The organism is Bacillota bacterium (genome assembly GCA_024653485.1).
Classification (GTDB): Bacteria; Bacillota; SHA-98; order UBA4971; family UBA4971; genus UBA6256.
This window is the reverse complement of the sequence record JANLFY010000003.1, coordinates 115,343-173,013: the sequence shown is the minus strand read 5'-3', so window position 1 is coordinate 173,013 and position 57,671 is coordinate 115,343. Positions and strand designations below refer to the sequence as shown.

Annotated in this window: 56 protein-coding genes, 1 tRNA gene and 3 pseudogenes (2 of these 60 running past the window's edge); 58 read left to right on the top strand and 2 right to left on the bottom strand. The window is 62.9% G+C overall.

Annotated features, from left to right (window positions below):
* The 24 genes and pseudogenes from NUW12_03630 to NUW12_03515 all read left to right on the top strand — a co-directional run.
* Nucleotides 1–242: the final stretch of a Mur ligase family protein gene (locus NUW12_03630; GenBank protein ID MCR4401859.1), read on the top strand. It extends 1,792 nt beyond the left edge of the window; only the last 242 of its 2,034 coding nucleotides appear in the window; the start codon falls outside the window, past its left edge; it ends in the stop codon at nucleotides 240–242.
* A gap of 33 nt (nucleotides 243–275) precedes the next feature.
* Nucleotides 276–818 carry an SPOR domain-containing protein gene (locus tag NUW12_03625; protein MCR4401858.1) on the top strand — a complete coding sequence of 181 codons (543 nt, stop codon included), beginning with the start codon at nucleotides 276–278 and terminating at the stop codon, nucleotides 816–818.
* An 88-nt stretch (nucleotides 819–906) separates the two neighbouring features.
* Nucleotides 907–1,242 (top strand): annotated as a pseudogene (locus NUW12_03620) (DRTGG domain-containing protein).
* A gap of 202 nt (nucleotides 1,243–1,444) precedes the next feature.
* Nucleotides 1,445–1,876: an anti-sigma regulatory factor gene (locus NUW12_03615; protein MCR4401857.1), complete on the top strand. Its 432-nt coding sequence runs from the start codon at nucleotides 1,445–1,447 to the stop codon at nucleotides 1,874–1,876.
* Nucleotides 1,873–3,222, top strand: coding sequence for a 4Fe-4S dicluster domain-containing protein (locus tag NUW12_03610; GenBank protein ID MCR4401856.1), 1,350 nt, complete (start codon nucleotides 1,873–1,875; stop codon nucleotides 3,220–3,222). Before NUW12_03615 ends, NUW12_03610 begins: the two co-directional genes overlap by 4 nt.
* Nucleotides 3,223–3,576, top strand: coding sequence for a DRTGG domain-containing protein (locus NUW12_03605; GenBank protein ID MCR4401855.1), 354 nt, complete (start codon nucleotides 3,223–3,225; stop codon nucleotides 3,574–3,576).
* A gap of 65 nt (nucleotides 3,577–3,641) precedes the next feature.
* Nucleotides 3,642–4,388, top strand: coding sequence for a PHP domain-containing protein (locus NUW12_03600; protein ID MCR4401854.1), 747 nt, complete (start codon nucleotides 3,642–3,644; stop codon nucleotides 4,386–4,388).
* Nucleotides 4,389–4,407: 19 nt separating this feature from the next.
* Entirely contained in the window at nucleotides 4,408–4,953 is a 546-nt protein-coding gene (locus NUW12_03595) for an ATP-binding protein (GenBank protein ID MCR4401853.1), read from the top strand.
* Between the two features lie 39 nt (nucleotides 4,954–4,992).
* Nucleotides 4,993–5,418 carry a SoxR reducing system RseC family protein gene (locus NUW12_03590; GenBank protein MCR4401852.1) on the top strand — a complete coding sequence of 142 codons (426 nt, stop codon included), beginning with the start codon at nucleotides 4,993–4,995 and terminating at the stop codon, nucleotides 5,416–5,418.
* Between the two features lie 255 nt (nucleotides 5,419–5,673).
* Nucleotides 5,674–6,036, top strand: coding sequence for a (2Fe-2S) ferredoxin domain-containing protein (locus NUW12_03585; protein MCR4401851.1), 363 nt, complete (start codon nucleotides 5,674–5,676; stop codon nucleotides 6,034–6,036).
* A 32-nt stretch (nucleotides 6,037–6,068) separates the two neighbouring features.
* Nucleotides 6,069–6,548: an NADH-quinone oxidoreductase subunit NuoE gene (gene nuoE / locus NUW12_03580; protein MCR4401850.1), complete on the top strand. Its 480-nt coding sequence runs from the start codon at nucleotides 6,069–6,071 to the stop codon at nucleotides 6,546–6,548.
* A 30-nt stretch (nucleotides 6,549–6,578) separates the two neighbouring features.
* Nucleotides 6,579–8,189 (top strand): NADH-quinone oxidoreductase subunit NuoF, encoded by a 1,611-nt coding sequence (gene nuoF, locus NUW12_03575; GenBank protein MCR4401849.1) that lies wholly within the window; start codon nucleotides 6,579–6,581, stop codon nucleotides 8,187–8,189.
* A gap of 44 nt (nucleotides 8,190–8,233) precedes the next feature.
* Nucleotides 8,234–9,991, top strand: a complete 1,758-nt coding sequence (locus tag NUW12_03570; protein MCR4401848.1) for an NADH-dependent [FeFe] hydrogenase, group A6 — start codon at nucleotides 8,234–8,236, stop codon at nucleotides 9,989–9,991.
* A gap of 474 nt (nucleotides 9,992–10,465) precedes the next feature.
* A complete protein-coding gene (locus tag NUW12_03565) occupies nucleotides 10,466–11,101 on the top strand; it encodes a redox-sensing transcriptional repressor Rex (protein MCR4401847.1) in 636 nt (211 codons plus the stop codon).
* A 352-nt stretch (nucleotides 11,102–11,453) separates the two neighbouring features.
* Nucleotides 11,454–12,305, top strand: coding sequence for a sulfide/dihydroorotate dehydrogenase-like FAD/NAD-binding protein (locus tag NUW12_03560; GenBank protein MCR4401846.1), 852 nt, complete (start codon nucleotides 11,454–11,456; stop codon nucleotides 12,303–12,305).
* Entirely contained in the window at nucleotides 12,290–13,705 is a 1,416-nt protein-coding gene (gltA, locus tag NUW12_03555) for an NADPH-dependent glutamate synthase (protein MCR4401845.1), read from the top strand. The genes NUW12_03560 and gltA overlap by 16 nt, the downstream gene beginning before the upstream one ends.
* 2 nt (nucleotides 13,706–13,707) lie before the next feature.
* Nucleotides 13,708–15,405, top strand: a complete 1,698-nt coding sequence (locus tag NUW12_03550; GenBank protein MCR4401844.1) for a formate--tetrahydrofolate ligase — start codon at nucleotides 13,708–13,710, stop codon at nucleotides 15,403–15,405.
* Nucleotides 15,406–15,448: 43 nt separating this feature from the next.
* Nucleotides 15,449–15,874, top strand: coding sequence for a nucleoside-diphosphate kinase (gene ndk / locus NUW12_03545; protein MCR4401843.1), 426 nt, complete (start codon nucleotides 15,449–15,451; stop codon nucleotides 15,872–15,874).
* A gap of 305 nt (nucleotides 15,875–16,179) precedes the next feature.
* The gene (gene rsxC, locus NUW12_03540) at nucleotides 16,180–17,511 is read left to right on the top strand and encodes an electron transport complex subunit RsxC (GenBank protein MCR4401842.1); all 1,332 of its coding nucleotides are present in this window, start codon (nucleotides 16,180–16,182) and stop codon (nucleotides 17,509–17,511) included.
* Between the two features lie 42 nt (nucleotides 17,512–17,553).
* Nucleotides 17,554–18,507, top strand: a complete 954-nt coding sequence (locus NUW12_03535) for an RnfABCDGE type electron transport complex subunit D (protein MCR4401841.1) — start codon at nucleotides 17,554–17,556, stop codon at nucleotides 18,505–18,507.
* The gene (locus NUW12_03530) at nucleotides 18,500–19,096 is read left to right on the top strand and encodes an RnfABCDGE type electron transport complex subunit G (protein ID MCR4401840.1); all 597 of its coding nucleotides are present in this window, start codon (nucleotides 18,500–18,502) and stop codon (nucleotides 19,094–19,096) included. Before NUW12_03535 ends, NUW12_03530 begins: the two co-directional genes overlap by 8 nt.
* Nucleotides 19,097–19,726, top strand: coding sequence for an electron transport complex subunit E (locus NUW12_03525; protein MCR4401839.1), 630 nt, complete (start codon nucleotides 19,097–19,099; stop codon nucleotides 19,724–19,726).
* Nucleotides 19,727–19,761: 35 nt separating this feature from the next.
* On the top strand, nucleotides 19,762–20,361 hold the full coding sequence (rsxA, locus tag NUW12_03520) for an electron transport complex subunit RsxA (protein MCR4401838.1): 600 nt from the start codon (nucleotides 19,762–19,764) through the stop codon (nucleotides 20,359–20,361).
* A gap of 24 nt (nucleotides 20,362–20,385) precedes the next feature.
* Nucleotides 20,386–21,213 (top strand): RnfABCDGE type electron transport complex subunit B, encoded by an 828-nt coding sequence (locus tag NUW12_03515; GenBank protein ID MCR4401837.1) that lies wholly within the window; start codon nucleotides 20,386–20,388, stop codon nucleotides 21,211–21,213.
* Between the two features lie 223 nt (nucleotides 21,214–21,436).
* Here the strand turns inward: NUW12_03515 and NUW12_03510 are convergent, their stop codons facing one another.
* Nucleotides 21,437–21,664 (bottom strand): alpha/beta-type small acid-soluble spore protein, encoded by a 228-nt coding sequence (locus tag NUW12_03510; protein MCR4401836.1) that lies wholly within the window; start codon nucleotides 21,662–21,664, stop codon nucleotides 21,437–21,439.
* Nucleotides 21,665–21,882: 218 nt separating this feature from the next.
* On the opposite strand from NUW12_03510, the gene NUW12_03505 reads away from it, so the two are divergent.
* The 30 genes and pseudogenes from NUW12_03505 (at nucleotide 21,883) to holA (ending at nucleotide 53,613) form a co-directional block, all read left to right on the top strand.
* Nucleotides 21,883–22,995 carry an FAD:protein FMN transferase gene (locus NUW12_03505; GenBank protein ID MCR4401835.1) on the top strand — a complete coding sequence of 371 codons (1,113 nt, stop codon included), beginning with the start codon at nucleotides 21,883–21,885 and terminating at the stop codon, nucleotides 22,993–22,995.
* A gap of 56 nt (nucleotides 22,996–23,051) precedes the next feature.
* Nucleotides 23,052–23,642, top strand: coding sequence for a Maf family protein (locus NUW12_03500; GenBank protein ID MCR4401834.1), 591 nt, complete (start codon nucleotides 23,052–23,054; stop codon nucleotides 23,640–23,642).
* A gap of 44 nt (nucleotides 23,643–23,686) precedes the next feature.
* A pseudogene (gene radC, locus NUW12_03495) lies at nucleotides 23,687–24,352 on the top strand (DNA repair protein RadC).
* A gap of 97 nt (nucleotides 24,353–24,449) precedes the next feature.
* Nucleotides 24,450–25,496: a rod shape-determining protein gene (locus NUW12_03490; protein ID MCR4401833.1), complete on the top strand. Its 1,047-nt coding sequence runs from the start codon at nucleotides 24,450–24,452 to the stop codon at nucleotides 25,494–25,496.
* A 15-nt stretch (nucleotides 25,497–25,511) separates the two neighbouring features.
* Entirely contained in the window at nucleotides 25,512–26,417 is a 906-nt protein-coding gene (gene mreC / locus NUW12_03485; protein ID MCR4401832.1) for a rod shape-determining protein MreC, read from the top strand.
* Nucleotides 26,414–26,923 (top strand): rod shape-determining protein MreD, encoded by a 510-nt coding sequence (gene mreD, locus NUW12_03480; protein MCR4401831.1) that lies wholly within the window; start codon nucleotides 26,414–26,416, stop codon nucleotides 26,921–26,923. The genes mreC and mreD overlap by 4 nt, the downstream gene beginning before the upstream one ends.
* Before the next feature lie 183 nt (nucleotides 26,924–27,106).
* The gene (gene mrdA / locus NUW12_03475; protein MCR4401830.1) at nucleotides 27,107–29,053 is read left to right on the top strand and encodes a penicillin-binding protein 2; all 1,947 of its coding nucleotides are present in this window, start codon (nucleotides 27,107–27,109) and stop codon (nucleotides 29,051–29,053) included.
* A 157-nt stretch (nucleotides 29,054–29,210) separates the two neighbouring features.
* Entirely contained in the window at nucleotides 29,211–29,987 is a 777-nt protein-coding gene (minC, locus tag NUW12_03470) for a septum site-determining protein MinC (protein ID MCR4401829.1), read from the top strand.
* Nucleotides 29,969–30,766: a septum site-determining protein MinD gene (gene minD, locus NUW12_03465; protein MCR4401828.1), complete on the top strand. Its 798-nt coding sequence runs from the start codon at nucleotides 29,969–29,971 to the stop codon at nucleotides 30,764–30,766. The genes minC and minD overlap by 19 nt, the downstream gene beginning before the upstream one ends.
* 21 nt (nucleotides 30,767–30,787) lie before the next feature.
* Nucleotides 30,788–31,096 carry a cell division topological specificity factor MinE gene (gene minE, locus NUW12_03460; GenBank protein ID MCR4401827.1) on the top strand — a complete coding sequence of 103 codons (309 nt, stop codon included), beginning with the start codon at nucleotides 30,788–30,790 and terminating at the stop codon, nucleotides 31,094–31,096.
* A gap of 4 nt (nucleotides 31,097–31,100) precedes the next feature.
* A complete protein-coding gene (rodA, locus tag NUW12_03455; protein MCR4401826.1) occupies nucleotides 31,101–32,225 on the top strand; it encodes a rod shape-determining protein RodA in 1,125 nt (374 codons plus the stop codon).
* 139 nt (nucleotides 32,226–32,364) lie between these two features.
* Nucleotides 32,365–33,411 (top strand): M23 family metallopeptidase, encoded by a 1,047-nt coding sequence (locus NUW12_03450; protein MCR4401825.1) that lies wholly within the window; start codon nucleotides 32,365–32,367, stop codon nucleotides 33,409–33,411.
* Nucleotides 33,408–34,280, top strand: a complete 873-nt coding sequence (locus NUW12_03445; protein MCR4401824.1) for a M50 family metallopeptidase — start codon at nucleotides 33,408–33,410, stop codon at nucleotides 34,278–34,280. The genes NUW12_03450 and NUW12_03445 overlap by 4 nt, the downstream gene beginning before the upstream one ends.
* Before the next feature lie 160 nt (nucleotides 34,281–34,440).
* Entirely contained in the window at nucleotides 34,441–36,321 is a 1,881-nt protein-coding gene (locus NUW12_03440) for a TIGR03960 family B12-binding radical SAM protein (protein ID MCR4401823.1), read from the top strand.
* The gene (locus tag NUW12_03435; protein ID MCR4401822.1) at nucleotides 36,321–37,049 is read left to right on the top strand and encodes a TIGR03936 family radical SAM-associated protein; all 729 of its coding nucleotides are present in this window, start codon (nucleotides 36,321–36,323) and stop codon (nucleotides 37,047–37,049) included. The genes NUW12_03440 and NUW12_03435 overlap by 1 nt, the downstream gene beginning before the upstream one ends.
* An 81-nt stretch (nucleotides 37,050–37,130) precedes the next feature.
* The gene (locus NUW12_03430) at nucleotides 37,131–38,897 is read left to right on the top strand and encodes an Rne/Rng family ribonuclease (GenBank protein ID MCR4401821.1); all 1,767 of its coding nucleotides are present in this window, start codon (nucleotides 37,131–37,133) and stop codon (nucleotides 38,895–38,897) included.
* Nucleotides 38,898–39,040: 143 nt separating this feature from the next.
* Nucleotides 39,041–39,412 carry a 50S ribosomal protein L21 gene (rplU, locus tag NUW12_03425; GenBank protein MCR4401820.1) on the top strand — a complete coding sequence of 124 codons (372 nt, stop codon included), beginning with the start codon at nucleotides 39,041–39,043 and terminating at the stop codon, nucleotides 39,410–39,412.
* A gap of 3 nt (nucleotides 39,413–39,415) precedes the next feature.
* A complete protein-coding gene (gene rpmA / locus NUW12_03420) occupies nucleotides 39,416–39,685 on the top strand; it encodes a 50S ribosomal protein L27 (protein MCR4401819.1) in 270 nt (89 codons plus the stop codon).
* A gap of 472 nt (nucleotides 39,686–40,157) precedes the next feature.
* Nucleotides 40,158–41,147: pseudogene (obgE, locus tag NUW12_03415) on the top strand (GTPase ObgE).
* A gap of 28 nt (nucleotides 41,148–41,175) precedes the next feature.
* Entirely contained in the window at nucleotides 41,176–41,850 is a 675-nt protein-coding gene (gene nadD, locus NUW12_03410) for a nicotinate-nucleotide adenylyltransferase (GenBank protein ID MCR4401818.1), read from the top strand.
* A 406-nt stretch (nucleotides 41,851–42,256) separates the two neighbouring features.
* Entirely contained in the window at nucleotides 42,257–42,514 is a 258-nt protein-coding gene (locus NUW12_03405) for an RNA-binding protein (protein ID MCR4401817.1), read from the top strand.
* Nucleotides 42,515–42,654: 140 nt separating this feature from the next.
* The gene (gene rsfS / locus NUW12_03400) at nucleotides 42,655–43,068 is read left to right on the top strand and encodes a ribosome silencing factor (protein MCR4401816.1); all 414 of its coding nucleotides are present in this window, start codon (nucleotides 42,655–42,657) and stop codon (nucleotides 43,066–43,068) included.
* A gap of 69 nt (nucleotides 43,069–43,137) precedes the next feature.
* Nucleotides 43,138–43,213 (top strand) — tRNA-Ala (locus tag NUW12_03395).
* Nucleotides 43,214–43,432: 219 nt separating this feature from the next.
* A complete protein-coding gene (locus NUW12_03390; protein MCR4401815.1) occupies nucleotides 43,433–44,113 on the top strand; it encodes a helix-hairpin-helix domain-containing protein in 681 nt (226 codons plus the stop codon).
* Nucleotides 44,114–44,352: 239 nt separating this feature from the next.
* Nucleotides 44,353–46,767 carry a ComEC/Rec2 family competence protein gene (locus NUW12_03385; protein ID MCR4401814.1) on the top strand — a complete coding sequence of 805 codons (2,415 nt, stop codon included), beginning with the start codon at nucleotides 44,353–44,355 and terminating at the stop codon, nucleotides 46,765–46,767.
* A gap of 299 nt (nucleotides 46,768–47,066) precedes the next feature.
* A complete protein-coding gene (locus NUW12_03380; protein MCR4401813.1) occupies nucleotides 47,067–48,332 on the top strand; it encodes an ABC transporter substrate-binding protein in 1,266 nt (421 codons plus the stop codon).
* A gap of 112 nt (nucleotides 48,333–48,444) precedes the next feature.
* A complete protein-coding gene (locus NUW12_03375) occupies nucleotides 48,445–50,577 on the top strand; it encodes a CehA/McbA family metallohydrolase (GenBank protein ID MCR4401812.1) in 2,133 nt (710 codons plus the stop codon).
* A gap of 47 nt (nucleotides 50,578–50,624) precedes the next feature.
* Nucleotides 50,625–51,545 (top strand): sugar ABC transporter permease, encoded by a 921-nt coding sequence (locus NUW12_03370; protein MCR4401811.1) that lies wholly within the window; start codon nucleotides 50,625–50,627, stop codon nucleotides 51,543–51,545.
* Nucleotides 51,546–51,684: 139 nt separating this feature from the next.
* On the top strand, nucleotides 51,685–52,446 hold the full coding sequence (locus tag NUW12_03365; protein MCR4401810.1) for a carbohydrate ABC transporter permease: 762 nt from the start codon (nucleotides 51,685–51,687) through the stop codon (nucleotides 52,444–52,446).
* A 90-nt stretch (nucleotides 52,447–52,536) separates the two neighbouring features.
* Nucleotides 52,537–53,613 (top strand): DNA polymerase III subunit delta, encoded by a 1,077-nt coding sequence (gene holA / locus NUW12_03360; GenBank protein ID MCR4401809.1) that lies wholly within the window; start codon nucleotides 52,537–52,539, stop codon nucleotides 53,611–53,613.
* A gap of 181 nt (nucleotides 53,614–53,794) precedes the next feature.
* Here the strand turns inward: holA and rpsT are convergent, their stop codons facing one another.
* Complete coding sequence (gene rpsT, locus NUW12_03355; protein ID MCR4401808.1) at nucleotides 53,795–54,073, bottom strand: 30S ribosomal protein S20; 279 nt, start codon at nucleotides 54,071–54,073, stop codon at nucleotides 53,795–53,797.
* A 219-nt stretch (nucleotides 54,074–54,292) separates the two neighbouring features.
* On the opposite strand from rpsT, the gene NUW12_03350 reads away from it, so the two are divergent.
* The 4 genes from NUW12_03350 to NUW12_03335 form a co-directional block, all read left to right on the top strand.
* A complete protein-coding gene (locus tag NUW12_03350; GenBank protein MCR4401807.1) occupies nucleotides 54,293–54,670 on the top strand; it encodes a phage holin family protein in 378 nt (125 codons plus the stop codon).
* A 48-nt stretch (nucleotides 54,671–54,718) separates the two neighbouring features.
* Nucleotides 54,719–55,789, top strand: coding sequence for a GPR endopeptidase (gene gpr / locus NUW12_03345; protein ID MCR4401806.1), 1,071 nt, complete (start codon nucleotides 54,719–54,721; stop codon nucleotides 55,787–55,789).
* A 147-nt stretch (nucleotides 55,790–55,936) separates the two neighbouring features.
* The gene (locus tag NUW12_03340) at nucleotides 55,937–57,262 is read left to right on the top strand and encodes a stage II sporulation protein P (protein MCR4401805.1); all 1,326 of its coding nucleotides are present in this window, start codon (nucleotides 55,937–55,939) and stop codon (nucleotides 57,260–57,262) included.
* A protein-coding gene (locus NUW12_03335; protein MCR4401804.1) for a hypothetical protein crosses the window boundary here: on the top strand, nucleotides 57,259–57,671 show its 5' portion. 109 nt of this gene lie beyond the right edge of the window; only the first 413 of its 522 coding nucleotides appear in the window; it begins with the start codon at nucleotides 57,259–57,261; its stop codon lies beyond the right edge, outside the window. Before NUW12_03340 ends, NUW12_03335 begins: the two co-directional genes overlap by 4 nt.

The following is a 57,671-nucleotide window of genomic DNA, read 5'->3' as shown; positions in this document are numbered from 1 at the left end:
ACATGGGGGACGAGACCACCCCGCGCGACGTGCTGCGGGGTACCCGACTCGCGCACGAGCTAGCCGCAAGGCGCAACCTCCCCGTGGTGTTCGCGTGCGCGACCCCCGACGTTCTCGCGAAGTTGGACGGTGGTATTCGCAACACGCGGGTGGTGCCGATCGAGCTGCACATGCGCCCGCCATGGGCGCGCGATTCAGAGTGTGGCCGCACACGGGAGGAATGTGCTCGCACCTGGGAGTAGTATAGTATCAGAAGACTGAGGGGGGTATCCATGATGCCTGAGAGAAGGGGAAGGGTAGGTCAGAGCCTGTCCATGGTGCTGATGCTCGCGGTGATGGCGGCGTTCGCCATCGGGCTCGGCGTTCTCATGGGCAAGTACGCTTTCGGCCTTCTCACGTCCGGTCCCGGGTCCGCTGGCAACGAGGTCGCTCAGGAGACAGACCAGATCTCTCCCGCAGGGTCTCTGGGCGACGCCGGATCGACACCATCCGGTCAGGCGGGAGCGGCCGCGCCCGAAGCGGCACCATCTCAGGCTGGCGGAACCGGTATGACCGGGACCGAAGGGTCGACGCCGGTGGCCCAGGTGCCGGCAGCGTCCGGTGGCCAGACGCTGTACCGGGTCCAGGTCGGCGAGTTTGACGACAGGACTGGAGCCGAAGCCCTAGCTCGAGAGCTCGGCAAAGCAGGGTACCCTGGGTTCGTGACCGGGGGCGCGCCTTACAGGGTCCAAGTGGGGGCTTTCGCGGACAGAGCCAACGCGGAGCGACTTGCCGACGAAATCGAGGAGAGAGGCTATTCCGTGGTAGTGATCCATTAGGCAGGCGTTCCAAGGACAGCGTCTGTAACGACTTGCGTCTGCGGCGGCTTGACAGTGCTGCGGTGATGACGGGAAGGAATGATGAAGATTGCGGCTGCGCGATGTCATGAGGGTTCTCGATGCTACGGTTCTTACAGGAGAGGACAAGCTCGACGAGGAGATCGAAGGTGCGTGCGGATGTGACCTCATCAGCGACCTGCTGGCCTTCACGAAGGCAAGGATGCTCGTTCTCACGGGGCTTGTCACGTCTCAGATAATACGTGCGGCCGAGATGATGGATCTCTCGGGCATCGTCTTTGTGCGCGGGAAGAGGCCCACGGCAGAGATCGTGGCCATGGCGGCGGAGGCCGGCATCCCCATTCTATGCACGTCGTACCCTCTGTACGAATCCGCCGGCCTTCTGTTCGAGGCTGGCCTGCGCGGGAAGTGCGCATGGCCGAGAGCTGAAGACCATGGAACGCCCGGCGTCGGGGCGGAAAGCAGTGGAGAGGGAGTCGCAGACTCTCACGACGGCCAGGACTCTCGAGCGAGTGCCCCCGCTGCCGGCGGGGGCGCGGGTGCGAGCGCCACCGCCAGAGCCGGGTGCGAGGACGCCAGGACGCGCGTTGCGGGTGGTGGCTAGCGCGATGCGCATGGAGTGCAAGGTCGCAGGCGGGGACTTTCAAGCGGCGGGGGAGGCTGCGGCGAAGCTCAAGCGAACATTGCGGCAAGTTGGCGTCGACGCGGAGACCGCTCGCAGGGCCGCGATCGTGGCGTACGAAGCCGAGATGAACATAGTCATCCACGCGTTCCGTGGAGTCCTCACCGTTGAGATCTCTCCCGAGCGGATCGAGATCGCGGCGGACGATGAGGGTCCTGGTATTCCAGACATACACCTTGCGATGCAGGAGGGATACTCCACAGCACCGGAGCACGTTCGGGAGATGGGGTTCGGAGCCGGACTGGGCTTGCCCAATATGAAGAGGTACTCCGACGAATTCCGGATCGAGTCCACTGTAGGGCGGGGCACTAGCGTCAGAATGATCATCAACCTTCCCTCGAAAGGAAGTCTGACATGACCGGCCTGTTCCACTCGGTCCTCCTGATCGAAGAGAAATGCCGAGGATGCACGCGATGCATAAAGAACTGCCCTACCGAAGCCATAAGGGTGAGGCAGGGCAAGGCCAGAATCAACGCGGAGCGGTGCATCGATTGCGGGGAGTGCATAAGGACCTGCGATAACCACGCGAAGACGGCCATCACGGATTCGCTGGAGCGGCTACGGGAATTCAGGTATACCATCGCGCTTCCCGCCCCCGCGCTCTATGCGCAGTTCGGGCCGGACGTGGACCCAGACCGCGTGCTCGCAGCCCTGGTCGACATGGGCTTCGACGACGTGTTCGAAGTCGCGCGCGGAGCGGACGTTGCTACCTTCGTGACCCGCGAGTACCTTCGGCGGCACCGAGAGACTCGACCGATGATCTCTGCCGCTTGTCCCGCCGTAGTGAGGCTCATACAGGTGAGGTTTCCGTCGCTCATAGACCACTTGATTCCCGTTGACTCCCCAATGGCGTGTGCGGGTAAGCTCGCCAAAGAGAGCAAGACGAGAGAACTCGGAATCGAACCGAAAGAAATCGGGACGTTCTTCATCACCCCGTGCCCGGCGAAGGTGACATGGGTGCGTGAGGCGTCGAACCGGGGCTTCAACGCAGTAGATGGTGTGGTCTCCATGACTGACGTGTACGGCGAGATAGCACGCCGGTTGGCGAGCCAGACCGCGCCGCCGCCCAGGCGCAGATCTTCGGGGGCGGGAATCGGCTGGGGAGGGACCGGTGGGGAGAACGCCGCTGTCGGGCTGGAAAACTACTTGGTGGTCGACGGCATCCACAGCGTTATCCGTGTGCTCGAGGAAATCGAGGTGGGCAGGCTGACCGACGTGGATTTCGTTGAGGCTCAGGCGTGCATCGGTGGCTGCGTAGGCGGGGCTCTCGCCGTGCGCAATCCTTTCATCGCCCACGTGCATCTGGCAAGGCTGGCGAAGAAGTTCGCGGGTGTGAAGGCTTTCACAGCCGAGGAAGAGGAAGACCTTGCGCGGCGCGCCTACGAAGGCTACTTCGACATGCGCCAGGACATCGCCGCAGTTCCTGCGTTCCGACTCGACCACGACGTGTCCAGGGCGATCTCCAAGGCAGAGATGATGGAGAGGGTCGTGAAGGACCTGCCAGGTCTCGACTGTGGGTCGTGTGGATCGCCGCACTGCAGGGCGCTCGCCGAGGACATCGTGCAGGGTCTAGCAGTTGACACCGACTGCGTCTTCAAGCTTCGAGACCAGGTGAAGGCACTTGCGGAGCAACTCTTCGACCTCGCGAAGAAGAACCCGTCTGCCATGAGCGCCCAACGCGAGGCGGACGTGGGCAAAGGGTGAGTGGAAGACGTGACAGTGCAGGACGTCCTTGACTTGCTGGAGTGCTCTGTCGAGGCTGGCGCGGGCGGGTTGGACACCGAGATACGGTGCGGGTACGTGTCGGACCTGCTAAGCGACGTGATCGCGCACGCCCGCGACGGTGACATCTGGGTGACCGTTCAAGCCCACGAGAACATAGTCGCAGTGGCGACGTTGGTGGGGCTTGCGGCCATCATCGTCGCGGGAGCGGTCGAGTGTCAGCCCCAAGCAGTAAGGAGAGCCGAAGAGGAGGGGATCCCACTCCTCAAGACTGCTCTGCCGGCCTTCGAGGTCGTGGGCCGCCTGTACGCGGCGGGGATACGAGGCCGACTCTAGAAGCCCTAGCCCGCTCTGACGAGCGAGCAGGGGTGTCCCACGGAGCGCGGGAGGGATGGGCGGCCGTGTCGTTGGAGTTGTACCTTGCGGACCTTCACGTGCATACCGCTTTGTCCCCTTGCGCAGAGGCCGAGATGTCCCCGCCTGCCATAGTGGAGGCCGCCGCCGAAAGAGGAGTGAGACTCATCGGCATCTGTGACCACAACTCCGCGGAGAACACTCTCGCGGTTGCCCAGAGTGGCGCAAAGGCGGGGGTGGTGGTGCTGTGCGGGATGGAGGTGCAGACGCGGGAGGACGTCCACGTCCTTGCGCTGTTCGATGACCCGCGGGCCCTTTTTCGCTGGCAGGAGGAAGTGTACGCGAGCCTTCCTGACGTGGAGAACGATGAAGCGAGGTTCGGGGAGCAGATCATACTCGACTCGCGAGGTTACCAGACGGGGAGATTGTCCAGGCTTCTCCTCGCTTCGACGGGTATGACCATCGACTATGTGGGAGAGCGCGTGCGGCAACTCGGGGGGCTGGTAGTCCCCGCGCACGTGGACAGACCGTCTTTCAGCCTCGTCCGGAACCTCGGCCTCGTGCCTCCCGGTCTCCGCCCCGATGCACTGGAAGTCTCTCCGAGGCTGGGAGCCCGGCGTGCGAGGGAGATGTTCCCCCAGCTTGCGGCGTTTCCGATCGTGGTATCCTCTGACGCCCACAGGCTGGAGGAGATCCGCGGGTATACCGCGTTTGTGCTGGACAGACCGACCTTGGATGAGATCAGGCTGGCGCTCGCGGGAGTCGAAGGGCGGGCCGCGCGGCCGGTGGAATGACCGACAGGGAGGCAGCGGTGTGCGGGAGCTTTCCTTGCACGTCCTGGACATAGTTCAAAACTCCATTGCTGCGGGGGCGAAGACGGTAGACGTGACGGTCTCGGAGGATGAGGAGTCAGGCCTTCTCTCGATAGAGGTCTCTGACGATGGTGTCGGCGTTCCGCCGGAGATACTAAGCGTCGTGCTGGACCCCTTTTACACGTCGCGGACCTCCCGCAAGGTAGGGCTCGGGCTTCCTCTTTTCCGCGAGGCCGCGAGAGCCGCCGGGGGCGACCTAGCCATCAAGTCGCAACCGGGGCGCGGAACGGAGGTGCGAGCCACGTTCAGGCTTGACAGCATCGACAGAGCCCCCCTGGGCGACATGGCGGGGACGCTCGCGCTCCTCGTCGTGTGCAATCCTGAAGTGAGGTTCAGGTATACTCACAGGAGAGGGGCTAGATGGTTCTCTTTCGACTCGGAGGAGTTTCGGAGGGCTCTGGGAGACATCCCTCCGACCACCCCGGCCCTTGCGGGCGTCGTGAAGGACCTTATCCGACAGGGCCTGGAACCGGTCCAGCGTGCGTGAGTCTGGTGAGCGAGGGGTCGTTGCGGAGGCTGGTTGTTCGTGGAAGAACGCGGTAGGGTGATCGAGGTGTCCGGAGGGCTGGCCAAAGTGGAAGTCACGCGCCATGAGGCGTGCCGCCACTGCGGGGCGTGCGGTCTGGGCCGCGCCGACAGAATGGTGGTGGAAGCGACGAATGCGATCGGCGCCCGCCCGGGTGATGAGGTGGCTCTCGAGCTCGAAAGCTCCAGAGTGTTGGGGGCGGCGTTCATCGCGTACATGATCCCGCTCTTCTTCATGATGGCGGGCATATACCTTGGCGCCGTCCTCGCTCGGTCGGCCGGGAGATCGGGCGCGGCCTCCCTGTTAGGCGTGATTTTCGGCCTGGCGCTGCTCGCCGCGTCGTACAGCCTCGTGTACACTTACGACAGGCGTGTGAACCCAGCACGGTTCCGGGCGGAGATCACACGGATCGTGGGCAGAGAATGACCACACGAGCCCAGGAGGAAACCGCCTCGGCGTTCTGGAACCGCTGTGGAGCATAGCATATGGAGCGCGGAACGCCTATTGCCCGCTGGCCTGGGCGATGGTATCATAAGTGCGGTGTGGGAAGTTTAGCGCGGGTTCTTGAAAGGGGGATTGTGAAGTAAGGCGCAAAGTCCCCAAGCATGTGCGGAGTCGGCGAAACAACTGTGAGCTCGATCTAGAAAGCGTCGAGAGGGGAAAGCTCAGGAGGTGTCTGCGATGAAGACCGTTGAGGAGCTGGAGCGAATCAGAAAACAGGCTCAGGCCATGACAAGGCTGAGGGAGGGCAGGGAGACGACGAGGATCGTCGTGGGAATGGGCACGTGCGGAATCGCCGCTGGGGCAAGGGAGACGCTTTCCGCGATCCTAGATGAGCTCGCGAAGAGGAACATCCAGGACGTCGTGGTCACCCAAACCGGCTGCGTGGGTCTGTGCGAGCAAGAGCCCATCGTGGACGTCATCAAGCCCGGTGCCGCAAAGGTGACCTATGGGAAGGTGAGCAAGGAGAGGGCGCGCCAGATTGTGGCGAGCCACATAGTCAACGGCCAGGTTGTAGGAGAGTGGGTCATAGCCAGCGCGTGAAGCGCGTCTTAGGGGAAAGGGGGGAAGAGAGCATGGAGCGAGCGGCGGGAGATCCGGGCATTTGCTCGACCAGAGTCAGCGAAATCCTGGCAAAGTATTCTCGCAGACCTGACGCCCTCGTGTCGATCCTTCACGATGTTCAGAAAGAAGCAGGTTACGTTTCAGAGAAAGCCATGACAGAGATCGCTTCCGAACTCGACATCCCCGTGTCCAAGGTGTACGGCGTCGCGACGTTCTACACGTTGTTCTCAACGAGACCCAAAGGCAGGTACATAGTGCGCGTTTGTGAGAACGCTCCGTGCCACGTGAGGGGGGCACGAGCCGTGGTTGAGGCGCTCGAGAGGGAGCTTGGCATCCCGATGGGAGGTACAACCAGCGACGGCAGGTTCACGCTCGAGTACACGAGTTGCCTCGGGGTTTGCGGTGTCGCGCCGGCCATCATGATCAACGAGGCAGTCTACGGCAACCTCACTCCCGAAAGGGTCCCGCTGATCCTGAAGGAGTACAAGTGACGCCTACGCCAAGAAGGGAGGTTTGCGCCCGTGGAGTTCTACCGTTCGCACGTCCTGGTCTGTGGAGGGACCCCGTGCGTGCTCGAGGGCTGCAAGGGAGTGCGCGACGCGCTCGTAGCCGAGGTGCAGCGGCGAGGGCTTGAGAGGGAAGTGAAGGTGGTCGAAACCGGCTGCCTGGGGCCTTGCGACTTAGGGCCCGTGATCGTCGTCTATCCTGAGGGCACGCTGTATCAGAAGGTCCGCGTCTCCGACGTCCCCGACATAGTCGAGGAACACCTCCTGAAAGGGAGAGTCGTGGCACGGCTTGTTGGCGAGGCGCCGCAGGCGGGGGTCGTGAAGTACGAGGAACCGAAATATCTCGGGGTGCAAGAACGGATAGTCCTGCGTAACTGCGGAGTGATAGATCCCGAATCCATCGAGGAGTACATCGCGCGTGACGGCTACAGGGCACTTGCGAGGTGCCTCACAGAGATGAAGCCCGCGGACGTCATCGAGGCTGTGAAGAAGTCTGGGCTCGTCGGCAGAGGGGGCGCGGCGTTTCCAACGGGCCTGAAGTGGAGTTTCACTGCGAAGGCCGGAGCCGACCAAAAGTACATTCTGTGTAATGCCGACGAGGGGGAACCAGGCACTTTCAAGGACCGCCTGATCCTTGAGGGAGATCCCCACAGCATACTAGAGGGAATGGCCATAGCGGGCTATGCGGTGGGAGCGGACAAGGGTTTCGTGTATGTGAGAGGAGAGTACGTGCTCTCCATCGAGAGGCTGGGGAAGGCCATAGAGCAGGCAAGGGCCCTTGGCCTCCTCGGACAGAACGTTTTCGGCACCGGCTTCTCATTTGATGTTGAGATAAGGAAGGGCGCGGGGGCGTATGTGTGCGGAGAGGAAACCGCCCTCATAGAGTCGATCGAAGGCAAGCGCGGTGAGCCCAGAGTGAAGCCGCCATATCCTGGGACGGAGGGCTTGTTCGGGAAGCCCACTGTGGTCAATAACGTCGAGACGCTCGCCAACATCCCGCCCATTCTCTTGAACGGGCCTGAATGGTTCCGGCGAGTCGGCACCGAGAGGTGCCCTGGAACCAAAGTCTTCACTCTCACCGGGGATATCAAGAACAAGGGGCTCATCGAGGTGCCCATGGGGATAACGCTGCGCCGCGTGGTGTTCGAGATAGGCGGGGGAATACCAGGGGGCAGGGGCTTCAAGATGGCCCAGACGGGCGGGACTTCAGGGGGATGCCTCCCCAAGGAGTTGCTGGACGTGCCGATGGACTACTTTACCCTGCCTGAGCACGGGTCGGCGCTCGGCTCTGGCGCCCTCCTCATCATGGACGACAGTCACTGCATAGTCGACATCGCCAGGTGTTTCATGGAGTTCTTCAAGCACGAGTCGTGCGGCAAGTGCACGCCGTGCCGGGAGGGTACCGCGCGTCTCTACGAGATCGTCGACAAGATCGCCCGGGGCGACGGGCAGCCGGGCGACCTCGAGTTACTCGAGGAACTTGGCGCGGCGATGCAGGCAACATCCTTGTGCGGCCTGGGTCAGTCGGCGCCCGTCCCTATCAAGACCATGCTCAAGTACTTCCGTGATGAGTTCCACGCGCACGTGCACGAGAGGCTCTGTCCCACCGGGACGTGCGGGATATGAACCCGCCAGGCTCGAGCAGGAGAGACGGAAGGAGTGATGCGCCTATGGCAGTGCTGACGATAGACGGCCGGAAGGTCGAAGTGGATGCCGGCACAAGCATCCTGGACGCCGCTAAGAAGCTCGGCGTGGACATCCCCACGCTGTGCCACCATCCAGATCTCGCAGTGCAGGCCGTCTGCCGAATATGTGTGGTTGATATCGAGGGCCAGAAGCTGCTCCAGCCTGCGTGCGCCTTTCCGGTGCAGGATGGGATGGTGGTGTACACCAACACGCCAAGGGTCCGGCAGGCTAGGAAGCTGAACCTCGAGCTTCTCCTCGCCCGTCACCCTCAAGATTGCCTCCAGTGCGTGAGAAACCGCAATTGCGAGCTCCAGGCGCTCGCTGAGCGGTTCGGGATGAGGGAGATACGGTTCGAACGCAAGCTGCGCGGACTTCCCGAAGACCACTCAACTCCGGCGATAGTCCGGGAGCCCGACAAGTGCATTCTCTGCCGCCGTTGCGTATCCATGTGCCACGACGTGCAGGCGGCCGGGGTGCTCTTTCCGTCGCGCCGAGGAGTGGATACGCAGGTAACGCCGGTGTTTGCGAGGGAGCTCGACGAGGTAGCGTGCGCCTTGTGCGGGCAGTGCATCCACGCGTGCCCTGTTGGCGCCATTGCGGAAAGGGACGACACCGAACGCGTGTGGCGGGCGCTCGCCGATCCAAACAAGCACGTGGTGGTCCAGACCGCCCCGGCGACCCGAGTCAGCATCGGCGAGGAAATGGGATTGCCGCCCGGGCGGATTATCACGGGCAAACTCGTGGCCGCCCTCCGGAGGCTGGGGTTCGACCGCGTGATGGACACGGATTTCACGGCGGACTTGACGATCATCGAGGAGGGCAACGAGTTCCTCAAGAGGCTGAAGGAGGGCGGCGTGCTTCCCCTCATAACTTCTTGCAGCCCAGGGTGGATCAAGTTCGGGGAACACTTCTACCCAGACTTGCTCAAACACGTATCCACATGCAAGTCGCCTCAACAGATGTTCGGAGCCCTCGTCAAGACGTATTACGCGCGCAAGGCCGGCATCGACCCGAAGGATATCTTCTCAGTGTCGCTCATGCCTTGCACCGCGAAGAAGTACGAGGCCGACAGACCTGAGATGCGCGACTCAGGGTACAAGGACGTCGACGTCGTGCTCACTAGCCGTGAGCTGGGGAGGATGCTGCGCGAGGCGGGCATCCGCTTCGAAGACCTTCCTGAAGAGGAGCACGATGACCCGATGGGGATCTCCACGGGAGCGGCCGCGATCTTCGGCGCGACTGGTGGCGTGATGGAAGCGGCGTTGCGAACGGTGTACGAAGTCGCCACCGGAAACGAGCTTCCCAGGATCGACTTTGAGGAGGTCAGAGGGCTCGAGGGCATCAAAGAGGCGCAGGTCAAGGTGGGAGACCTGGATGTCAGGGTCGCCGTAGCGCACGGCCTCGGAAACGCCAAGAAGATCCTGGACCTACTGCGCCAGGGCAAGGCGAACTACCATTTCATAGAGATAATGTGTTGTCCGGGCGGATGCGTAGGAGGAGGCGGACAGCCGATCCCAACGACCATGGAGACTAGGTTGATCCGCGGGAACGCTTTGTACGAGGCCGACAAGGGACTGCCCTACCGAAAGTCCCACGAGAACCCGGCGATAAAACAAATATACGCCGAGTTCCTGGGCGAGCCGCTGGGAGAAGTGTCACATCGACTGCTGCACACTCACTACACCCCGAGGGACAAGTACCCCTCGGTGGCGGGGCAGGCGTGCGCGGAGGCCGCAGGCTGATGGTGGGTGAGCGGTGCGCGCGCCGTGCCGTGCACCGGCATGGCGATGGCGATCCCGGGGCGTGAACCTCGAGGGCGGAAACCCCAAGGGTTGAGCGACATTGGAACGGCCCGGTAGCGGAGAACGGCAGGGGCGGCGCAGCTCGGTAGCGCCGCCCCTTGTAGTTGACGGGTCTGGAGGGTTCAACTTGCACACGAGACGGGCTTTGCCCCTTCAGACGTCAGCGTGAAAGAAAGGCCCGTGGCCCAGGCGCGCGCAAGCGAGAGTCGCGACGCCCACATGCCGCTCGGTAGCCCGGCACTCCGGGGATTGACGTTCTGTGGTGCCTGAATCGGCCTGAGCGGCGTTGGGAAGGAGGAGCGGTAGAAGTGTCGAATACGCTGCGTGGGAGCGACCCGTTGCCCGTCGGGCTGTCAGGTGTGCTATACTGGTGACGCGGGACAAGCTGCGATTTCTCTTGGGGGGGTGTGACGTTTGAGGAGACTGCGGGTTCCGGACGTTGTCATCAGACGGCTGCCAGTGTACCTCCGAGTGCTCGAGGCGGTGGACGAGGAAGTCCACGGGGGTCTCATATCCTCGTTTGAGCTAGGGGAGAGAGCTGGCGTTACCCCCGCGCAAGTGCGCAAGGATCTCAACTTCCTCGGCGGTTTCGGGAAGCAGGGTGTGGGATACCAGATAGGCGTGCTTCGCAGCGAGCTCCGATCGGTGCTCAATCTCGACAAGGAGATAAACGTGGCCATAGTGGGGGCAGGCGGCCTGGGGCAGGCGTTGGCGCGATACGTCATTGGACGGCGGGCCGTCGAAAGGAACTACCATCTCCGCCTCGCGGCGCTTTTTGACGTGGACCCGTCCAAGGTCGGCAAGAAGGTGGGTGACGTTCCAGTACATCACGTGGACAGGATCGCGGAGACTGCTCGCGACCGCCAGATCAAGATGGCAATAGTTGCTGTTCCAGCGGAGGCGGCTCAAAGGGTTGTCGATGCTTGCGTAGGGGCGGGGATAGAAGCCATTCTGAACTTCGCCCCCGTGAAGCTGAGAGTCCCTGAAGGCGTGCGTCTCCACAATACCGACCTGAGCGTGGAGCTCATGCACCTGGCGTACTATTTGTGATGTGCGCGTGCGATCTTCCGTTAGCGTGAGATCTTCCGTTAGGGAGTCGATCGCGAGGCCACGTGGCGGTCGTGTACGTCGGTGACTCGCGGAACCGTTTGGGGGCGGGGATGACAATCGGCCTGCGGGCGGTTGCCCTCCGGCCCGGGAGGCGCTCCCCTCTTGCCGCGGGGCCAGAGCGGAACAGTGCTTTCCCGTGCGAAGGCGGGTCCGGCGTACCCGCAGCGTAACAGCAAGGAACAGAAAGGGACAGAGTGAAGCCTCACGAACTGAGAGGGCGGCCTTGGGGATACCGTCAGCCCGCAGCGCACAGAGGCGCTGCGGCCTGGCACGAGGGACAAGGAGGAGAGACATGCACAGGATCATCAAGAAAGAAGAACTGGCTCCCAGGATCAAGCTGTTCGTGGTGGAGGCGCCGGAGATCGCGTCGCACGCCCGGCCGGGTCACTTCTTCGTGCTGCGGTTGCACGACCGGGGGGAGAGGATTCCTCTGACCATAGCGGACAGCGATCCCGGGGCGGGAACCATCACCATGGTGTTCCAAGAGGTCGGGAAGAGCACCTATGAGCTCGGGACTCTCGAGGAAGGCGAGTCAATCCTCGATCTGGTAGGGCCCCTTGGGACGCCGAGGGAGATCAGGCGGCTCGACACGGTAGTATGCGTGGCAGGCGGGGTGGGGGTGGCGCCGATTTATCCCGAAGCCAAAGCCTTTCACGAGCTGGGCACGAGAGTGATTTCTCTCGTAGGCGCCCAGACGAAGGATATGCTCATCTTCAAGGACAGGATGGAGGCGGTGAGCGACGAGGTGCATTACGCCACCGACGACGGCAGCTTCGGGTACCACGGCTTCGTGACCGGGCTCCTTCACGACCTGCTGGCAGGCGGGCTGCGTCCGGACGAGGTTGTCGCCATCGGGCCCCTTCCCATGATGCGCGCCGCGTGCAAGGTGACGGCGGAGTTCGGCGTCAAGACCGTAGTGAGTCTGAACGCTATCATGGTGGATGGCACGGGGATGTGCGGCTCGTGCCGTGTGACCGTGGACGGGAAGACGATGTTTTCCTGCGTTGAGGGACCTGCGTTCGACGGGCACAAAGTGGATTTTGGTGAGCTCATGGCGAGACAGACGCGGTTCCTGACTGAGGAGAAGCTTGCCATGGAGCGGTACAAGGCGCATGTGGAGGGATGCAAATGCCGGCGAGAGTAGACAGGCATCTCATGCCGAAGCAAGATCCCCAGGAACGAATACGCAATTTCGACGAAGTGGCCCTCGGGTACTCGCCGGACACAGCCGTGGAGGAGGCAAAGCGATGCATTGGCTGCCCCAAGCGCCCTTGCGTGGCAGGATGCCCCGTCGAGGTGGACATCCCTTCCTTCGTGAAGCTGATCGCGGAGGGCAGGTTCGTTGAGGCAGCGAGGAAGGTCAAGGAAAAGAACAGCTTGCCTGCGATATGCGGACGGGTGTGCCCTCAGGAGACGCAGTGTGAACAGAGATGCACTTTGGGCAAGAAAGGAAAGCCCGTGGCGATAGGCGCCCTCGAACGCTTCGCGGCGGACTACGAAAGGACGTCGAGCGAGGGGGCGAAGAACGACCCAAAGGTGGCCGCGCGCGTTTCCGCGGGCAGAGTGGCGGTGGTTGGTTCGGGGCCTGCCGGGCTAACGTGCGCGGCGGACCTGGCGAGGATGGGGTACAAGGTGGTGCTCTTCGAGTCGCTCCACTCGACAGGAGGGGTGCTGCGTTACGGCATCCCGGAGTTCCGTTTGCCCAAGGCCATCGTGGACGAAGAGGTCAATTACGTGAAGAGCTTGGGAGTGGAGATCCGTGCGAACACGCTCGTGGGCAAGACGGTGACCTTGGATGAGCTCTTCCGCGATGGATTCGACGCGGTCTTCCTCGGGACCGGGGCGGGGCTTCCGCACTTCCTGGGGATACCGGGGGAGAACCTCAACGGGGTCTATTCGGCGAACGAGTTTCTCACCCGCTCGAACCTCATGAAGGCGTACCTCTTCCCGGAGTATGATACTCCGATCTGGGTCGGCAAGCGGGTGGCGGTGGTAGGCGCGGGGAACGTCGCGATGGACGCAGCCAGGACAGCACTGAGGCTCGGCGCCGAGAAGGTCACCATAGTGTACCGACGGTCTCGTGCGGAAATGCCGGCGAGACTCGAAGAGATCGAGAACGCCGAGGAAGAGGGAGTAGAACTCATGCTCCTCACCAATCCCATCAGGGTCCTCGGCGATGAGCGAGGCTGGGTGCGGGGCATGGAGTGCATCCGGATGGAGTTGGGCGAGCCCGACGAGAGCGGAAGGCGGAGGCCCGTCCCTGTGCAGGGCTCCGAGTTCGTGATCGACATCGACACGATGATATCGGCGGTGGGCACGGACCCGAATCCCCTTCTTGTGAGGAGCGTGCCTGGGCTCAAGATCGGGCGGCACGGGAACGTGATCGTAAACGAAGAGACCGGCGAGACGAGCGTGCCGGGGGTATTCGCCGGTGGGGACATAGTCACCGGGTCTGCTACCGTCATCGCTGCGATGGGGGCTGGAAAGATAGCTGCTCGCGGAATCGACGAGTACATCCGTGCTAAACGGGAAAGGAGCGGTTGACCATGGCGGAAGCGACGTACGGCAGGATCCCTCCCGACATCGAGATAGCGCAAAGCGCAAGGCTCGAGCCAATAGGTCACATCGCCGCAAAGGTGGGGCTGACCGAGGACGACATCGAGTACTACGGGAAGTACAAGGCCAAGGTAAGGCTGGAAGCCATCGACCGGCTCAAGAGCCGTCCGTACGGCAAGCTCATCTACACGACAGCTATCACTGCGACGCCCGCCGGCGAGGGGAAGACCTGCACTGCGGTGGGGCTCACGCAGGCCCTGGGGAAGCTGGGCAAGAAGGTCATGGTCGCGCTGCGCGAGCCGTCGCTCGGGCCGACCTTCGGCGTCAAGGGCGGTGCCGCCGGCGGGGGGTACTCCCAAGTACTGCCAATGGAGGACATCAATCTCCACTTCACCGGGGACATCCATGCCGTGGGGGCTGCTCACAACCTGCTTGCGGCGATGGTCGACAACCACATCCATCAGGGAAACGAACTGGGGATAGACCCGCGGCGAGTCGTGTGGCGTCGCGTCATGGACATAAGCGACAGGCAGCTCCGAAACATCGTGGTGGGCCTGGGCGGCAAGGCCAACGGGTTTCCAATGGAGAGCGGGTTCGACATCACCGTGGCCTCGGAGGTCATGGCATGCCTCGGGCTTTCTCGATCTCTCTCGGATCTCAAGGACCGGTTCTCGAAGCTGGTGGTGGCATACACGTACGAAGGGAGGCCGGTCACGGCCTCTGAGCTCAAGGCCGTTGGGGCGATGGCGGTCATAATGAAGGACGCCATCAAGCCGAATCTCGTGCAGACCCTGGAAGGGCAACCGGCCTTCGTTCACGGGGGGCCGTTTGCCAACATCGCTTACGGAAACAACTCCATTCTTGCAACGGAGACAGCTCTGCGGCTTGCGGACTACGTGGTCACGGAAGGCGGCTTCGCCGCCGACCTGGGCGCCGAGAAGTTCTTCGACATAGTGTGCAGGATAACTGAAGTGCGCCCGCATGTTGTCGTGCTGGTCGCGTCTGTACGCGCGCTTCACCATCACGGGGGCGTGGCCAAGAGCAAGCTCGCCGAGAAGAACCTGGATGCGCTGGCGAAGGGTTGTGAAAACCTCGACAAGCATGTGACGAACGTGACAAAGAAGTTCGGCCTGCCGGTCGTCGTGGCGATCAACAGGTTCCCCGCGGACGACCGCGAGGAGCTCGAGTACCTGCAGAGGCACTGCGAGGAGCTCGGCGTGCGCTCGGCAGTCTCCGAGGTCGTGGCGAGAGGCGGCGACGGCGGGCGAGAGCTTGCCGAAGCGGTCCTTGACGCCTTGGAGCGGGATGAGCCGAACTTCAGGTTCCTGTATGACCTCGAGCTTTCCGTGAAGGAGAAGATCGAGATCCTCGCCACGGAGATCTACGGGGCCGACGGAGTCGTATACGCCGGCACCGCGGAGCGCGACATCAAGGTCATCGAAGAGCAGGGCCTGGGCGGACTGCCCATCTGCATGGCCAAGACGCAGCTTTCGCTCTCCGACGATCCGTCGCTCAGGGGGGCTCCCCGCGGGTGGAAGCTGACCGTCCGCGAGGTAAGAGCGTCCGCGGGCGCGGGGTTCCTCGTGCCGCTGTGCGGCCAGATGATGACCATGCCCGGTCTGCCCGCGCGTCCCGCCGCAGAGAACGTAGATATCGACGACGACGGGAAGATCGTCGGGTTGTTCTAAGCATCGCGGCCAGGCGGGGCAGCGCGTGGGGGGACGTTGAATGATGGAGCGAACGTTCATAATCGTGAAGCCCGATGGGGTAGAGCGTGGGCTTGTTGGAACCGTGCTCGAACGTTTCGAGAGAAGGGGCTTCCGCATCGTCAAGATGGAGATGAGGACCATCGCGAGGACGGACGCCGCGCGCCACTACGAGCACCTTGCTGACCGCCCGATGTTCCCGGGACTTCTTGACTACGTGACGCGAGGCCCTTCGGCCCTCATCGTGCTCGAGCGTGAGGGCGACGCGGTGAAGGTGGCGAGGACCTTAGTGGGCGCCACGAACCCGGCGGAGGCGCTTCCGGGCACCATCAGGGGGGATTTCGGTGGGACGCTCCCGGAGAACGTCGTCCATGCCTCGGACTCCCGAGAAAGCTATGAGCGGGAAGTCGGGATCTTCTTTCCCGGGGACGCGCAAAGCCTGATAACTTGAGTCGTGGTCGGTGCGCGGGTGCACGAGACGGCTCTTGGCACGCCGGGGAGCCCGCTCTACGCGCGCGAGGGTCGTCTTGGATCGAAAACGGCGTGTAGCACAGAAGGAGAATCGACAGAAGCCGAGGAATAATGATAAGTCGGCCATACGACGTATCGCGGGACACGCCGCAAGAACACGTCCGCAAGAACACGTCCATGATGCTTTGCGACGCGGGTCAGGCGCACGAGAGCGCCTGCTCGCCTTTGTATGCGGCTCGCGGCCAGCCCCGCGACGCCAGGCGTAAGGAGGAGTGCTTGGCTGCCATGGTAGCGAAAACCTTTAGGGGAGGAGTACACGCCCACTACCACAAAGAGGACACCGCGTCGAAGCCCATAAGGAGGCTGGGCCCGCCTGGGAGGGTCGTAATATCCCTCCACCAGCACACCGGCGCGCCGTGTGAGCCTCTTGTGAAGGTGGGAGACACGGTCAAGACTGGGCAGAAGATCGGCGACAGCCCGGCTAGGCTGACGGCACCCGTTCACGCGAGCGTGTCCGGAAAGGTCGTGGGAGTGTCACCACATCCACAGTCTGGTGGGAGAGAGGTTCTGTCCGTCATCATCGAGTCAGATGGCGCGGACACCCTCGACGAGCACGTCGAGCCGAGGAGGGACGCGGATGAGCTCAGCGCTGACGAGATTAAGACCATAATCCGCGAAGCGGGCATAGTCGGCCTGGGCGGCGCGGCGTTCCCCACTCATTTCAAGCTGACGCCGCCGCCTGGCAAGAGCTTCGACACGGTAATCGTAAACGGTGCCGAGTGCGAGCCGTACCTCTCCGCAGACCACAGGTTGATGGTGGAGCGGGCTGGGGACGTGGTGGACGGCGTGAAGCTTCTTCTCAAGGCCACGAGCGTCAAGAAGGCCTACGTCGGGATCGAGGAGAACAAGCCAGACGCGATCGAGGCCATATCCCAAGCGGCCAAGAGCGACGAGAGGATATCTGTCGTTCCGCTCAAAGTCAAGTACCCGCAGGGCGCCGAGAAGCAGCTCATTTGGGCGATCCTCGGGCGGGAGGTCCCATCCGGGGGGCTTCCCGTGGACGTGGGGGTCGTGGTAAACAACGTGGGGACCGCTGCAGCAGTGAAAGACGCCGTTTGCTCAGGGATGCCCCTTGTCGAGCGGGTCGTGACCGTGGCAGGTTCCTGCATTGCCGAGCCGCAGAACGTGCAAGTGAGGATAGGAACGCTTCTAAGCGATCTCATAGAGGCCTGCGGGGGGTGCTCCTCCCCGCCCGCGAAGATCATAATCGGTGGGCCGATGATGGGAGTGGCGCAGTTCACGACGGACATCCCTGTTACGAAGGGGACATCAGGGGTGTTGCTCTTGGGCAAAGAGGAGGCTGCGCCCGCCGGGCCGATGCCCTGCGTGAGGTGTGGAAAGTGCGTGGAGGCGTGTTCCATGAGGCTCATGCCGCTTTGGATAGCGAGCTACGCGGAAGCGGGTAGGTATGGCGACGCGGAACGCGTGAACGCCCTCGACTGCATCGAGTGTGGGTGCTGCAGTTTCGTGTGCCCGTCGCGCAGGCGTCTCGTGCAGGCCATCAGGCTTGCCAAGTCGGAGATCATGGCGAGGAGGCGCAAGGCCCAGGCGAGCTGAGCCAGGCGCTGTAAGCGCGTTCGCTTGTGGGGGGATCGATAAATGGATGCAACAGGACTCGTAGTGTCTTCGTCGCCGCACCAGCGGACTGCAGTATCAACGCCCGTCATCATGAGCGACGTCATTCTTGCTCTGATGCCGGCGTCGCTGGCAGGGGTGTGGTTCTTCGGGCTTCGGGCGTTCGCGATGATGCTGGTGTGCGTGGTGGCGGCGGTAGCCACCGAGGCGGGGCTCGAGAAGCTCTTTAGGAAGCCTATCACCATCGGAGACTACAGCGCCGCCGTGGCCGGGCTGCTGCTTGCCCTGGTGTTGCCGCCCGACCTGCCGCTTTGGATCGGGGCCATCGGGGCGGTGTTCTCCATGGCCATCGCCAAGTTCATCTTCGGCGGGCTTGGCCAGAACGTCTTCAACCCGGCGCTCATCGGGCGGGCGGTGCTCCTGGCCTCATGGCCCGTGGCCATGACGAGGTGGAGGTGGCCACTCTTCGAGGCAGCGTGGATAAGTGACTTCGATGCGCTGAGTTCCGCTACCCCACTTGCCCTTCTGAGGTTGGGCGGCATCAAGACTCCGTACGTCAACCTGTTCCTCGGGAACGTGGCGGGTTCGATCGGGGAGACATCAGCCCTGGCGATCTTGATCGGAGCTGCGTACCTGATCTGGCGCGGGCACATTAACTGGCGCATTCCGGCGAGCTTCATCGGCACTGTGGCGGTTCTGGCGGCGCTTTTTGGAGAGGACCCGCTGTTCCACATGCTCGCCGGGGGGCTCTTCTTGGGCGCGTTCTTCATGGCAACGGACTACGTCACGAGCCCGGTCACACCGAAAGGCCAGATCGCCTTCGGGATCGGGTGCGGTGTTCTGACGGTCCTCATCAGGCTGTTCGGCGGCTATCCGGAGGGCGTGTGCTACGCGATCCTGATCATGAATTCCGCCACTGCTCTCATAGATAGGGTCACGGTGCCCCGCAAGTTCGGGGAGGTGAAGAAGGGTGCGTGACGTCTGGAAGCTGGGCTTCATCCTTTTTGCCATCTGTGCGGTGGCTGCGGGTTCGCTCGCGGTGGTGAACGACATCACAGAGGAGAGGATCGCATCTCAGGCTGCCGTTCGACTCGAGCAGGCGCTTAGGGCGGTCGTGCCCGAGGCTGAGGAATTCAAGGACGAGACAGACAGGGTGCTTTCGAGCGTCGGTTCCCAGGCTGGGGACGGCGGGTCAAAGGCTTCTGTCGTTGGCACGGTGTACATCGGATACAAGAACGGCGAAGTCGCCGGGGTCGCGTTTGCCTGCGCCCCTTCCGGCTACGGCGGGCCCATTGATGCAGTCGTGGGCGTGTCGCGCGATGGCGTGGTGACCGGATTGACCGTGGTGAAGCACTCCGAAACGCCTGGGCTGGGTGCGAACATCACTAGCAAGGACTTCCAAGAGAGATTCCTCGGGCTGCGCGCAGGGGCCACGGTGAAGGTCACGAGGGATGGCGGGCAAGTGCAGGCTATCACCGGAGCGACCATCTCGTCCAGGGCGGTAGCCAGTGCCGTCGACCAAGCTCTTCGAGTGTTCGAGGCTGCTTCGCGAGAGGGGGTCTGGTGAGTGAGTTTTAGGTCCGAATTCTCAAAGGGACTCGTGAAGGAGAATCCCACTTTCAGGATACTCCTTGGAATGTGCCCGACCATGGCGACGAGTGTGGCAGTTTCCAACGGAATAGGCATGGGGATCGCAGCGACGTTCGTGCTCGTCGGGTCGAACGTGATCATTTCCATGTTGCGGAACGTGATTCCGTCCAAGATACGTATCCCATGCTACATCGTGGTCATAGCCTCGTTCGTGACGATGGTCGATCTGGTGATGGCTGCTTTCGTGCCGAGGCTTCACGAGGTGCTTGGCATATTCATTCCGCTCATCGTCGTGAACTGCATCATACTTGCAAGGGCTGAGGCGTTTGCCTCGAAGAACGGGGTATGGTACTCGCTCGCGGACGGCCTCGGCATGGGGCTCGGCTTCACGCTGGCACTCACCGGTCTGAGCGCGATAAGGGAGCTCCTCGGGACGGGCACCCTCATTGCCGTGCCTGATTTTGGGTTTGCCGGAGTCAAGGTGTTCGATCGCAGTCTCGCGGCGGTCCTCATGATCATGCCTCCCGGAGGCTTCATCACCTTGGGGCTCTTGATAGGCCTTCTCAATTCCCTGAGCCGTCGGGGTAAGAAGACGGCTCAGGCGTGACGCCGCACGGCGAACCGTGACAGGAGGAATACCACATGGGTGAGATACTTGTCATATTCTTCGGAGGCGTGCTCCTGAACAACTTCATCCTGTCGAGGATCCTCGGAGTGTGCCCGTTCATAGGCGTGTCCAAACAAGTCGAGACGGCCACGGGCATGGGCATGGCGGTCGTGTTCGTGATGGGGGTGGCGTCTGTCGTGACCTGGACGGTTCAGCACTACATGCTGGTGCCGCTTGGCCTGGGTTACCTACAGACCATCGCCTTCATCCTCGTGATCGCGGCGCTTGTTCAGCTCGTCGAGATGGTGATCCAGAAGGTGAGCCCAGTGCTGTACAAGGCCCTCGGCATCTACCTGCCGCTCATCACCACCAACTGCGCGGTGTTGGGGGTGGCGATTCTGAACATCACCGAGGACTACGACCTTCTTGGGGCCGCCGTGAACGGCATCGCGGGCGCGTCCGGGTTCACGCTGGCGATAATCCTGTTCGCCGCGATAAGAGAGCGCATGGACCTCGCGCCGATACCCGAGTCGCTGAAAGGCTTCCCCATGGCCCTGATAACCGCAGGCCTCATGTCCATCGCTTTTCTGGGATTCGCGGGGTTCAGGCTCAAAGAGCTTTTCGGCGTCATGTAGAATTCGGCGAGGGGTGAGCAAGGTATGATATACGTCAAAGCGGTCCTTGGCCTCGGGCTGATGGGAGCGGTATTCGGACTCGCGCTCGCTCTCGCGGCCAAGAAGTTCGCGGTGGAGCAGGATGCCAGACAAGACAGAATCATGGAGGTCCTACCCGGAGCCAACTGCGGCGGGTGTGGCTTTCCGGGCTGCAGCGGGCTGGCGGCGGCGATAGTAGCCGGCAAGGCACCGACGGACGGGTGCCCCGTGGGAGGCGCAGCGGTGGCTGCGAAGGTTGCCGCCATCATGGGCGTTGACGCCGGCGAGGCGAAGGCGAGAAAGGTAGCCAGGGTTCTGTGCCAAGGCGGTGCGGCCAATTGCGGTTCGAGGTTCACGTATGACGGCCTTCGCGACTGCAAGGCCGCTCAACTCGTTGGGGGCGGCGCGAAGGCGTGCGTATACGGTTGTCTCGGCCTGGGGTCATGTGTCGCGGCTTGCGCCTTTGACGCTCTCCACATGGGGCCTGAGGGCATACCGGTGGTGGACGAGGATGCGTGCACTTCCTGCGGTAGATGCGTTGCGGCTTGTCCGAGGGGTATCATCGAGATGGTGCCGGAATCGCAATCGGTGACAGTCTTGTGCAGGTCGCACGCGCGTGGCGCGGAGGTCCGGAAGACATGTAAGGTCGGGTGCATCGGGTGCGGGCTGTGCGTCAAAGTCTGTCCCACAGGTGCCATATCCATGGAAGACAATCTCGCCGTCATCGACGCGGGGAAGTGCGACGCGTGCGGCAAGTGCGTGGAGAAGTGCCCGACCAAGTGCATAGTGGTGAGAGGCGCGAAGGCTGACACTGGCTCACTTGCGGCGAGCTAGCCGGGGCGCCCGGCATGAATCGAGTGACCATGCCGGGCATTTCCACCCGAAAAGTGGCTGCCGGTGTTCGTAAGACGGGGCGCACCGGGCCGCGCGTGGCACCGGACGAGATGCACGACGCGGCTTGCGCGCCGGTGTCCTCCGTACAGGGGCACCGGCAGCCTCTTCGTAAGGGTCAATGTGGCTCAGGCGCGGTCGACCGCGGTCGACCGGGACCAGGAGGTCAGAGGTTCTTCTCCGCCTTCCTCGCGCCTTCGCGCCGGATGGCCTGCTCTCCCTGCTTTACGGATCTTTTCGCCACTTGGTCGCCGAGCTTGCCCGCTTCCCGGGCGGTGAGTTCACGAGGCCTTCCCACGTCATCCGCGAGTCCCAGGTGCTCCGCGGTCTCCCACTTCAACCGGTCAAGTTGGCGCAGGGTTCTCAAGCGGTCGTTGTTCTTCTTCCTTCCCAATGCGTGCCCGCTCCTTCCTCTTTCGCCCAAGAGGGCATCTTTGTCTTATTGTCTCCACATCACGCGAGCATATGACGGAGAGCACCGGCGACCGCGGTGAGGATCGACTGCCCGTGCGACCCCGCGATGCCTCTGTGACTAGCCCGAAGGGCTGCTTGTCAGGGTTTAGTAGAAGTGATACACTGTGTCCGGGAAATCAGTCGGGGGGTGCGGTCTGTTTGAAATGGGAGTACGGACGCAGGCGGAGAGAGAGAGGGCGGCGTGGCCAGCTGCTCTTGATCATCCTCCTCATTGGTGTCCTCGTTGTTGCGGGGTATGCGCTTGTGAGGACAGGCGTGTTTCAGCGGCTTCTCTGGCCCTCTGAGGAAGGCTCTGTCTTGGGGCAAGACGCGGCAGCCTCTGCGGACGAAGATGCCGGATACGTTGACAGCCAGTTCATGATGGATACTTATGTCAGCATTCGCGCCTTCGGTGAAGCGGCCGAGAGCGCCGTGGCCGCGGCTTTCGAAGAGATGCGCCGCGTGGAGGCCCTTATGAGCAGGTTCATCCCGACGAGCGATGTCTCCAGGGTGAACCAGGCGGCCGGGGCCGAGCCCGTCCAGGTCAGCGAGGAGGCGTTCATGCTCATCGAGAGGGCGCTCGAGTGGTCCGAGGCCTCCGGCGGTGCTTTCGACGTCACCATCGGGCCTGTGGTGGACGCTTGGGGGTTTGGGGGCGACGATCCGCGCGTCCCCGATCCCGACGCGCTCGCGAAGGCCGTGGCGCTAGTGAGTTTTCGTGCGATCGAGCTCGACCCCGTGCGGAAGACGGTGAGACTTGCGACGCCGGGCATGTGCCTAGATCTCGGGGGCATCGCGAAGGGATACGCCGCGGACCGGGCCGCCGCCGTGCTGCGAGAGCGCGGAGTCAAGCATGCTCTCATAGACGCGGGCGGAAACATCGTCGCTGTGGGGAGTCGGCCTGACGGAACACCCTGGCACATAGGCATAAGGGATCCGAGGGGATCCAGCCCAACAGACACGATAGGCCCGGTGGTTGAGGTGAGCGACGCAGCCGTCGTGACTTCCGGTGACTACGAGCGGTTTTTCATCGCTGAGGGGCAGAGGTATCACCACATCTTCGATCCCAAGACGGGAATGCCGGCCAACCTCGCGGAAAGCGTCACGATCGTTGCGCCGAATTCGCTCGATGCCGACGCCCTGTCAACGGCGGTGTTCGTCCTGGGCCCGTCGGAAGGCCTAAAGATCCTAGAAGGCCTAGAAGGCGTTTCGGCGATGGTAGTGGACTCGCGCGGACAGCTAGTGTACTCCCCCGGGTTCCCAGGGCACTGAGGTCGTCTCGAGCGCGGTCGGACTCTCACTTGCTTCGCCAGGGGTGGGATGTCAGGTTGAGGCTTGTTCTTGCGTCTGCGTCGCCCGCGCGCGCCGAGCTCTTGAGGCAGATCGGGCTTCGGTTCGATGTCGTGCCGAGCGGGATAGTCGAAGACACGGTGGGTGGCGACGACCTTGGGGAGAGCGTGGCGGCGCTCGCGTTGCGCAAGGCACGCCACGTTTCGCACACGGAGCATGACGCTCTAGTCATCGGGGCCGACACCGTGGTCGTGCTCGATGGGGAGATTCTCGGCAAGCCGGCCGATGCTGATGACGCTAGGAACATGCTTCGCCAGATGTCAGGGCGGTGGCACCAAGTTGCAAGCGGGCTTGCCGTGGTGGACTCGCGTTCCGGGCTCGAAGCGTCCTGCTACGAGATAACCCAAGTGCTCATGGCTGATCTCTCCGAGGAAGACATCGAAGGGTACGTCGCCACGGGCGAACCGCTTGGGAAGGCGGGCTCATATGCGATACAAGGTCGAGGTGCCCTGCTGGTAGAGAGGATCTCCGGATGCTACTTCAATGTGGTCGGCCTGCCCCTAGCACGGCTGGTGACCCTTGCTGACACCATCGGCGTGGACCTCATGCGGACGGTCTTCCGGGGGTGAGGGGCATGCGAAACGACTCGACGCAGCGAAGCTCGTCGTTCACCATGAAGGAGATGCCTCTTCGGGAGAGACCCAGGGAACGCCTCATGAAGGCGGGCCCCGAGGCGCTCTCTTCGGCGGAGCTGGTGTCCATAATACTCGGAACGGGAGTGCGTGGCCAGACCGCCCTGGCCCTCGCAAGCGCCGTTCTGCGGGATTTCGGGGGCCTGAGAGGCATAGCCGCGGCCTCTACGGGCGATCTTGCCGCTCAGAAAGGGATCGGTCCCGCAAAGGCGGTGCGACTGAAGGCCGCCGTTGAGCTCGGGAGGAGAGCGGTCACTCTGGATCCCGAGGAACTCGCCCAGGTGACTGGGCCGGGAGACGTGGCGCGCCTCCTCATGGGGGAGATGCGCTATCTCGACAGGGAGCATTTCAGGGTGGTGCTGCTCAACGCGAAACACAGAGTGCTGGACGTCGTGACGGTGTCGGTGGGATGTCTGGACAGCTCTCTGGTTCATCCGAGAGAAGTGTTCAAAGAGTGCCTGAAGAGGAACTCCGCCTGTGTCATCCTGGTACATAACCACCCGAGCGGGGATCCAACACCCAGCGCAGACGATGTAGCCATAACCCGCCGATTGGCAAGCTCGGGCCTCATTCTAGGGATAGAAGTGCTTGACCACATAATCGTGGGAGACAACAGGTACTCAAGCCTCAAGGAACTCGGTCTGATGACGCCTGCCGTCGTGTCCGGCTCGCGGGCGTCGTCGTGGCACGAGCCTGTGCTGGGCGTAGTTGCCTGTACTGCCGGAAGGGAGAACGTGGAAAGTGATTCTTGACCCTGTGCTCGCTTTCTTCTCGAAGGACCTCGCCATTGATTTGGGGACCGCGAATTCCCTGGTCTACGTGAAGGGAAAGGGAGTCGTGATCCAAGAGCCCTCGGTCGTTGCCATTCGCAAAGACACGGGAGCGATTCTCGAGGTCGGCTCGGCCGCCAACCGCATGGTCGGGAGGACCCCCGGGAACATCGCAGTTGTTCGTCCGTTGAAAGACGGCGTCATAGCCGACTTCGACGTGACTGAGATGATGCTTCGTCATTTCATAGTGAGAGCGCACCGCGGTCGTGCCCTCGTCCGACCCCGTGTAGTGATAGGGGTTCCGTCCGGCGTGACGGAGGTAGAAAGGCGGGCGGTGATAGACGCGGCGCTACAGGCAGGGGCTCGTGAGGCTTACCTGATCGAGGAGCCGCTCGCAGCGGCCGTGGGCGCAGGGCTTCCAGTGTTTGAGCCGTCGGGGAACATGGTTGTGGACATAGGCGGCGGGACCACGGAGATAGCCGTGATATCCCTCGGTGGAATCGTGGCATCGAAATCGATCCGGATCGCCGGGGACGAAATGGACGAGGCCATAGTGCAACACGTCAAGAAGGTTTACAACCTGGTCATAGGGACGAGGACGGCCGAGGAGATAAAGAAGCACATGGGATCCGCCTGCCCCCGAGATCCTGAGGCGACCATGGAGATAAAGGGCAGGGACATGGTATCCGGCCTGCCGAAGACGGTGCGAATCTCCGCGCGGGAGGTAGAGGTGGCGCTGCGCGAACCCATAGGTGCGATAGTCGAGGCGGTCAAGATGACTCTCGAGAGAACGCCGCCTGAGCTCTCCGCCGACATAATCGACAAAGGGATCGTGGCATCGGGCGGAGGGTCGCTCGTGGACGGCATCGAACGGGTGCTGTCCGAGTCAACTGGAATGCCGGTCCACCGTGCGGATGAGCCGCTTACGTGTGTAGTGAGAGGTGCAGGCAAGGCGCTCGAGGAAATGGATCGGTACCGCCGGATGCTGACGGCCTCCTCACGCGTGGGACAGAGAAGGTAACCATGGCGGGCGGGGGTGACGCGCGTGCACGAAGATCCCACCGGCAAGCGCTATGCACTGACCCTGGCTGCAATACTACTGCTACTTGTGGCGCTCCTTTTCGTGACTTCTGGCGAGAGAGGGAGGCTGTCGCTCCCGGAGAGCGCCGTTCGCGAGACCCTCGCGCCTTTCGCGAGGGTGTTGTTCCGCGTAACGGGTGAGATAGGAGCGGCCGTGCGAACCGTCGCCAACCTCCGCCACCTCCTCCGGGAGAATGACCGGCTCTACCTGGAGATATCGCGTCTCATGGCCGAGAACGCGCGTCTCGAGGAGTGCAGACTCGAGAACGCGCGCCTTCGCCAGCTGTTGGGTTTCCAGGCGGCGCTCGACTACTCGACGAGCGCGGCCCAGATCGTGGGAAGGAACCCCGGTAACTGGCTCGAGACGGTGACGATCAACAAGGGCACTCGCAGCGGTGTGAAGAAGGACATGGCTGTGGCGACCATGGAAGGCCTCGTGGGCAGGGTGTTGTCTGCGAGCCCGCGCACCGCGACCGTGCTTCTGATCGTAGATCCCAGGAGCGCAGTCGGGGGACTGGTGCAGCGAACGAGGACTCTGGTCCTGGTGGAGGGCGACCCGGCGAGACCCGGTCTATGTCGCGTAAAGTCGCTCACCGAGCAAAGCGACGTACAGGTGGGGGACAGGGTGCTTTCATCGGGGCTCGGCGGGATATATCCGAAGGGCTTGGTCATAGGGGATATCGTGGAGGTAGTGCCGGGAAAGTATGGGGTGGGAAAAGCCGCGTACCTTAGGCCGGCTGTGGACTTCGCTCGGCTTGAGGAGGTCGTGGTGATCACGGGGGTGAACGAAACGGTCGGTGCCCCCGAGTCGCTTGGATCCCACGTTGTGCCGGAAGCGCCGCGAGGGGTGGCGGGACGATGAGGAACCTTCTTCTGCTCTTGGCGGGCGCGGTCCTGGTGCTCCTCGAGATGACCGTGGTGCCCCACATAGCCCTCCAGGGAGTGAAGCCAGATTTAGTGCTGATCCTAGTGGTGCTGGTGGGCACGTATTCGGGGTGGAGGAACGCGGCCTTAGCGGGTCTCGCCACGGGTTTCATCGAGGACGCGTGTTCAGGGCAGTTTCTGGGGCTTTTCATGTTGACTCGCACCGTCGTCGGCATCGGCGCCGGCCTGTCTTACGCCAGGGTGTTCGAGGACCGAGTCATCGTGCCGACCGTCTTGGTGATTCTGGGTGGAGTCGTAGGCGGCGTGCTTCACTGCTTCCTGCTGTCGTCTTTCGGGGTTCCGATGGCTGTCTCCGTCTCCGCCTTTCGGATGATTGTGGGGCAAGCCCTGTACTCAGGTTTGCTGGTCCCGATCACGCTCAGAGTCGTTGCGAGGCTAGACGCGCGCGCAAAGCGGGTCTTAGAGCGCCGCCAGGCCGCCTAAGTACCAGGCGTCGTGCTCCGGGCGTTCTTCGTGCGGTTGTGGGCGTCGCCTCATAGGGAACGGAGAGACCGGTTTCCCGTCAGTGCTGAGGCGCCGGGAGACGTCAGCCCACCGGTGCGGGAAGATGATGTGAAGCTCCCTCCGAAGCTTCGAAGGCGCCGCAAGACCTCCAGGGAGGAGACAATGCCCGAGTCTGCAGCTCAGAACAGGCTGAGACACCTCGGTTTCGTGGTCGTTGCCGTGCTCGTGGTGCTCGTATCGCGCCTGTGGCACCTGCAGATCATGCGAGGGGACGTGTACGAGGCGCTGTCGCAAGGCAACAGGATCCGATTGATACCGGTTCCCGCCCCGAGGGGCAAGATACTCGACCGCAACGGTGTGCCGCTGGCCGCGAGCCGCATGGCGTTCTCCGTGTCGATAGTGCCTCAGGACGTGCCTGACATAGAGGCCACCGTGGCCCAGCTTGCTCCCATCCTCGGGATGTCCGCCCAGACCATCAAGGAGAAGCTCGCTGCCCCGAGGCGGCCCTTCGAACCCATCAGGCTCCTGACTGACGCGTCACCCGCCACCGTGACCGCGATAGGCGAGCGACGGACAGATCTGCCGGGCGTGGTCATCGAGGAGATACCGGTCCGCAGTTACGTTCACGGTGACTTCGCGAGCCATCTCATCGGTTTCATCAGGGAGATCGACTCAGCAGAGCTGAAAGTATACAGGGACAAGGGCTACCGGCCGGGCAACCTCATAGGGAAGGTCGGGGTGGAGAGGACCTTCGAGGAGCACCTCCGCGGCACTGACGGAGGGGACCAAGTCGAGGTGAACAGCCTTTCCCAGCCAATCAAGGTGCTGGGAAGCCTTGCACCGGTTCCTGGGAACGACGTGGTGCTCACTATCGACGAGAGGGTTCAGGCAGCTGCGGAACGCGCCCTGTCCGAACAGCTGCAGGCGCTGTCCAAGTCCCCAAAGACCGCGCAGGCCAAGGCGGGCGCCGTTGTGGCCATTGATCCAAGGACCGGGGAGGTATTGGCGATGGCGAGCAAGCCTTCGTACGACCCCAACATGTTCGTGGGAGGCTTGTCCCCCGAAGAGCTGGCCTTTCTGTCATCGACCCCGAGTCCGCAACCGAACCGGGCGATGAGCCATGCATACCCTCCGGGCTCCGCATTCAAGGTCATAACCACGCTTGCGGCCTTGGAGCGCGGCAAGGTCACGATGAACGACAGGTTCGAGTGCACTGGGCGTGACCGCCAGTCCGGCAAAGCTTGCTGGACGATAGAGCGCGGGAAGGCGCACGGCATGCAGGACCTCGTCACCGGGATCGCCAACTCGTGCAACATCGTCTTCTACGAGCTCGGGCGGCGCGTGGGAATCGACGATCTGGCCGCGTACGCAAGGATGTTGGGCCTCGGGCAGCCTACCGGCATCCAGCTGTCTCCGGGTGATGCGTCCGGGCTCGTGCCGGACAGGGCATGGAAGAAGCTGAACTTCAAGGGATACGACCAGATCTGGTACCCCACGGAGACGCTGGACGTAGCGATCGGCCAGGGGGCTTTGCTTGCCACACCTCTACAGATCGCGAGCGTTTACGCGACGATAGCGGCAGGCGGGGTCATCCACGTTCCGATGGTCGCGCGGGCCGTTCTGACGCCGGACGGAGAGGTCGTGAGCGAGTTCCGCCCGAGAGTGGCCGGGGTCGTCGAAGTGTCACAGGAATCTCTCGCCACGCTCAAGCAAGGGCTTGCGAAGGTGGTCTCCGAGGGGACGGCGGCAAGCGCGTTCCAGGGGTTTCCCGTGGCCGCGGCGGGCAAGACGGGCACAGCGCAGAACCCTGAGGGCGATAGCCATGGATGGTTCGCGGGGTTCGCGCCCGTCGAGAATCCGGAGATAGTTGTGGTGGTCCTCGTCGAGCACGGGACCAGTGGGTCGCTTGCCGCGGCGCCTGTCGCGAGGAGGGTCATGGAGGCGTATTTTGGGCTCGACCGAGAACGGCCAGAGCGGCAAGAGCAGCCCGGCCCGGCTGGCTCCGCAACACCGATGGATGGGCCCGCGGAAACGTCCAGCCCGGAGGTCACAAGCCACGAGTCCAACGGCTCGCCTTCACCTGAGGCGTCGAGCCCGCCCGGTCACTGATTCTCCGCTCGAGTGGCCGCCGTGCGAGAGGGCGTCCATCCCCATTCGCACGTTTTCCGCCGTGACGGGCAGGAATTGAGTTGGCTTCTGGTGAAACTATTGCAGCGCTACCCGAACCACCCTGGTGGGGAGTTCGAGGAGGTGTGCGCGGCTGCCCATGAAGACGGAGGACGTCGTATTCAAAGGGACGAAACGGGGACTGTGCATAATCTTGCCCCATGATGAGGACTTCGCGCGGCTCAAGGGGAAGCTGGCGGACAAGCTGGAGAAGACTTCTGGGTTCTTCGCCGGGGCGACTCGGGCGGTGCTCGACATCGGCGAGCTTGCACTCTCGGAGGACGATGTCCGCGAGTTAGTGAACATAGTGGAGTCGTTCGGTATGTCGGTCTCGCGAGTTGCAGGTGGGATCGGCCTTGCGACCGTGGCCGAGCCGCCGGGCCCGCGCTCGTCCCCGCCGGTGTCATCCACTCCAGGGGTTGTCCAACACCGCGCTCAGGAACCTGAGAGGCTGTTCGACCGCGCGTGCGCCGGTGAACCGCAGCCTGCACCGGCGGCGCGCGAAGAGACCCTGCTCTTGCGGGGGACTCTCCGGTCAGGCCAGCGTGCCACGTTCAGTGGGAACGTCGTGGTGCTCGGGGACGTGAACCCCGGCGCGGAGGTCGTGGCTGGCGGAGACATCGTCGTCATGGGTGCCTTGCGAGGGGTCGCTCATGCGGGGTCGCCCGATAACCGCAGGGCGATGGTGGTGGCACTAAGATTCATGCCCACGCAGCTCCGGATAGCCGACGCGATAGCCAGGCCCCCGGACGGCGAGAGCAAGGCCCCACGCACGCCGGAGATGGCACGGGTGAGGGGCGATCAGATAGTGATCGAGGCCTACTCCGCGAGGAAGGCCGAGGTGGAGGAGGAGCCTGCATGGAAGGAAGGGTCATAGTGGTCACCTCTGGTAAGGGAGGGGTGGGCAAGACCACCGCAGTCGCCAACATCGGCTGCGGGCTCGCCTCTAGAGGAAAGAAGGTGGCCCTGGTCGATGCCGACATCGGACTGCGCAATCTTGACATCGTGCTTGGTTTGGAGAACAGGATCGTGTACGACATCGTCCACGTGATAGAGGGCAAGTGCCGGCTGAGACAGGCCCTCATACGAGACAAGCGGTTACAGACGTTGTTCCTGATGCCGGCGGCACAGTCGAAGGACAAGGAGGCCGTCCAGCCGGAGCAAATGAAGCAGCTTTCGAGGACCCTGGCGGGCGAATTCGACTACGTCGTGGTGGACTGCCCCGCCGGAATTGAGCGCGGGTTCAAGAACGCAATAGCCGGGGCGGATGAAGCCGTCATCGTGACCACGCCCGAGGTATCCGCGGTTCGGGACGCCGACCGCATTGTCGGCCTGCTCGAGGCCCAGGGCATGAGCAGACCAAGGCTCGTGGTCAACAGGCTCCGGCCACAAATGGTGAAACGCGGCGACATGCTCGATGTCGGCGACGTACTGGACATCCTCGCCATTGACCTTCTGGGCGTAGTTCCCGATGATGAGTCGGTGATTACCTCCACCAACAGGGGCGAGCCCGTTGTGCTGGACGGGTCTTCCAGGGCGGGAGAGGCCTTCAGACGGATAGCCGCTCGGATCGATGGGGAAGACGCTCCATTCATGTCATTGGAAGCCGAAGGATTCTGGTCGAGACTGAAGAGGCTTGTCGGTGCGCGAAGGTGACGCCGGGGGAGGCGACGTGCCGTGTTCGACTTCATGTCACGGATTCTGGGCGGCAAGTCCAGGCCGGGCGGGCTGGGGAGCAAGAGCCTTGCCAAGGAGCGACTCAAGGTCACGCTGGCGTGCGATCGGGTCGGGGTCTCCCCACAGGTGTTCGAGGGTCTCCGTGTGGACCTGGCGAGAGCTGTATCGAAGTACGTAGAGATCGACGAGGCAGGCATGAGTCTCAGGTTCGACTCGACCGATAGGAGGCTTGCGCTGGTAGCTAGCATGCCTGTGATCGGAATGAGACGGGGGAGCGAGGCCTGCCGCCGAGGCAAGGCCAGAAGGTGAGGGCGTGCCCGTGTTTCTCGACCGGCGTCTTCTCCGAAACCTCGACTACTCGCTGATCCTCGCGGTGCTGACACTCTGCGTGATAGGCTTCGCGATCGTCTTCAGCGCGACGCGTGGGGGAATTGGTCCTGGGTCTCCCCAGGATCCGCTGTACTTCGTCAAGAGGCAGGTGGCCGCGTTCGGTCTCGGCACATTGGCCTGTGTGGCGGTGCTCACCACCGACTATAGACTCGCCGGCAGAGCCCACAGAGCGCTGTATGCAGCCAATGTGGGACTGCTCTCGCTGGTGTTGGTGATGGGGCACAGGATCTCGGGCGCACAGAGCTGGTTCAGGATCGGCCCTGTGGCGCTTCAACCGTCGGAGTTGGCTAAGGTGGCGCTGATACTCACGCTAGCGCGTCATCTGTGCGAGGCGCATGACCTTGCCACCAATCGTGGGGTCGCGCTCGCGTTGCTCCACGCGGCGGTCCCCGCCGGGTTGGTTCTGCTTCAAAACGACCTCGGGACAGCCCTCGTGTTCTGCGGGATAACGTTTGCCATGCTGTACGTAGCAGGGGCGCCTACGAGGACTCTTCTCGCTGTGGCGGGCGCGGGGGCTCTCGCCTCGCCCGTGGTGTTCTTTTTCCTGCTGAAAGACTATCAGCGTGCCAGGCTTCTCGCCTTCCTCAACCCGTACGCTGACCCAACGGGCACGGGATACAACGTCATTCAGTCCACGATCGCCATCGGGTCGGGAAGGTTCTTCGGCAAGGGTCTCTTCAGAGGCACGCAGGCCCACCTCAACTTCCTCCCCGCCCACCATACGGACTTCATCTTCTCTGTAATCGGGGAAGAGTTCGGCTTCATCGGGGCAGTCGTCGTGCTAGCGCTGTTCGGCTTCGTCCTGTGGAGGTGTCTGCACGCCGCGGCCTTGGCGAAGGACGCCTTCGGGCGTCTCGTAGCCACGGGCGTGGCCGCGATGATCCTCTTTCACGTCCTGGTCAACGTGGGGATGACGATGAGCCTCATGCCCGTGACAGGCATTCCCCTGCCCTTCCTCAGCTACGGAGGGAGTTCTCTCATGGCGAACCTCATCGCCATCGGATTCGTCCTCGACGTATACATGAGGAGGCAGAAGATCCTCTTTTAGGGATCAACGCACCCGGCCCCCTCGTGCCCCCCGATCGTCTGGCGACCCGGCTGCCCGTGGGGTCGCGCATAGCGGCTGGCATGGCGCAATATACTCTTACCGTGGCGGGATGGGGCTTTTCCACGGGAGGAGGGGCACGATGCGGACCAAGCTGGCTCGCGACGCCGCGATATCGTTCCTGGTTTTCGGTTTCGTGCTCGCGGTCAGCAGGAGCAACCTCCCGGTCGGGAGGGGGGTTAGGTCCTGCGTTCAGGCGCTTCTCACGGAAGATACGAGTCTCTTGGAGCTGACAGGGAAGATTCGCGACGCGACTCGAAGCCTGCTGGGCTGGAATCCGTGGACGAAAGAGGCTGCCGATAGGGAGAACAGCGAGGCAAGCGCCGGGGGAGGGGGGGCGCGTTCAGACAGGCTGCCGGGCGGGGGGCCGGGTGACGCGTCTACCGCACCTGACACCTCGGAGGTCGTCGCTCGCTCTCTGGCGCGTCTTACAGAAGTGGGCGCGACGCTAGACGCCGCAGCCGTGTCAAGCGAAAGCGCCAGCCCGGACCAGCCACAGCTCGCGATGAGCCGCGGCCCGAGCGGAGGGCGCGCCCTTCCCGCAAGCGTGACGCGGCTTGTCCCCGAAGCTGGCGCGGTGGGTGAGAGCGCAGGAGACGACCGCGTAGACGGGGTGCCGAAGGAAGGCGCAGCCATCGAGGCCACCGGGAAGCAAGAATCCCACACCACTGTTCGCTCCGCGCCCTCCTCCAGCCCAACACCTCCGACTTCCGCCAATGACCTTCGAAAGCTGTCTGCCCCAGTCAGCGGTCGCGTGACGTACGGCTTTGGGTACAGGATTCACCCCATCTATAGGCGACGTCTCTTCCACGAGGGCATAGACGTTGCGGCCCCCGCGGGCGCTACGGTCCGAGCGGCGGCGTCCGGGAGAGTCATTCGCGCGGGTCCCTGCGGAACGTACGGCAACATCGTCGAGTTGGATCACGGGGGGCGGCTGACCACGCTGTACGCTCACTGCTCGAGGATCCTCGTGAGACCTGGAGACAAGGTGCGCACGGGGCAGAAGATCGCGGAGGTGGGCAGCACCGGCCTTTCCACCGGTCCGCACCTTCATTTCGAGGTCTCGCTGAACGGGAAGGCAACGGATCCCTTCGCGTACCTCGAAGGAGGCAGGCGCGACAGATTGTGATAGGCGTGCGCGTTTTCGGAGTGGAAGTCGGGGTCAACCCGTTCTTCCTCCTTCTCCTCTTCGTGTACGCCTCGGTCGGACTGTTCCGCGAAACCGTCCTCGTGTTCTGGGTCGTGCTCCTTCACGAACTTGCTCACGTCGCCGTTGCCTCATGTCTTGGCGTCCGAGCCACGCGCGTCGAGCTCCTTCCTTTCGGGGGCTCCGTGTCCTTCTCCGAAAGCCTCCTGGCGAGCCCTGTTCGAGAGGCTCTCATCGCCGCATCGGGACCCGTCCACAACTTCGCCTTCGCCCTCTTCGTGGTCGTGATGGAGCGCTGCGGGTACGTTTCAGGCAACCTTTCAGAGTTCCTGGTGGAGACGAACGTAGCCATGGGCGTGTTCAACCTGCTTCCCGCCATTCCGCTGGATGGCGGTCGCCTGCTTAGGGCGGCTCTCGCACCCACCTTGGGACCGGTGCGAGCTTCCCTGCTCGCAGCCGGACTCGGCCGCCTCATCGGAGCGGGAGTGTTGGTGATCGGTGGAGCGCTCGCGTACCTCGGGCACTGCAACATCCTCGTGCCCGTGCTCGGCGGATTCCTCGTGTTCGCTGCATCACGGGAGGCTTACATGGCGTCTTGGGCACGTATCAAGGACATCCTGAGGAAAAGGGATCGATTCCTCGCCCAGGGTGCCATGGCAGTAAACGTCCTGGCGGCGCATGAGGCGGCACCCCTGGGCGGCGTAGCAAGGCGGTTCGTTCCTGGCAAGCTCAACCTTGTGGCGGTGTTCGATGACGAACTAGCGATGAGAGGCCTCGTTTCCGAGGTCGACGTGCTGGAGGCCATGACCAAACACGGTCCAGACGCGCCCATAGGCACACTCGCGCCTTGACGTCGGGGGTTCGGATGTTTTCGTGGCGCATGGTGATGGAATCTGATAGAATGTGGTGGGAGGGCCGACGCCTGGCGCGGTTTCGGGCGTCGGCATGTGAGAATACTATGGCCGATGCCGTAGTCTCCTATGTGGTGGCGCTGATGTGGTGGGACGGTGCATGCAGATAGATTCGCGCTTGCTCGATGAGCTCCTTGAGAAAGTGGAGAGACCTGCCCGCTACGTTGACGGCGAATGGAACGCCGTGCACAAGAGCCTCGATGAGGTGGAGGTCACGGTCCTCCTGGCTTTCCCAGACACCTATGAGGTGGGGATGTCTCATCTGGGACTGAAAATCCTGTATTACTTGCTCAATCAACGAGAAGACGTGGCGTGCGAGCGCACCTTCATGCCGTGGGTGGACATGCACTCAGCGATGAAGGAAAGGGGAATCCCGTTGTACTCCCTCGAGTCGCGCCTTCCCGCTTGCGAGTTCGACATCCTCGGGTTCAGCCTGCAGTATGAGCTGTCTTACACGAACGTCCTCGCCATGCTGGACCTGGCCGGTATTCCCGCACGCTCCAGCGCAAGGCGCGAAGACGACCCGATCGTCATCGCGGGAGGACCCTGCGCGTACAACCCTGAGCCCATCGCGCCTTTCCTCGATGCCGTGCTCCTTGGCGAGGGGGAGGAGGCGGTGGGAGAGATAGTCGACGTGTACAAGGAGGCGAAGCGCGAGGGTCTCCCCAGACGGGAGGTGCTCGAGGCCTTGGCGCGCGTTCCGGGCGTATACGTGCCGTCCCTATATGAGGTGGAGTACGGGAAGGATGGCAAGCTCTCCAGAATCCTTCCAACGAGCTCGGCTGCGGCGTACCCCGTGGAAAAGAGGGTGGTCAGAGACCTTGACGCCGTCCCGTTCCCAGACAAATTCGTGGTGCCGTTCGCCGAGATCATCCACGACCGGATCATGCTCGAGATCTTCCGCGGGTGTACCCATGGCTGCAGGTTTTGCCAGGCGGGCATGGTCTACCGGCCAGTGAGGGAGAGAGACCTCGACGACCTGTGCGACCTCGCGGGACGCCTCGTGACGAGCACAGGGTACGAGGAAATGTCCCTGATGTCCCTTTCGAGCGCCGATTACTCGCGCATCAGAGAGCTTGTGTCGAGTCTCCTCGAGCGGTACTCCGGATCGGGCGTGGCGGTTTCCCTTCCGTCGCTTCGAGTGGACTCGTTTTCCGTGGATCTAGCGAAGGAGGTGGAGAAAGGCAGAAGAACCGGTCTGACTTTCGCTCCGGAGGCGGGGACGCAAAGGCTCAGAGACGTGATAAACAAGGGAGTGAACAGGGATGACCTGCTGGAGGCGGTCAGGGCGGCCTTTGCCGCAGGTTGGCAGGGTGTCAAGCTGTACTTCATGATTGGCTTGCCAACAGAAACCGAGGATGACCTGGCAGGCATAGTGGACCTCGCCAGAGAGGCCTTGGCTTGCGGCAAGGAGCAGACGCTCCGCGCGGGCTCGAAGCGGCCACCCCAGGTCACCGTGAGCGTCTCTTCCTTCGTTCCGAAGGCCCATACGCCGTTTCAGTGGCACCCCCAAGCCCCCGTGGAGGATCTCGTCGCAAAACAGGATTACCTCAAACGCCACTTACGCGGGAAGGGCCTCAAGTTGATGTGGCACGACGTGAAAGCGAGCTTCCTCGAGGCAGTCTTTTCGAGGGGGGATCGTCGTCTCGCGGCTGCCGTCGAAGAGGCGGCCGCTCTTGGGTGCAGGTTCGACGCATGGCACGAAGAGCTGCGTTTCGAGGAATGGCAGAAGGCATTTGTCAGAGCGCGCGTGCGGCCGGAGTTCTACGCCAATGAGCACTGGGGTTACGATGACGTGCTCCCATGGGAGCATCTGAGCGCCGGGGTGTCCAAGGAGTACCTGGCGGCTGAGTCCGCGAGGGCCGCTCAGGGCGTGACGACCCCCGATTGCCGCCTGGGGAAATGCGTGAAATGCGGCGTCTGTCCACAGCTTGGGGTTGCGCCGCACATACTCGCACGACCTGTTGAGGGGGTATCGTAGTGGAGAACGGCACGATTCCCCCTCGGGGTGCATCGCGGGTCGTTTGCAGGCTCAAGCTATCAAAGACTGGGCCGGCACGGTTCATGTCGCACCTGGATTTCATGCGAGCCGTGGAAAGGGCGGTTCGGCGGGCGGGACTTCCCGTGGCCCTGACGCAGGGCTTTCACCCTCACCCGAGGATGTCCTTCGCGCCCGCGCTGCCTGTGGGGATCGAAAGCGAGTGCGAGCTGGTGGACGTGGAACTCAGCGGCTGCCCCGACCCCAGTGAGGCGGGCGCAAGAGTGCGCGACGCTCTGCCCAGCTGTCTAGCGCTAGTGGCTTGCGCGCTTGTGCCGCAGGGAGGGCCCTCACTGAGCATGTTGATCCAGGCAGTGTCCTACGAAGTGGACTTTGAGCGCGAAGACGCCGGAGCGTGGGGAGGCCATATCGAGGCTGCGGTCGAGGGGATCCTTCGGGCGCGCGCGGTTCCCGTGTTCCGTGCGACGCCCAAAGGCACCAAGGAGGTCGATCTGAGACCTCTCATCTACGACCTCAAGTTCTTTCGGGGAGACGTGACCGATAGGGTGTGCATCCTGGTTGGTGAGGGACCAGATCGGCACGTGAGACCCGGGGATATCGTTCGGGAGATCCAGCGTCGGGCGGCAAGCGGCAGGGCCGTCCGTCCCGCGAGGATCGTGCGCAAGGAGTTTTTCATGAGGAGGGACGGGGCTCTCTGCCCCGTTCTCTAGATGGCTATTCGGGGTCCGGGTCTGGGAGCCCGCCCCGGCCGGGCTTTCCCCATTGGGGACTTATTTCGAGGAGTGAAGCGGATGTCCAAGGAGATAGTCGTGAATGTGCGGCCTGGCGAGACCCGGGCCGCTGTGATAGAAAACGGGCACTTGGTGGAGATTCAGATTGAGAGGCAGGCCCACCAAAGGTACGTGGGGAACATATACAAGGGTCGTGTGGAGAACGTGCTCCCTGGAATGCAGGCGGCCTTCGTCGACGTCGGACTGGAGCGCAACGCGTTTCTCTACGTGGAGGACGCTCTCAAGGCGCGTGAGGGTCAATTCGATGACATAGACGTGGAGGATGTCAAGACTCTATCCATCAAGGACCTCCTCAAGGAAGGGCAGCAGATAATAGTCCAGGTGACGAAGGAGCCCATTGGAACGAAGGGGGCGCGGGTAGTGACCCAGGTCACGCTGCCCGGAAGGAACATCGTCCTCATGCCCACAGTGGACTATGTGGGGGTGAGCAGGCGGATCTCCAACGATGAGGAACGCGGGCGTTTGAAGAAGATCGCGATGAGGGCCAAACCCAGGGGTTGCGGGGTGATCGTGCGGACCGCTGCGGAGGGGAAAGACGAAAAGGAGATCGTCCAAGAGATCGGATTCCTGGTGAAACTCTGGCGTCGCATCAAGACGAAGGCACGCCGCACCTCAGCTCCCGCACTGCTGCATCGGGACTACGATCTCATCTACCGGATAATGAGAGATCTCCTGACGGAGGACGTGGACGAGTTCATCGTGGACGACGCTCACGAGTTCGAGAAGGCCAGGGACCTAGTGAACATCATGTCTCCGCAGCTGAAAGGGAAACTCAAGTACTACGCCGAGGAGGAGCCCATCTTCGACCACTACGGCGTGGAGGAGGAGATAGAGAAAGCGCTGCGCCGCAGAGTGTGGCTTTCGTGCGGCGGGTACCTGGTATTCGACCACACTGAGGCTCTCACGAGCATTGACGTCAACACCGGCAGGTTCATAGGCACGACGAACCTGCAAGACACGGTGCTCAGGACGAACCTGGAGGCTGCGGCGGAGATCGCTCATCAGTTGAGATTGCGCAACGTTGGAGGCATCATCGTAATAGACTTCATCGACATGGACTCAGAAGAAGCCCGCCAGCAGGTGATAAAGAGGCTCGAGGAGGAGCTGCGGAAAGACAAGACGCGTGCCAGCGTGCTCGGATTCACCCACCTCGGCCTTCTCGAGATGACCCGCAAGAAGACCCGCCCCGGCTTGGAGGAGACGCTGTCACGACCGTGCCCATACTGCGATGGGCGAGGGCGTGTCCTGTCCGAGGAGACGCTTGCCCTCCGGGCAGAGAAGGACATTAGGAGAATCGCCGCCCGTCAGACTGAGGAGGCGATGCTCGTGTCGCTGCACCCCAGCGTGGCAGCGCTTCTCATAGGTCAGGGAGGTAGCAATCTGTCCAGAGTCGAACAGGAGACGGGCAAGGTGATCTACGTCAAGGGGAACCCCTCGCTCCACCTAGAGGACATGGAGGTGGTCGCCACCGGGACTCGCGAGGAGGTTGAGAAGAGGGCTCTTCCGGTAAGCGTTGGGGACGTCCTGGAGGTGGAAGTCCAGGAGCCGCACGCCTCCAACCCGAGCAACGGGATAACGCGCATCGACGGCTACATCGTTGACATAGATGGCGGCGGAAAGCTCGTGGGCAAGAGGGTCAAGGTGGAGATCGCAAAGGTGTTCAGAACGTATGCTCGGGCGAGACCCCGCGACGCATCAGAGGGCGGTCCCGGAGGAGGGCTGGACCGCCCCATGGTCACCGCAGGGGCGGCCGAGGGCGGCGTTTGACACGGTCTGAGCGACTGTGGTAAACTGATCTTCGTGGGTGTGCATTGCCACGCCGCTCGGGGCGGGCCGCGAAAACTCCCAAGTCGAATGACTGGGGTGCCTTGCCCCGGCGAGTCGAAGCGAGAGGAGACGCGAGGGTCGAGATGTATGCTGTTATCGAGACGGGCGGGAAGCAGTACCGTGTAAGCCGGGACGACATCCTCCGCGTTGAGAAACTGGGCAAGGGGCCGGGGGACACCGTTGAGTTCGACCACGTGCTGCTGGTGTCGGATGATGCGGGCGTCGTCACTCTTGGGACCCCATATGTGCCTGGAGCGAAGGTCGTCGCCACGGTAGTATCGGAGGGCAAGTCCCGCAAGTTGCTGGTTTTCAAGTACAAGGCCAAGAAGAATTACAGAAGGCGCTACGGCCATAGGCAGCCGTTCACCGAGGTGCGCGTGACGAGCATTCAGCGCGAGTCCGCCACCGGCAGCTCGGAAGCGCCCGTGAGCTCTTCTGACGGCGGGGAGGTGTGAGGGGTGGCCCATAAGAAAGGTGTAGGCAGCTCGAGGAACGGTCGTGATTCCAGGTCAAAGCGGCTCGGCGTGAAAGAGCACGCGGGCGAATTCGTGTCCGCGGGCAGCATTCTCGTTCGGCAGCGGGGCACGAAGATACGCGCGGGAGCTAACGTCGGGATCGGCGGAGACGACACCCTCTACGCCAAGGTCAGCGGGCGCGTGGCGTACGAACGGTGCGGCAAGGACGGGAAGCGAGTATGCGTCTATCCCGCGGAGGTCGCGGGTTCCTAGGCAACGCGGGCCGGAGGCCGCGCCAGGCTGCGGCTGGCAACTCAGCCCGGGCGCGTCGGGGCTCGCGCGTGCGCCAGGGTCTCAAGCGACCTCATCGTGCTCATGGCGTAATGTGCCGCAGCGCGTTGGGGCCGGCCGGTCTCGTGGGGGTGCGTGCGGCCAAGAGCCCTTTCCGGGGTATGGCGCGATCGTCCATGGCGTCGCCGGAAGCACACAGCCCTCCGCAGGCGCGTTGGAAGGCCTGCGGAGGGCTTTCTTGCACTGCCTGTGTTCGGACGCTGACACGGACCGCGCTTCCGCCCGAGGGTCCGACGCAACGCGTGGCTGACTCCGTCTTGCGGGTGAGTCCGTTTGCTCGTTGTCCCGCGGTGCATTGCTTGCTGCACGCCAGGTTGGGCCTTGGGCCTGAGACTCGGAAGAGGCGTGGGTGCCGACTGCACCGTGGGGGAACGATACGGCTGAGGTGAGCCTGATGTTCGTTGACACCGCGAAGATATACGTGAAAGCGGGCGACGGCGGGAGGGGCGCGGTGAGCTTCCGCCGCGAGAAGTACGTTCCCGCTGGAGGACCCGATGGGGGTGACGGCGGAGACGGCGGCGATGTGATCATCCTGGCGGACGCCTCAATGAGCACTCTCATGGATCTCCGGCACAAGAGACATTACAAGGCGGAAAGCGGGCAACCGGGAGGAGGAGCCAACAGGCACGGCAGGAATGGCGCGAACGAGGTCATAAGAGTCCCTCCAGGCACGATCGTTCGTGACGCCGAGACGGGCGAGGCTCTCGCTGACCTGGCAACGCCGGGGGAGACCGTGGTGGTCGCGAGGGGCGGGAGAGGAGGGAGGGGCAACGCCAGGTTCGCAACGCCCACGAGGCAAGTGCCACGCTTCGCTCAGCCAGGCACGGCCGGGGAGGAGAGGTGGCTCGAGCTTGAGCTCAAGCTCCTCGCGGACGTAGGGCTCATAGGATTGCCGAACGTAGGGAAGTCGACGCTCATATCGAGGATGTCAGCGGCAAAGCCCAAGATAGCGGATTATCCGTTCACCACGCTCGTGCCCAATCTCGGGGTGGTCGACGCGCAAGACGGCAGGAGCTTTGTGGTCGCGGACATTCCCGGGCTCATCGAGGGCGCGCACGCCGGCGCCGGCCTCGGGCACGAATTCCTAAGGCACGTGGAGCGGACTCGTCTCTTGGTGCATGTGCTAGACCTGGCTGCGCTCGACAGAGACCCTCTTTCCGATTTCGACGTGGTACAAAGCGAGCTCGGCCTGTACAGCCCGGACCTAGCTGCGCGTCCGACGTTGGTCGCGGCCAACAAGATAGACGTTCCGGAGGGCAGGGCTCGTTTGGGCAGAGTGGAGGAGGAGCTCAGCTCGAGGGGTTTCAAGGTGTATGGCGTTTCCGCGGTGACCGGCGAGGGGGTGCAGAAGCTGGTCTCAGCATTGGCGGCCCAATTGAACCCCAGGGAGGGCTGACGGGAGGGATCCGGTCGTGAAGGATGGAGCCGCCTGTGTCAAGCAGGACGCCTGCCAAGCGAGGCGACTCGGCATCATGGGTGGCACCTTTGATCCGATACACCATGGGCACCTCGTGACCGCGGAGGTGGCCAGAGTGAAGTTCGGCCTTGACGCGGTGGTGTTCGTGCCTTCCGGCGTGCCTCCCCATAAGCGCGGGGTGGACATATCGCCCGGACGGGATCGGTACATGATGACCGTTCTGGCGACCGCGACGAATCCGTACTTCGAGGTCTCCAGGGTGGAGCTCGACCGCCCGGGCCCGTCGTACACCGTGGACACCGTGAAGGAGTTCCGGACGAAGCACGGGCCTGGCACGGGACTCTACTTCATCACGGGAGCAGACGCTGCAGTCGAGATATTCACGTGGAAGGACGCCCACGAGCTGCTGAGGATGTGTGCCTTCATCGTTGCGACAAGGCCAGGGTATTGCACTGCCCGTCTTGAGTCTGAGCTTGGCCGGGCGCGTGCAGTCTCTACCCACGGGGTGTTCGTCCTGGAGGTGCCCGCTCTCGCCATCTCATCCACTGACATCAGGGCGAGGGTGAAGCACGGAGATCCCATCCGCTATCTCCTCCCCGAGAGCGTGGAGAACTACATTCGAAAAACCGGGCTCTACACGCGTTCCGACCGATCACCTGACGTGAGTTAGACGCCGTCACCAGCCCGTCCGCTCGCGCGTCGGAGCGAAGCCACGGGACATGGGCGTTTACAGCCCGCGGAGTCGGTGGTATAATAAGTCTGGCAAGACGGACGAAACCGCGAAACCGATGCCTGGAGGTCAAGCTCGGTGCCTTAAACCGCGAGCGCACGCGCGGACGAGCGTGCATGGGCAAGTGAAAACCCCACTTATGTTTCCTTGTCTTGCGGGTTTCCGTGGTTCAGGTCTTTCCGTAAGCAGAATCCGATCGGGGGCAGTCAGAGCTAGTACGCAGCACAGCGGCCTGGTCCGACGGGTGAGGAGGTCGCGCCACGATCCGAATAGGGTGTGCGGATTGAGAACCAAGGTCTCTTGCAGCCTTGGTTTTTCTTTCACAAAGAGATGGAGGTGGTATCCTGTGACGAAAACCCTGTATGTGGGGAACCTGCCCTGGGCACTGACTGAGGAAGACTTGGCCGAGGCGTTCAGGGCGGTGGCGGAGGTCAAGGGCAGTAGGGTGATTACCGACAGAGAGACGGGTAGGTCGCGTGGATTCGGGTTCGTGGAGGTCGACGACGAGGACGTGGAGCGCGTTGTGGCCGCGATGAACGGCGCGGACATCGGTGGAAGGCAGATCATAGTCAACGAGGCCAGGCCTCGGCAGGCAAGGTACTGAGTGCCTGCGTGCGCCCTCAAGGGAGGGGCGGCGGTGGCGAAGTTCGGTAGAGGCGAGACTTCGCCAGCCAGGGGACAGCGGTGAGCGTGATCAATCCATGACGTTCCTCGCCGAACCTTTGCGAATGGGAGGCGGCAGGCATAGACCCACTGGCCATTGCCGAGATAGCGCGTGCTGCTGCGGAGGGCAAGAAAGCCCTGGACGTGCTGGTGCTGGATGTCCGTGATCTCACGATAATAGCCGATTACTTCGTCATAGCGGGCGGGACATCGAGAACGCAGCTGAAGGCCATCTGCGACGCCATACTTCAAGAGCTCAAGGAACGAGGTGTGCTTCCTCAGCACAAGGAAGGGACCGTCGAAGGCGGCTGGGTGATCCTGGATTACGCCGACACCGTGGTCCACGTGTTCCATTCCAAAGAGAGAGAGTATTACGATCTAGAACGGCTGTACCGTGGCGCAAGAGTAGTGGGAACCTCGCTCGTGGACGCCGTGCCGGAGGAAGGCTGCTCACGCGACGACCGTGCCGAGCCTCGGGAGGCTCGTAGGCCTTGACTTGCCCAGGAGGGTCTGCTATAATCGCAGTGAACCAAGGGACGCAATCGAATACGCGAACATCTATCTGGGGACGTAGCTCAGTTGGGAGAGCGCGTGAATGGCATTCACGAGGTCGTGGGTTCGATTCCCATCGTCTCCACCATTTTTCGCCTTCATACTGACGTGCTCTGATTTGGCAGCAGAGTCAGGCGAGGCTCGCAAGACACCCCCCGTCCGTGAGAACGGGGGGTGTTCCCTTCTATGGACTCACCCGCGATATCACCAGAAACCGTCTCTACAGGCTAGCCCAGCTCAACAGGAGTGTACGGTCCGGCGTTGAACCTGTATGGCGCGATCGGAGATAGGCAAGGGAGGTGGAGTCATGTTCGACCTCTCGCGGCGACAGAGGCTCGTGATGGTGGTGTTGCTCGTAATGTTCGGCGTCGGGGGAGTCGTGCTGGTCGCGAGGCAAATGACCTTGGGAGACGTTGTGGTGGCTCCTGGGCCGAGCGAGCCAGCGGGCGGCGAGCGGGCCGAGGCGGCTGAGAGGGACGGAGCCGGCAAAGGTGAGCCCGCGACGGACGTGCAGGCCAAAAGCGCGGTGACCGTGCACGTATGCGGGGCGGTGGCGTCGCCGGGAGTATACACGCTTCCCTCTGGATCCCGGGTGGCGGACGCAGTCAGGCTTGCGGGTGGCCTTGCGGCGGGGGCGTGGCCGGAGCAAGTGAACATGGCAAAGGTACTGTCCGACTCTTCGCAGGTGTACATACCGACTAGGCCAAAGACCGAGCCCGGAGCCGGGCCCGGCCCCGGGTCAGGTTTCGAAGGGGCCTGCGCGGAGCCTTCTCGCATGGCCGAGGCGGTCTATAGCCGAGTCAACATCAACACCGCCGGCCTCGCGGAGCTCGAGTCGCTGCCTGGCATCGGGCCAACCCTTGCCCGCAGAATCATCGACTACCGTGGCGCCAACGGCCGGTTCGAGAACCCCGAGCAACTCACGGACGTGCCGGGAATAGGCCAGGCAAAGTTCGAGGCGTTGAAAGACCTCATCACAGTGTACTAGCTCACGACTCGTGGCGGACGGCCGCGCGGTCGCGTGACAGGGCGGTCGCATACGTCTACGAATGCCGGGCGGGAAGAGGGCGGCTCGCTCGTCAGCCTTCATCCTTGGGTGGAGCTGATCCGCGCCTCCCGCGAGAACTGAGATAGCTGGCTGTTGACCGAGGTGCGGCCGCCTAATTGGGGAGGCCGCCGGCCGATCTGCGAGGCCGGAGCGGAGGAGTCCTGTGGAGGCGCATGAGCGTGCCGACGAACGGAGTCCTTCAAAGCGCGTTCCTCCTTTTCGCGTTGAGCGGGGCCATGACGAAGGCGTGGGGACGCGTCTCATTCCTTGCCCCTGGAGCTTTGCTTGGGACGGCGGCCATCTGGTGGCTCTGGCTGGGGTCAAAACGGGCGCGGCGCTGCTTGCCGCGTGAGTCGGGGCCGAAAGCCCTCGCCATCTGGAGTTTCATCCTGCTCGGCGGCGCGGTGTCCATGCACGTGGCTTTGTCGCCCTGGCCGTGCGAGCGGGCTCTGGAGAGGCACGCTCAAGCGCCGAGGGTCGCGGCTGAGGGCGTGGTCTTGGGTGTGCCGGAGGCAGGCCCTGGAGGCCGCTGGAAGGGAATTCTGAGGATCGCCTCGGTGGATGGAGACTCGGCGGTGTCCGGGGCACGAGTCGTCCTCTCTGTGGACGCCGGCGGTCTTCCGGACGTCAGCGACGGGCGCGAGGTGGGGCTAGTGCCTGGCGCGAGGATCGAGGCGCGGGGACGGCTTTACCTTCCGCAGCAGCCAGCGAACCCAGGGGAACCTGACATGAGGATCATTCTTCGATGTCAGGGAGCTGCGGGAACGATGTACGTCCGCAGCCCCAAGGACATCCGTCTGCGTTCCAAACCCGGGATGGGAGCCACGACTGCCTCGCTTGCCTCGTGGTTTCGAGGTCGTGTCATGCGCGTCGCAAAGGCTACCCTTTCCCAGCGACACGCAGAGCTCGTCTCAGGCATGCTCTTCGGGAGAGCTCCGGAAGAGATGCAAGAGGTGCTCGAGGCCACCGGCACCTCCCATCTCTTTTCCGTGTCTGGCCTGCACGTTGGGCTGGTAACGACCTTCCTTTGGAGCCTGCTGGCCGGTCTCGGGCTCCGCGGTCCATGGGCCTTGGCCCCGGCGCTCGCGGGCAGCTGGGCGTACGCAGCCGCCTGCGGGATGAGACCTGCTGTGATGCGAGCGTCCGTGATGCTGTCGTGCGCAGGCTTCGCGGTTCTCTTGCGTCGCCGCACAGCCATTCAGGGAGCCTTGTACTTGGCAGGTATCCTCACACTCGGCCGGAATCCTCTGCTTGCATTCGATCCCGGTGCCCAGATGTCCTTTTGCGCAGTTCTCAGCATCCTGACCCTCTCGCCGCGCCTGAGAAGGGCTCTCGGAAAGCTCCCGAGCTGGCTTGGGGATCCGCTCGCGACCTCGTTGGCAGCCCAAATCGGCGTGGTCCCGCTCGGCGTTTGGTACTTCGGAACGGTCTCATTGGTCGGTGTCATTGCGTCCGTTCCTGCCCTCACGCTCGCAAGCATGGCCGTGCTGACAGGACTTGCGGCTGGTCTCGCTGGGCTCGTGTGGTTTCCCCTCGCTGTGGTGCTGAACGCGGGGAACAGCTTGGCTCTTGCGGCGTTGGAGTGGTGGCTTCACGCAACGGCACGGCTTCCTTGGGCCTGTTTCCCTGTGCCCAAGCCCCCGCTATGGGTGGTCCTCGCTTTCTACTCCGTGCTGCTCGCCACAGGCGCGCCGCGAGAGGCGCAACGAGCGCTTTGGGCGCGACGTCGGGCCCTCGCGGTGCTAGCGCTCGGCGCCGCGGCAACAGTCGTGTGGATCGCTGCCCTGCGCACTACCCCTCTTGAGCTGGTTTTCCTCTCGGTCGGACAGGGTGACGCCAGTTTCATTCGGAGCCCTTCGGGCAGGACGGTCTTGGTAGACGCGGGAGGTGCCCTCGGACCGCAACGCGATGCGGGTGACGACGTGGTCGTGCCTTACCTGCTTAGGCGCGGCGTGAGACAACTTGATGTAGTGGTCGCCACCCATCCCCACCAGGACCACATCGGCGGTCTCCTTGGAGTGATCCGACGCCTCCATGTGAAAGTCCTCGTAAAACCTCCCATTCCAGATAACGTGAGGCCCGACTTGGATAGGCGGCTGACGGACCTCGCGCGCGAGAGAGGGGTCGTCGTCGTGGAGGCAGTGCGTGGTGGCCATATCGACCTTGGAGACGGCGCTAGAATAGACTTCCTCGGTCCGCCCCGTGGGTGCGCGTCGCAGACTTCACAGGACCTCAACGATTTCTCCCTGGTCATGATGGTGAGGTTTCGGAACACGCGGGCCCTGCTTACGGGAGACGCAGGGCCCATCGCTCTTTCCTCGCTCGTGCAGGAGGGGTTCGATATTGACGCGGACATCTTGAAGGTCCCCCACCACGGCGCAGCCGGTGGGTGTCCGCCCGAACTCCTCGACGCGGTGTCCCCCGACTGGGCAGTGGTGCCCGTAGGCCCAAACACATTTGGTCATCCCGCACCAAGCACCTTACAGGCGTTGTCTCGAGCGGGCGCGAAAACGTTTCGCACGGATCTGAACGGGGCGGTGACCGCCACGGGACTAGGCGGTCGGGCTAGTGTCCGCGCCATGCGGGGATTGTGAAAGACAGGAAGGAGACGTCCCATTCTGGGAGAATGGATTTAAGGTAGGTAGAGAGGCACATAGTGCCTAAAGACCCGGGTCACGGTCGAAGGCGTTTCGAGGAGGCGCTGTCTGTCGCAGGGCGGAACGCGGCCGGCGGAGGGAGGTGAGCGGGCGCCCGAAGCCTCTCTTGATCTTGGGGGATGGGTGGTGTCTGAACGCACGGGCGACGAGACGAGCGCCGGATGGTCCGAATTCAGCATGAAGGGGGGGGAATCCTGACGTTCGCGCTTCGCGTCGTGCAACGTCAGGAGAACCGGTTGAAGCGAGCGATAGTCGTCATCCTGAGCCTGGGCCTTCTTGTCATGGTTCTCTCGGGATTCTGTGCCGTGTCTGCAGATACGAAGGTCACGATAACGTTTTGGCATGGAATGGGATCGGCTCTGGGAAAGACCCTCGACGAGCTGGTCGCTCAATTCCAGAAACAGAACCCTGGGATAGTCGTAAAAGCAGAATATCAGGGCAGCTATTCAGCGCTGAGCCAAAAGATCATGGCCTCTCTAGCGGCGAAGAAGCCTCCGACGGTGGCGCAGGCGTACGGGAACTGGGTGGCGGAATACGTGAAATCCGGAGCAGTGAAGCCTGTTGAGGACTTCTTTGCTGGGTCGGGCGGGCTTTCGAAGGACGAAATCGAGGACTTCTGGCCTGAGCTGCGCGTAGGCTGCACGTTCAACGGAAAGATGTACACTCTTCCGTTCAACAAGAGCGTCGCCATCTATATCTACAACCTTAGCGCCCTGAAGGAGTCCGGTCTCAAGGCTCCCAGCACGTGGGAAGAGCTCTTGGCCGCCTGCAAGGCCACGACAGTCGTCAAAGACGGGAAGACCGTTCGCTACGGAATGGTGCTCAGACCGAACGTCGACTACTTCGCCAACCTGCTGTTCACGAATGGCGGGCGCTATCTGGACGAGAGCGGCAGGAAGGCCGTGTTCAACTCGCCGGAAGGCGTCGAAGCGCTCCAGTTCATGGTCGACATGCTCCACAAGCACAAAGTGGCGTACTACATCCCCGGTTACGCAGACGCGGACTTCGGCGCCGGCAAGACGTGCGGATACTTCGCCACGTCGGCCAGCTACTCGTACACTGACAGCGCGGTAGGCGCGAAGTTCGAGTGGGGCATAGGGCCCATACCATACAAGAAGCGGCCCGCCGCTCCTGTAGCCGGCACCGACCTGGTGATGTTTGCTGCCGCCACGCCCGAAGAGCAACAGGCCGCGTGGAAATTCATGAAGTGGCTGACCAGCCCCACCCAGACCGCGTATTGGGCTGTCAAGACGGGTTACATTCCTGTGAGGAGGTCGGCGCTCTATCTACGTCAAATGCAGGAGTGGATGGCTGCCAACCCAAGGAACGCTGCCAGCCTCAACGCACTCAAGTTCGCTGTCACTGACCCCAACATAGCGGAGTGGCAGGAGATCCGCGAGGTCATCAGCCAGGCCGTGGAGGAAGCGTTCCTTCTCAAAGCCTCTCCCAAGCAGGCGCTTGATAAGGCTGCACAGAAAGTGGACGCCATCCTTGCCAGGTAGATCCGTTTTCGTCTGAGGGTGCAGCGCACGACGCGGACGTGTGGTCCGGGGCAGGCGGGGATCCTGGCCCCGGACCTTTGCCCCGCCCGTTTCCGAGAAAGGAGGGGCCCCCTTGAACCGTGGGGAAAAGCTGATCCAGACGCTCGTCACGCCTCTTTGCATCGCCCTCCTGATCACGTGCCGCCCCGCTTCCGCGCAGCAGGTCGAGATGGGCTTCTATTTCGGGTACTTGCACTCTCACACCTCGTTCTCCGACGGCGCGCTAACGCCCGAGGACGCGTACGCGCACGCGAGAGACGTGGCCGGCCTCGATTTTCTCGGAATCACGGAGCATGGGTACTACATGGTCGAGAATCCCCACCATTGGGAGGCACTCGTTGAGACGGCTTGGCGGTTCACGGAGCCGGGAAGGTTCGTGGCGTTCCGAGGCACCGAATGGACCCACGGCGCTGGGCACATATCTGTGATCGAAGCACCGGAACCGTGTTCGCGGGACACGCAGCGGGGCCTGGAAGACCTCGTAGCGTGGATGGAGGGCAAGGGCGCCGTCGCCACGTTCAATCATCCGGGATGGAACGAGCAAGGCATGTGGAACGACTTTCAGTACTCCCTGGCCGGCAATAGGACGATAAGGCTGCTCGAGGTCGGCTCGGGCCCGTACGCAAGGAACACGCTTTATGAACGGTCCTACATCCGGGCCCTGGACCGCGGTTGGAAGGTAGGGGCCACGAACAGCCAGGACAACCACAGGGCAGACTGGGGCACCGCCGCCGACACGAGGACGGGCGTGGTGGCGCGCGCCCTCACCCACGAGAGCCTCATGGAAGCGCTGCGCGCGCTCCGCACCTACTCCACAGAGGACCGGAACGTGCAGGTGCGCTTTGCGGGGAACGGGAAATGGATGGGGGAGATCCTACCCCTGGGGAAGGTGGAGCTGGAGATCGAGGTGCGCGATCCAGACCCCGGGGACGTTGTTGAGAAGGTGGAGGTGAGGTCCAACGGCGGAGTGACCGTTGTGGCGTTCGATGCGTCCGGGGAAGAAGGTGACCCGGGCAGACCCTTCAGAAGGACTTTCGAGGTGGAACCGACTCAGGGGTACACGTGGTACTACGCGCGGATCCAGCAGTCCGACGGCGATCTCGTCGTAACGAGCCCCATCTGGGCCAAGAGCCAGTCGGATCTCATCGCAGTGGACCTTCGGTTCGATGTGCCGATGGCCAAGAAAGGCACTTGGGGCCATCTCCGCTGCGACGTCGTGAACCTGGGCAAAGACCCGCTGGTTGGCGTGATAGTCGAGTTCTCCGCGAGCGCGGGAGGACGCCGATGGCCGATAGGGGCGATGAGGATCGACCTCGAGCCCGGAGCAACCGTGCCCGTCTCCCTCCAATGGTCGTGCCCGGTGAGCGGGGACGTGACGGTGATGGCCACGCTTGTCGACCCTGCTAGGCCGGGGCTCAGCGACAACGTGTACTCAGCCCGCGTGAAGGTCCTGCCCGAGAACCTTCGCGAGGTCGTCGTGGACGAGGGCCACAACAACCGCTCGAGCGGTTTCGCAGGTAGGTTTCTGGAGGCGTTGTCGACCGCTGATTCAGTGGGCAGGCTCAGCCAAGGGAGAATCTGCCCCGAGGCTCTGAGAGGGGCGTCGGTCCTTGTCGTGGCCAATCCCGAACCCGGGATCTCTCTCACCCCCTCGACGTTTGACGAGTCCGAGATCGCAGCGATTCGAGGCTTCGTCGCCCTGGGAGGAGCACTAATCCTAGCGGGCTCGTCCGACGCGTCCGACCCGTCGCGGGATGTGGCGCAACTGAACGCGATCCTCGCTTCGCTTGGCTCATCGATGAGGTTTTCCGACGACGAAGTCTGGCTGTGCGAAGGGCCGACGGTGAGCTCGTCCGTGACCTGCGAGCTCGCGCGCGCCGGAGAGGAACTCCTGGGGGCCCTATCCTTGCCGGTCCAGGCGTCGCAGGCGTGCACCGTCGTGGATGCAGCGTTCGGCGGCCTTGTTGGGCATTCCGGCCCGGTGGTCATCCTCGAGGGGAGCGACGGAACGAAGAACGTGGACACCAACGGGAAGGGCCCATGGCACGCTTATGAGACACGCCCGGTGGTGTGTGCGATGGAACGGATCGGCGATGGGTGTGTCGTAGCGATGGGCGCGCCGCTCTACTCAGTGTATGACTTCCGTCCGGGCCTGGGTAACGAGGAGTTCATGCTGAAGCTTGTCCGTTGGCTCCAGTCGCGGTGACACCTCGTCCAGATGGGCGGTCACTCTTATCAAGGTGGTGCTGTCAATTGCAGGTTTCACGGTCCGGGGCACGTGGCTCAGCCAGGCGCAGCAAATACTTAAGGGAGACCCTCGTCGCTTACCTGTACCTTCTGCCTGCCACGGCGGTGCTCGTGGCGTTCCATTTCGCGCCGGTCATCTACGCGTTCTACGTTAGCCTTCTTGAGTGGAATTACATCAGCCCAAACCCCGAGTTCGTGGGTCTGGCGAATTACGCTGCCCTCCTGAGAGACTCGGATTTCGTGACGTCCCTGGTGAACACGGTGTACTACGTCTTGGGCACTGTCCCGACGTCCATGGCCGTGGCGCTGTTCGTGGCTGTGCTGCTCAATCAGAAGATCAGAGGGCTCGCGTGGTACCGCACGGTGTATTTCCTGCCTGTCGTCACCGCCGCGAATGCCGTGGCCATAGTCTGGTTCTGGATATACCATCCTGATTACTCCGGGCTCGTGAACGGCCTCCTTGATAGGCTTGGGCTTCCCATTCAATCGTGGCTCCTTGATCCGAGGTGGGCCATGCCGTGCATCATCCTCATGAGCATCTGGAAGGGGCTCGGATACAACGTCGTGATATTCCTAGCGGGGCTTCAGAACATTTCGAGTGAGTACTATGAGGCGGCCCAGATAGACGGGGCAAAAGGCTGGTCGATGTTCCGGTACATCACCTGGCCCCTTCTGTCGCCGACAACGTTCTTCGTGCTCATAGTGTCGGTCATTGGATCGTTCCAGGTGTTCAGCCAAGTATACGTAATGACGAGAGGAGGGCCGCTGAAGAGCACTCTCGTAGTGGTGTACTACCTGTACAAGATCGGGTTCGAGGACTTCAAGATGGGGTACGCGTCAGCCATGGCCTACACGCTTTTCGTCATCATCTTCGTTCTCACGCTTCTTCAGCGCAAGTACATAGGTTCACGGGTGCACTACCAGTAAGGAGGGGACACGCCCATTGTGGTCGAGCATGACTACGAAACCGCGTCGGACGAGGTCACGACGTGACAGACGCGCCGCGGCCGTGCGCTTGGGACGATCCTTCGCCATCCATGCTTTTCTCCTGGCAGGCTCGGTTGTGATGCTTGCCCCATTCGCCTGGATGATATCCACGTCGCTCAAGGACTACAGCGAAGTATTCACGGTTCCCATCAGGTGGATACCGTCGCGCCTCGTGTGGTCGAACTACGTGGACGCCTGGAACGAGGCGCCCTTCGCGAGGTACTTCCTCAACAGCGCGTTTGTGGCGACCGCCACCACAATCGGCCAGCTCACGTTCTCCGCGCTCGCCGCGTACGCCTTTGCGACCATGGATTTCTTCGGTCGAGAGGTCATTTTCACTCTCTTCTTGGGGACCATGATGATCCCCGATCAGATGACGCTCGTCCCCAACTATGTTCTGCTCTTCAGGCTGGACTGGATAGACACGTATTACGCCCTTATAGTGCCGTGGCTTGCGAGCGTGTTTGGCATATTCCTGATGCGGCAGTTCTTCCAGACCATCCCGAGAGAGCTTTACGATGCGGCGCAGATAGACGGATGCTCGCGCTTGGGGTACCTCTGGAGAGTCACAGTCCCGCTTTCCAAGCCCGTGTTCATTACGTGCGGCCTGTTCACGTTCATCGGGAGTTGGAACGCGTTTCTATGGCCCCTCATCGTGACGAACACCGACAAGATGCGCACGATCCAGGTGGGGTTGTCCACGTTCATGCAGGAACACGGGACCGTGCCCACGCTGTTGATGGCAGCATCCACAATGGCTATAATGCCTGTAGTGATCGGGTTCTTCTTCGTGCAGAAGCAGTTCATTCAAGGCATCGCGCGCACTGGCCTGAAGAGCTGATCCGCCGACGACCCACCGACGATCCACCGACCGGATGGCATTATGGAGGTCAGCGCGGCCGAGGGCAGATGGAAACGGGGTGATTCCAGGGTGGCTTCTGGACCAGGGGAACTGGCCGCCGACGTAAGGTCTGGAAGGCTGAGACCGGTCTACCTCCTCTACGGTGAAGAGGGGTATCTCCGCGATGAGGCCGCGAGGACCATTGCAGACGCGTGCCTCGCCCCCGACACGCGTGACTTCAATTACGTGGTGTTCCGGGCCCGCGAGGCAGATCTCGAGTCCGTGGTTGCCGCGGTATTGTCCCCGCCGGCGTTTGCTGAGAGGCGCGTGGTCATGGTTCGCGGATTTGACGAGCTTTCAGCGGACGAGCAGAAGTCGTTGGCGGAGGCTCTGCGCAGAATGCCTCGAACGAGCGTGGTCATCCTTGTCGCTGAAGCGGTCGACGAACGTACGACGGCGTGCAGGGCCATCGCAGAGATCGGAAGGGTCGTGCGGTATCGGTCCCTGTACGATAACGAGGCCGCGTCCTGGCTCGCGAGGCACGCGCGGGACAAGGGGATCGATCTCGACCGTGAGGCTCGCGACTATCTGGTACGGACGATCGGAACCAGCGCCGCGAGGCTCGCTGAAGCCATGGAGAAAGCTCGGAACTACGCGGGGGTAGCAGCCCCTGAGAGCTCGAGCTCGAGAGGCGCTGTCGTCCGCCCACAGCAGAAAGTGACGCTGGAGCACGTCATGGCGGCATCCGCGGGCGAGCCCGCCCTCGGCATTTTCGATCTCGTGGACGCTTTGGGAGCGAAGGATGGGGCGAAGGCCATAGCAGCCGCACGCCGACTTCTCAGCTTCGGAGAGCCTTCGACGCGTATCCTATCCATGGTGGCTCGACAGATACGCCTCATCTTGAGGACGAGAATCCTGCTAGAGGAGGGCGCACCTCTCAAGAGGATCGCCGACGCCACTCGCCTGCAGGACTCAATGGTGCGCAAGTATGTCGGGCAAGCAAGGAACTTCACACGAGAAGAGCTGGAGGACACCTTCGAGGTCCTTGCTGAGACGGATGTCGGTCTCAAGACCTCCTCCGCGCCCGAGGGAGTGATGATCGAGGGACTCATCGCCCGGCTGTGCGCTGAAAGGGCGCCTAGCGTTCCCAGCCGCCAGCCCACGTGACGAGCCGCCCACGGGACTGATGCTTCAGGGACCCGACCATGCGCCGGGAAGACCTCGAAAGCCCCCACTCTCGGTGCCTCTGACGGGCATCGGTCTGCCCAGCGCTCGACCGTACACGCGCGACCTCGCACAACCTCCAGGCCGTCTAGTCAAGACACCCCGCTTGTTGGTGCCTGAGAGCCTAGGCTTCCGCCGCTCCGGTAAGTGAAGCCAGGCTCTTCGTCAGGCGGGATTTCCGCCTGGCAGCCTGGTTCTTGTGAATGACGCCTTTCTTCTCCGCCTTGTCTATGGCGCTTATGGCCTTGCGCAGCGCAGCCTCGGCCGCCGGCCGATCTGCCTGGGCGAGCTGCGCCTCGTACTTCTTCACCGCGGTCTTCAGGGCGCTCTTCACGGAGGCGTTACGCAGGGTCCGCACCCGTGTGGTTTTCACTCGTTTCTCTGCCGACTTGATGTTAGGCAAACACCTCAACCTCCTTGCGACTTGGCCGATCACGAAACCAATTCTACCATGAGCCGTCCGGGACTGCAACACGTCTCGATCACGTGACGCAAACGTGGGACTTGCCGCAGGTACGGTGCCGCACGGCGGATACGAAGACGCGTCATCGGGAAAGATACGACACGAGCGACGACCACGGAGTCCGGCGCACCTTGCACCGTGAGTGCGGGGGTAGAGGAAGTGTTGTTCGGAGCCGCGGCGAGGTTCCTCGCGTGCACGGTCACCCTCCTATGCCTGAGTTACGTAATCCCGGGCTTTGCAGCGGGCGGGTTTTCGGGCGCGATTCCGGCTGGCGCATGCGCCGCTGCCGCGGGGTACGTCTTGGAGACCCTCTTCGCACGCCGGTTGCGAAACGAAGGTCGGGCGGTCGTGGGGTTCCTGACGACCGCTGCGGCAGCCCATTTCACGCAGTTCTTCGTTCCGGGGATGACCGTGCCCGTGGGCGGCGTTCTCCTCGCTGGAGCAGTGGTGGGGCTCACCGATCTCCTGGTGCAGGTGGAATCGCCGCCACCAACGGATTCAGCTCGCCCGCAGGAGGACGGAACGAAGCAGCGGTGATCCACTCACGAGACCTACCCGAACTACGAGAGCGGGAAGTGATGCCGAATGCGACTATCAGGTGGAAGCAGGACGAGAACGGCAAGGAGACACGGCCCCAGGGTCCCGAGGGCACGTGAGGCGGAACCACGCACGGGGCAAGTTGAAGCTGGCTGGGGGTCCCCGGGCGTCCGGACAGACCTCGCGGTAGAGGCGCACGAATTCGTCGCGCGGAGGACGGGCGCGGAGGTTCCGGGGGTCCTATCGGAGACGGAGAGAACCCGGTACGCTACGGTAACCCGTGTGAGAGTCATGACCGAGGAAGCGGAGCGCGCACTCGGAAAGGTGCGCGGCAACTACGTGACGATTGAGTCTCCACATCTACGAAGCCAAAGCAAGGAGGTGCAGGAAGACCTCGCTCAAACCTTCGCCCGGGAGTTCCTCAGGCTCGCTCCTATAGCGCCCGAGGCTACAGTGCTCGTAGCCGGCTTGGGCAACTGGCAGGCCACACCTGACGCCCTCGGACCGCGCACGGTTCAGTACCTCACGGTCACACGGCACCTGCACAGCCTCGTCCCGCCTGAGCTACGGGGCGGTATGAGACCCGTGTGCGCCATCGCCCCAGGCGTGCTCGGGCTCACCGGGATTGAGACGGGGGAGATCATAAGGGGTGTCGTAAGCAACGTGAGGCCGGATCTGGTTGTGGTCGTCGACGCGCTCGCTTCCATGTCCACGAGCCGTCTGGGCGCTACGATTCAGATGGGAGACACGGGCATCAGACCCGGATCCGGCGTGGGGAACAAGCGCCTCGGGATCACCAGAGACAGCCTTGGCGTGCCCGTGATCGCCGTGGGTGTGCCAACTGTCGTGGCCGCGGAGACCATAGCCCTCGACGCCATGGGCTTCGTGCAGGGGCAGGGGCGGGCGCCTGGGGCGGGCCCAGGTCAAGGCTTCCCGGAGGAGGCCCAGAGGCGGCAGTTCCTTTCCCGCATGCTCGCACCTTACTTTGGATCCCTGGTCGTGACGCCCAAGGAGATCGACGATCTCGTGGAAGACCTCGCCACGGTCGTCGCGGCAGGGCTCAACGCCGCGCTCCATCCGTCCATGGACTGGGACAAGGTGTTGGCCTACCTCTCGTGACCTCTGCGGGGCCGCGCCTTTCGGGGAAGGGGCTCAAGTCTAGATCGCCCGCCCACGACATATAGATGAGTCGAGGAATGGGCGATGTCCGCCCACCGCCGACTGGACAGGCAAGGGTCCCCGTTGCCGGGCCGGAGGTACGTCGACATGAGATGGGTGTGGGGGAGCCGCAGGTGGTCTTGGCGAATTCGCAGGGGCGCGCGCAGGAGCCGTTCTCCGTTCCAATCTGTCAGGAACCCGTGGGGGCCCGCGCTTGTCTATTTGGCCGTCCTCCTCGTGGGCCTCGGCATGGGTGTGGCCGGTCTCTTGGAGGTCCGGACTGGCTCGCGGCGTGGAGGGATCCTCCCTGCTTTCAGCGGATTCCTGGTGGAAGGCGAGCGAAGGCTTGTTCGAGAGGCCCGGGCCGCGGTTGACTTCATGGCTCCCTACGGGCTCGTTGAGACCGCCATTCCCATGTTCGCGCGGGTCCGGATGACAGAAACGAGAACGTCTTCGGGACCCATGCCTGCACGCCTCCTCTCCCTGTTGCTGACGCTCTCCGCGGCGGACCTCGAGGACCCAAGGACGTTTCTTTCCGTCGGCATTCCCGGGTACCTCCCTGCAGCGAGGCCCTCAGCGAGCACTGCGACGAGCGAGCCCACGGGAGGCTCAGTCAGCCCCACACAGTCGTCTGCCGGGGAACAGCCCGGCCGTCTAGATGAGGGGACCACGCCGGAGGATCCGCCGGGAGGGGTCGAGGCGCCATTGCCGCAACGAGAACCTGCGCCGCCGGCCGTCGTGATTCCGCGTCCGCTGCCGTCGGACCAAAGCGGCTCTACGCGGCTGCGAGCCCAGACGCGGGGATGGGGCAGTAAGCCCCTGGTGTTCATCTACCACTCACATAGTTCGGAAGCATATAGGCTCACTTCTGGAGCGGATCACGTGTGGGGAAGCGAGGAAGGCGTGATCTCTGTGGGCGCGGAGCTCGCCAAGGCGCTTTCGGAGAAGTACGGCATCCCAGTGCTCCACTCGCGGAAGATCCACGACTACCCGGTGTGGAGGGAGGCGTACATCAACTCCCATGAGACGGTTTCCTCCGTGCTGAAGGAACACCCCACGATAGAGATGGTATTCGACGTTCACCGGGATGCCGGAACCGCAGGGATCTCGGCGTCGCCCACAGTGGAGATAGACGGCCAGAAAGCCGCAAGAGTGTTCATAGTGGTCACGACGGACCGCTTCGGACTCCCCCACCCGAATTGGCGCGAAAACCTGGCGTTTGCGTATTATCTCAACGCGAAAATGGATGAGATGTACCCAGGACTTTCAAGGGGGATCAACGTGCGGGACGACGCCAGGTGGAACCAGCACGTCCACAGCAGGGCAGTCATCCTCGAGATCGGGTGCGAGCAGAACACTAGACAGGAAGCGGAGCGCGCGGCGACCCTCCTTGCGGACGTGGTCGCCTGCGTGCTGGAGGACATCCAGAGATGAGGCGGATCCCCGGCGTTGCGACAGCGAGCTGGGCCGCATTCGTCTGCCTTTTCGGCGTGCTCGTCGCCCTCGGACTCAACCTTGCGCAGCGGGCCGAGGCCGACCTCCGTGGCGTGGACATGCCTGCGCCGTGCGTTGGCGTTGAGCGCGAGAATGACGGTCATGCATACGTCGTCTTCCTGCTTGGCAAGTCCTGCCGTCTCGACATCGAGGATGAGCTTGCCTTCGCGCGGCGAGCCCGACTCCGTGCATTCCTCGCGGCGAGCGAGTGCGCCAGGTGGCTGGCTTCAGCCACAAGGCGCACTACTCGAGCGACGCTACGGGTTCTCACGCGCTTTGGCGGGTGGCTTGGCCGCCTGGGCGACCCCTCTAGCTCCGGCGGGGACCGCGTTGTGCTCTCGAGTCCGGT

Excerpts from the sequence above, each read along its gene's own strand:
- NUW12_03625 (MCR4401858.1), top strand. The coding sequence starts at position 276 with ATGCCTGAGAGAAGGGGAAGGGTAGGTCAGAGCCTGTCCATGGTGCTG.
- NUW12_03615 (MCR4401857.1), top strand. The coding sequence starts at position 1,445 with ATGCGCATGGAGTGCAAGGTCGCAGGCGGGGACTTTCAAGCGGCGGGG.
- NUW12_03610 (MCR4401856.1), top strand. The coding sequence starts at position 1,873 with ATGACCGGCCTGTTCCACTCGGTCCTCCTGATCGAAGAGAAATGCCGA.
- NUW12_03585 (MCR4401851.1), top strand. The coding sequence starts at position 5,674 with ATGAAGACCGTTGAGGAGCTGGAGCGAATCAGAAAACAGGCTCAGGCC.
- nuoE (MCR4401850.1), top strand. The coding sequence starts at position 6,069 with ATGGAGCGAGCGGCGGGAGATCCGGGCATTTGCTCGACCAGAGTCAGC.
- NUW12_03570 (MCR4401848.1), top strand. The coding sequence starts at position 8,234 with ATGGCAGTGCTGACGATAGACGGCCGGAAGGTCGAAGTGGATGCCGGC.
- NUW12_03560 (MCR4401846.1), top strand. The coding sequence starts at position 11,454 with ATGCACAGGATCATCAAGAAAGAAGAACTGGCTCCCAGGATCAAGCTG.
- gltA (MCR4401845.1), top strand. The coding sequence starts at position 12,290 with ATGCCGGCGAGAGTAGACAGGCATCTCATGCCGAAGCAAGATCCCCAG.
- NUW12_03550 (MCR4401844.1), top strand. The coding sequence starts at position 13,708 with ATGGCGGAAGCGACGTACGGCAGGATCCCTCCCGACATCGAGATAGCG.
- ndk (MCR4401843.1), top strand. The coding sequence starts at position 15,449 with ATGGAGCGAACGTTCATAATCGTGAAGCCCGATGGGGTAGAGCGTGGG.
- rsxC (MCR4401842.1), top strand. The coding sequence starts at position 16,180 with ATGGTAGCGAAAACCTTTAGGGGAGGAGTACACGCCCACTACCACAAA.
- NUW12_03535 (MCR4401841.1), top strand. The coding sequence starts at position 17,554 with ATGGATGCAACAGGACTCGTAGTGTCTTCGTCGCCGCACCAGCGGACT.
- rsxA (MCR4401838.1), top strand. The coding sequence starts at position 19,762 with ATGGGTGAGATACTTGTCATATTCTTCGGAGGCGTGCTCCTGAACAAC.
- NUW12_03515 (MCR4401837.1), top strand. The coding sequence starts at position 20,386 with ATGATATACGTCAAAGCGGTCCTTGGCCTCGGGCTGATGGGAGCGGTA.
- mreD (MCR4401831.1), top strand. The coding sequence starts at position 26,414 with ATGAGGAACCTTCTTCTGCTCTTGGCGGGCGCGGTCCTGGTGCTCCTC.
- mrdA (MCR4401830.1), top strand. The coding sequence starts at position 27,107 with ATGCCCGAGTCTGCAGCTCAGAACAGGCTGAGACACCTCGGTTTCGTG.
- minC (MCR4401829.1), top strand. The coding sequence starts at position 29,211 with ATGAAGACGGAGGACGTCGTATTCAAAGGGACGAAACGGGGACTGTGC.
- minD (MCR4401828.1), top strand. The coding sequence starts at position 29,969 with ATGGAAGGAAGGGTCATAGTGGTCACCTCTGGTAAGGGAGGGGTGGGC.
- NUW12_03450 (MCR4401825.1), top strand. The coding sequence starts at position 32,365 with ATGCGGACCAAGCTGGCTCGCGACGCCGCGATATCGTTCCTGGTTTTC.
- NUW12_03440 (MCR4401823.1), top strand. The coding sequence starts at position 34,441 with ATGCAGATAGATTCGCGCTTGCTCGATGAGCTCCTTGAGAAAGTGGAG.
- NUW12_03430 (MCR4401821.1), top strand. The coding sequence starts at position 37,131 with ATGTCCAAGGAGATAGTCGTGAATGTGCGGCCTGGCGAGACCCGGGCC.
- rplU (MCR4401820.1), top strand. The coding sequence starts at position 39,041 with ATGTATGCTGTTATCGAGACGGGCGGGAAGCAGTACCGTGTAAGCCGG.
- NUW12_03390 (MCR4401815.1), top strand. The coding sequence starts at position 43,433 with ATGTTCGACCTCTCGCGGCGACAGAGGCTCGTGATGGTGGTGTTGCTC.
- NUW12_03365 (MCR4401810.1), top strand. The coding sequence starts at position 51,685 with ATGCTTGCCCCATTCGCCTGGATGATATCCACGTCGCTCAAGGACTAC.
- gpr (MCR4401806.1), top strand. The coding sequence starts at position 54,719 with ATGCGACTATCAGGTGGAAGCAGGACGAGAACGGCAAGGAGACACGGC.
- NUW12_03340 (MCR4401805.1), top strand. The coding sequence starts at position 55,937 with ATGAGATGGGTGTGGGGGAGCCGCAGGTGGTCTTGGCGAATTCGCAGG.